The organism is Calditrichia bacterium, assembly GCA_020634975.1.
GTDB lineage: Bacteria > Calditrichota > Calditrichia > RBG-13-44-9 > J075 > JACKAQ01.
Window position 1 is genome coordinate 230,686 of the sequence record JACKAQ010000002.1, and the last position, 57,671, is coordinate 288,356.

Consider the following 57,671-nt stretch of genomic DNA (forward strand, 5'->3'; position numbering starts at 1 on the left):
TGTTGAAACAACGTCTGAAATCGCTTTGCGAACCGTTGGAAAACGCCGGTGCACGAATCAAATTTGCGCGTGATTTTGAAGACGACAGCATCGAGGTAACTGCAAAATTCGGGCATCCGCGCCATTTGCAAGCGTTCCGCACAGCGCTGGAATCTTTCGATTTTCCGGCTGTTCAGCGATTGCTCAATGGCGATTTTTCCGAAATCGAACCGCAACCGGAAACGGAAAATGTCGAACCTTCGTTAATAAATGGCGATAAAAATGCGAATTGATAAAATTTTCATCGAACAACAGGTCTTGCAGCATCCGCAAACGCAGCGGGTAATTGCGGCGTTTGCGAAATCGCCAATTCACGAAATCGCGAAAGTTGAAGATGTTTTTGAACGTGCCCGGAAGCCATATCTGCAAAAACGCGACGCGCTGAATTTATTTATCGGAAAAAAAGAAGGGCAGTTGGTAAAGCCTGCACCGGAGGCATACGGTGTTTCCGGCGAGCCGCATTATTATTTTGTGCACGCTTACAACTGCATTTACGAATGTGAATATTGCTATTTGCAGGGCTATTTTCATTCACCGGATTTGGTGATGTTTGTAAATCACGATGAAATTATCTCAGAAATCCGCGCAGTTGCCGGAGCTCATTCCGCCAACGAAATGGTCTGGTTTCATGCCGGTGAATTCAGCGATTCGCTGGCGCTCAGCCACATTACCCGCGAATGGGAACAGTATTGGGATGCTTTCGCAGAAATGCCCAATGCAAAGTTGGAATTGCGCACGAAATCTGTAAATATTAAGTCGATTATGGATTTACAACCCATTGAAAATATTGTGCTTACCTACTCAATGTCTCCTGCTGAAGCATCGCGAAAATACGACCGGAAAACGCCATCGCTTTCCGCACGAATGAAGGCATTGAGCACGCTCGCGGAGCGAAAATTCCGGCTCGGGTTACATCTCGATCCAATCGTTTATACCGAAAATTTTGCCAACGACTATCGCGACATGATGACAGAAATTGCCAAAAATATCCCCGAAAACCTCATCGAATATATTTCGCTGGGCGTAGTGCGATTTTCGAAAGACAGCTATCTGGAATTTTCCCGCAACTACCCGGAATCAGATTTGCTGGCTGCAGAATTCGTAAAGGGAATGGATGGAAAAGTGCGCTACAATCGCCCGATGCGGCTGCATATTTTACACACTGTTCGGCAAATTTGCATCGACGCAGGCATTCAGCCCCACAAAGTTTATCTTTGCATGGAAGACGTTTCCGTGCCAAATGTAAATTCGATCGAACCCACTGGAATAAATTTGTAAGGCCGCGATGGTCATTGCTGTACAGCAATCAGATTCGTAAAAAAGCTTCCCCTCAACAATTTATTTCAACGCTAGATTTTTTATCCGCTAATAGTCTGGCTTTCGTGTTGAATTTATCCGGCGAAAACCGTATTTTGTCGCTCATTCATCTTCAAACGGAAGGCAGAAATGGCACTTAATTATATCTGGATCGCCTTTTTTCTCATCTCATTTGTTGTCGGACTTATCAAATTGATTTTTTTAGGCGATGTCGACGTGTTTCCAAATATGATCGCTTCGACATTTGATATGGCAAAAACCGGATTTGAGCTGGCAATTTATTTGACCGGAGTGATGGCGCTGTGGCTCGGTATCATGAAAATCGGGGAAGAGGGCGGTGTGATTCGCATTCTTTCCCGGCTGATTGGCCCGTTTTTCGCGCGATTATTTCCCGAAATTCCCCGTGATCACCCGGCAATTGGCTCGATGATCATGAATTTCGCGGCAAATATGCTCGGATTAGACAACGCCGCAACACCGCTCGGGTTAAAAACCATGAAAGAAATGCACGAGCTGAATCCCGAAAAAGATACCGCATCGAACGCGCAAATCATGTTTTTGGTGCTGAACACTTCCGGGCTATCGCTGATTCCACTGACAATTCTCATCGACCGCTCGGTTGTCGGCGCGACAAATCCCACCGATGTGTTTATCCCGATTATGCTAGCAACATTTTTTAGCACGCTTGTCGGGCTTGTTTCCGTTGCGTTGTATCAGCGCATCAACCTCATCGATCCGGTGATTTTATCCTATCTCGGCGGTGCAACCGCCGTAATTTTCGGGATAATTTATTATTTCTCAACAATCAGTCAGGAAGAAATTGCCCAAATTTCCAACGTTGCCGCAAGTTTGCTCATGTATACCATTATTTGCGGATTTATCGGGCTGGCGTTTTGGCGAAAAGTAAATGTGTACGAAGCGTTCATCGATGGCGCGAAAGAGGGTTTCAATATTGCAGTGCAAATTATTCCATATTTGGTGGCAATTTTGGTTGCAATCGGCGTTTTTCGCGCTTCGGGTGCATTGGAATATATAATCGGCGGCATCGGCAAAGTTGTTGGTTTATTTGATGTTAACAGCGATTTTGTGGAAGCACTGCCAACCGCACTTATGAAACCATTGAGCGGCAGCGCCGCCCGGGCAATGAACCTGGAAATCATGAAAACTTTTGGCCCGGACTCGTTTGTGGCGCGGCTTTCGAGCATTTTCCGTGGTGCAACCGAAACCACATTTTATATTTTAGCGGTCTATTTTGGCTCGGTGAACATCAGAAAAACCCGTTATGCAGTGCCTGCCGGATTGCTGGCAGATTTTGCCGGCGTTGTTGCGGGTCTGTTCATCGGTTATTTGTTTTTCTTTGGTAAATAAACATGCAACATCCGTTGATCAAACATTTACGTTCGGAAATGATGGCGCGGCGCGATATGGTGCGTGCGGAGCCGATGGCGGCGTATATGAAAAATATCCAGCCGTTTTTGGGAATTGCCAGCCCTGTTCGTGAGGATATCATCAAATCTGCCCGGAAGGTGTATGCCATCGAAAGTCGCGATATTTATCGTGACATTATTTTTGAGCTGTGGAACGGCGAATTTCGCGAAGAAAAATACATGGCACTCGAAGTTGCCCAACGATACAAATCGTATCTAAATGCAGATTCTTTTGATATTTACGAAAAGCTGGTTTACGATGCCGATTGGTGGGACACTCTCGATTGGTTGGCAGGAAAAATCGTTGGTCCAATTGTGCAAAAGCACCGGGAATTTGAGGAAAATCTCATCCAATGGCGAATAGCAGAAAATTTGTGGACCCGCCGAGCGGCGTTGCTGACCCATCTCAAACATAAAAAACACACCAATATTAAGTTGCTTTCGGAAACGATTGAGTTACTCGCGCCGGAAACGGATTTTTTTATTCGCAAAGCGATCGGCTGGGTGCTCCGCGAATATTCCAAAACCGACTCGCAGTGGGTTATCAATTTTGTAAAATCACACGAAAAAACGCTTTCGAATTTGAGCAAACGGGAAGCCCTGAAGGTCGTTGAGCGCCAAAAGGATGAGAAATAATGCGTTCCGAAAAAGTTGCCACAGTGGCGATTCGGCGATTTGATGGCACCAATTTCCACACCGAAGACGATTTGCTGGTGGTGGAAGAACCGCTGGAAATTCGGCTCGGGTTTGGCGAGCCGGAAAACCGGCAGCAAAAAAGCATCGCCGTAACCATGCGCACGCCCGGAAATGATCTGGAATTGGCAGCCGGATTTTTGTTCGGCGAAGGCATCATCAATCAGAAAAGCGATATTTTGAGCATCGACCATTGCCGCGATGCCGGTCAACAAGAGAATCCACAAAATATTGTTCGTGTTGAACTTACGCCGAATATATCTCCGGATTTACACCAGTTGGAGCGCCATTTTTATACCACTTCCAGCTGCGGGATTTGCGGCAAAGCAAGTATCGAAGCGGTTCGGGCAACCGGCTGTGAGTTGTTGCCGGAAGCCGTACCACAAGTTGATTTGGACATGCTGTTGGCTTTGCCGGAAAAACTGAAGTTATCGCAACCTGCATTCCGGCACACCGGCGGGTTACACGCTGCCGGATTTTTCAGTGCAACCGGTGAGTTGCTCTGGCTCCGCGAGGATGTCGGGCGGCACAATGCGTTGGATAAACTGATTGGCGTGGCGTTGTTTTCTAATAAATTGCCGTTGCCGGAAGGCGTAATTTTAGTCAGCGGGCGCGGCGGTTTCGAACTGATCCAAAAAATGGTGCGAGCCGGCGGACAAATTTTTGCGGCAGTTGGCGCGCCATCCAATCTTGCGGTGGAACTCGCCCGGCAATTCCGGCTGACGGTGGTTGGTTTTTTGCGGGAGAATCGATGTAATATCTACACTTTCGAATCGAGAATTCGTTACCCAAATTCATAAATGAGAGCTTCCCAAAACCATGCCTTATATTGAAAATAGCCTGTACAAACCACCGGCATTGATGCGCAGTGCACATTTGTTAACTATCTATCCATCCTTATTCCGTAAAATACGCGATGTGAAATATGAGCGCGAAAGAATCAACACGCCGGAAGCCGATTATCTGGATATCGATTGGTCGCGAATCGGATCGTCGAAAGTTGCGATTATTTCACACGGATTGGAAGGGCACACTCAACGCAGTTATGTATTGGGAATGGTTCGGGCGCTGAACAAACATGGTTGGGATGTGGCGGCGTGGAATTTCCGCGGTTGCAGCGGTGAGCCGAACCGGTTGCCGCAATTTTATCACAGCGGCTCCAGCGACGATCTGGAAACGGTGATCAACCATATTCGCGGACTCGGCAAATATGAAAAAATTGATCTCGTCGGGTTTAGCATGGGCGGAAATATCACCCTGAAATATCTCGGTGAAAAATCCGGCGAAGTGCCGCAGGAAATTGGGCGAGCGGTTGCTTTTTCCGTGCCTTGCGATCTCAAAAATTCCTCATATAAACTGGACAAATTGGGAAATGCGCTTTACATGAGACGGTTTCTGCGATCGCTGCGCGTAAAAATTCGCCAAAAAGCGGCGTTGTTTCCGGACAAGCTCAACGATGACGGCTATCGAAAAATCAAAAATTTTAAACATTTCGACGATCGCTATACTGCAAAATTGCATGGTTTCCGCGATGCAGAAGATTATTGGCAACAGTGCAGCAGCCTGTATTATCTCAAAGAAATCCGGATTCCCGCACTGCTGGTCAGCGCTCGGGACGATCCGTTTTTATCTCTGGAATGCTTTCCCTATAAAATTGCCAATCGCCACGAATATTTTTTTCTCGAAACGCCAAAACACGGCGGTCATGTGGGATTTGTGCAATTCAACAGCTCTGGCATTTATTGGTCGGAGCAGCGCGCAATTCAATTTCTCAATCATTATTAATGCGGATGGGCAACGTGATTAATATTTTTGATATTTCACAAAAATTGTCGCCGGTATCGATCAGCAAATTGGAAGATGTTGGCGATATTTTGCAATATTTGCTGCCTTGGGGTGCGTTGCTGGCAGTTGCGTTGCAGGGCGATAAAACCGCAGCGTGGGATTGGCTGATCGCCGGCGGATTAACAACCGCCAGCACATTTTTGCTAAAATGGTTGTTCAATTTTACACCACTCGGACGACGACCCAACGGCGCACCGTTCAGTTTTCCCAGTGGTCACACTTCCAGCGCGTTTTTTGGTGCGGCGTTTTTTCATTTTTCAATCGGTTGGATGTGGGCGCTCTTGCCCTATATTTTGGCGGCGTTTACCGGTTACACCCGAATCCACGCCAAAAAACATTGGCAGCGCGACGTGATTGCGGGGGCTGCATTGGCAATGGGTATCACATTTTGGGTTGTTGCAATGCGTTGATAACAAACAGCTTACGTTAGGCAGATGCGAATTTTTGGGCTAAAACAACACGTTAAATTGGACGCTGCCGAAATGGAACGGGCACGACAATTTGCCGAATCGGTAATCGATACGGTGGATTATCGCGACAGCAACCAGCCCTTTCGCGAGAAAGTGTTGCTCGATCATTTCATCAGCAAAATTGGTGAAGAAGCGGTTGGTAAAGTGTTTCGCCAATACGGTTGCGAGGTTACCGGACCGGATTACCAAATTTACGATGGCAAACAAAAATCGTGGGATTGCGATTTGCGGATCGACGGAATTGGGCTGGCGGTGAAAACACAATCGGTTTCCGCCGCGAAAAAATACGGTCTGTCGTGGACATTTCAGGATGCGCCGAAACGCCGCGATATTATTCTCGATCAACCGGATGCCTGGGTGTGCTTTGTGCTTTGCGATGACTTTAATTCACACAATTGCGTTGTTTATCCGGTTTTGCAAATACACCAACTGAGCTTTCGACCACCCAAACTGGCGCATCTGCACGGTAAAAAACAGGTCGTTTACGCCGATGATATTGAACGGCTGTTGTGATGGTTTTTGGCGGCTGAGCTTTTCGAAACCGCCGAAATTTAATTTCAAAAAAAATCCCGTCGATTGGCTCGGGAAAAAAACAGCGAATTGCGAATAAATGATCAGAAGTCCATTGCGTTATCCCGGCGGAAAATCCCGCGCGGTCAAATTTTTGAATCAATTTTTGCCGGAATTTGACGAATTTCGCGAACCGTTTTTTGGCGGCGGCTCATTTATGTTTGCAACGATGCAGCAATTTCCGGCTGCAAAATATTGGGCAAACGATCTCAATTTTGATGTGTTCTGTTTTTGGAATGCGTTGAAAACGGACTTCGCGGCGTTGGTTAAATCGATCGCTAACATCAAAAAAAACAGGCATAACGGTCGGGAATTATTTTTCGAATTGATGGAAAAACGCAAAGGAGAGATGAGCGATTTTGAGCGGGCTGTCGATTTTTTTGTGCTGAACCGGATCACATTTTCCGGAGTGGTGGACAGCGGCGGTTATTCTGAACAGGCGTTCCAATCGCGATTCACTGACAGCTCGATCGAGCGCCTCAAAAAAATTGCGCCGCTGGTAGAGCGCATTCATTTTACGCATGGCGATTATCTCGATTTGCTCGAATCACCGGGCGAAAACGTGTTTATTTTTCTCGATCCGCCGTATTTTTCTGCAACGCAATCCAAATTATATGGCAAACGCGGCACGCTGCACCAGCATTTTGATCACGAGCGTTTTGCCAAAGCGATGCGCGAATGTCCGCACAATTGGCTGATCACATACGACAACAGCCCGTTTATCTGCGATCTGTTCAGCGATTTTCACCAACTGAAATGGGAACTGCAGTACGGCATGAACAACTACAAACAGAACGGCGCAGCGATGGGAAAAGAGTTGCTGATTTCTAATGTTGCGCTGCGGTTGAAATAATTTTTTTGGCGCGTTTGATTGAAGAATCCAGATTTTCGCAGAGATTTTCCCGCCCGATCTGATCCACCAAACCAATTTTTTCCAACGCGAACAACGGCTGCGTATGCACGCCGGAAAGAATAAGATGTGTGCCTTCCCGCTGCGTTTTTGCGATCACTTCATCGAGCGCTTTTATCCCGGTTGCGTCGATGGAAAGGACATGGCGCATTCGCAAAATGAGCACCTGCGGTTTTTGGTGCACCACTCCCAACGCACTTTTGAACCGCTCTGCCGCACCGAAGAAGAACGGTCCGTTGACCTCGAAAATTTCCACGCCGTCGGGAATTCCGGCCTGATCTTCCATGGGTTCCTCTGCCGCATCTTCGTCATTCATTTGCCGGGTGACGTATCCGACTTTGGTGACTTCGGACATTCGGCGCATAAAAAGTAACGCGGCGAGCACCACGCCAACCTGAATCGCAACGGTTAAATCGAGCAATACGGTCAGTAAAAATGTAGCGAGGAGCACCAGCACATCGCTGCGGGGGCTGCGAAAGAGTTTCACAAACAAATGCCATTCGCTCATGTTGTACGAAACGACAATCAAAATTCCGGCGAGTGTGGGCATCGGGATGAGCGCCGCCCATTTGCCAAAAAACAGCATAATCAGCAACAGCGTGATCGCATGAATGATTCCCGAAATTGGTGTGATGCCGCCATTTTTGATGTTCGTTGCAGTGCGGGCGATGGCACCGGTTGCCGGAATGCCACCGAAAATCGGCGAAAAAATATTAGCGACGCCCTGCGCAATCAATTCCATATCCGAGCGGTGGCGGCGTCCGGTCATCCCGTCTGCGACAACCGCGGACAGCAGCGATTCGATGCCCGCAAGTAGCGCAATCGACAGCGCCGGCGAAAACATCTGCCCGATCAGCTCAAAACTGATGTTCGGCAATTGCGGTTTCGGCAGCGAAGTGGGCACTTCGCCAAAGCGCGATCCGATGGTTTCTACCGGCAAATTGAACAGGCTTACCAACGCGGTAGTCACCAAAATGGCTACCAGCGAACCCGGAACCAGTCGCGTAACGCGCGGGAAAAGTTGCACAGTGGCGATCGTCAGCACACCCAATCCCAATGCCGCCGGATTAAATGAATCGAAGTGATGGGCGTATGCCACCCATTTTTCAATGAATTCCGATGGAACGGTGGCGATGTCCAATCCCAAAAAATCGCGGATTTGTCCGGCAAAAATAATCAACGCGATACCGGTTGTGAAACCGACAGTAACGGGGTAGGGGATAAATTTGATGACCGCACCCAGCCGCGCGAAACCCATCGCAATCAACAAAATTCCGGAGATAAGCGTTGCTGTCGCCAGCCCGTCGTATCCGTATTGCTGAACGATGCCGTAAACGATAACGATAAATGCGCCGGTCGGTCCGCCGATCTGTACCCGGCTGCCGCTCAGTGCGGAAATCAAAAAACCGGCGATGATGGCTGTGTATAATCCCTGCTCGGGTTTTACGCCGGAAGCGATGGCAAATGCGATCGCCAACGGCAATGCCACAATTCCGACGATGACGCCGGCTGTGAGATCTTTGCTGAAATGGCTAAATGTGTAGCCTTCGCGGAGCACGGTGATCAGTTTGGGTTCGAGCTTTTTTTCAGACATTCAACATCCTTAAAAAACAATGACATACGAAAAAGTTTTGTCTTCGGGTAGCAAGCCATCACAATTGTGAAAATGAATCATCAGTCTTTCAGCAATGATATGGTTGCAACTACACCAAGACAATTTGCTCATCAAAAATGTGACGAAGTTACACAACACTTTGGCAGGGGGGATAGCAAAATTTTGAATATTTTCAAAAAGCTGGGAAAAAAATCAGACGTTTTGGAGATACTTTTGGTAACCGTTTTTGCTCAGAAAAAACAACCCGCTCAACGAAATAAGGATCACCGGATAGCGGTAAATTGCCACAACATCGTAAATAAAAACCGCACCGTTAGCACCCATTACAACAATCAAAAAAGCCATGATAATAAACACCCGTGCCCGTTCGGCGGCGATTGCTGTTGATGCAATAATCAGCGACAGCGCAGAGTGGAAAAGCAAAAATCCCACATAACCGTTGCGCGTCGCCTGCGAAAATTGCCATTCGTAGCGAAACGCCCAAACCATCAGCACGTGGATGGTGATTATCACGGCGGTAATCATCATCAGCATGCGGTGATTTTTTCCGAAAGAAGCATATATTGCATTTGTTGCCAATCCGATAAACCCGATAAATGCCAACAGAAACGTGATAAATTCTATCGTCATGAAAACCTCTTTTTAGGTTGTGAAATAGATCGAGCCGTAACGCGATTTCAAAAATACCAAATAATTTGGTTTCATCCAAAAAAACTGCCGTCGCGGTGAAGAGATGCGGGAAAACCTGCAAATCTTAATCTTCATTGACATTTACGCGGTTGCACCGTTAAATTTGATCGTTTCATTGAGGTCCAATTTCAAAACCGGAGCACGCCAAATGTCTGCAAAAACCGATACATTCCCGTTCAATCAGAAAATCGCCTGGCAACCGAATCCCCAATGGATCGCGGAAAGTAACCTGCAATCGTTCATGAATGCCCATAATATTGCGAGTTATGACGATCTGTTTCGCAAATCGATTGAAGATATCCAGTGGTTTTGGGATGCGACACTTGCTGATCTGAATATCGAATTTTACAAACCGTATAAAAAAATTGTTGATTTTGAGAACGGTGCAGCTTTTCCCAAATGGTGCGTTGACGGTAAGATGAATATTATCCACAACTGCCTCGATAAATGGCAGGAAACCCCGACCCGGAACCGCGTGGCGCTGCGCTGGGAAGGCGAGGAAGGCGAAATCCGGCAATATACTTATGCCGATTTACATCGCGAAGTGAATCGCTGTGCCAACGGATTGCGCTGCCTCGGTCTCGGCAAAGGCGATGCCGTCGGGCTGTACATGCCCATGATTCCCGAGTTGGCAATCGCGTTTTTGGCGATCATCAAAATTGGCGGCATTATTTTGCCGCTGTTCAGCGGATACGGACCAACTGCCGTTGCAACCCGTCTCGCCGATGCCGATGCCAAAGCGTTGGTAACCGCAGATGGCATGCTGCGTCGCGGGAAAGTAGTCGATATGAAATCGATGGCAGATGAAGCGTTGACGAATGTGTCGTCTGTAAAGCACGTTATTGTGGTGGATCGTATCAATAATGGCGATGTCCATTGGGTGAAAGATCGTGATCACTGGTGGCACGAATTTGTGCCGTTCCAATCCGCCAGAGCCAAAACAGAGCACACAGATGCGGAAGATCCGCTGATGATTATTTACACCAGCGGCACCACCGGTCGTCCGAAAGGCGCAGTGCACACCCATTGCGGATTTCCCATAAAAGCTGCGCAAGATATGTATCACTCGATGGACGTAAAACCGCAGGACACGATGTATTGGATGAGCGATATGGGCTGGATGATGGGTCCGTGGGAAGTTTTCGGCACTTTGTTGATTGGTGCAACAATGGTGTTTTACGACGGAGCGCCCGATCACCCGGATGTGGAACGGCTGTGGCAAATCGTTGAAAATCATCATGTTACGCATCTCGGTGTTTCGCCAACGCTGATACGCGCGCTCAAGCCGTACGGCAACGGACCGGTCAAAAAATTTGATTTGAGCAGCCTGCGGGCAGTGGGTTCAACGGGCAGCCCGTGGGACCCGGAATCGTGGTTGTGGTTGTTCAACAATGTGTTGGGAGGCAAAAAACCGATCCTCAATTATTCCGGTGGCACGGAAATCAGTGGCGGCATTGTTTGCGGCAATTTTTTTAGGCCGCTAAAGCCCTGTGCCTTTTCCGGTCCGGTTGTGGGGATGGATGCGGATGTGCTCAACGATAAAGGCGAGCCTGTTCGCGGTACCGTTGGCGAGTTGGTGATCCGTCAGCCGTGGATCGGAATGACCCGCGGATTTTGGCGCGATGACGAACGATATCTCGATTCATACTGGCGCACATTTGAGAACATCTGGCGCCACGGCGATTTTGCCGCTATCGACGATGATGGGCTGTGGTTTATCCTCGGGCGCAGTGATGACACCATAAAAATTGCGGGAAAACGTCTCGGACCGGCAGAAGTGGAATCGATTGTGAACGCCCATGCCGCGGTCACCGAATCTGCGGCGATTGCCGTTCCTCACCCTGTAAAAGATAACGAAGTGGTTGTTTTTTGTGTGCTTAGCGAAGGAATAAAACCGGACGAACGGCTCCGGGATGAATTGATGAATCTGATTGTTGCAGAATTGGGGAAGCCGCTAAAGCCAAAAGCCATAAAATTTACAACTGCGCTGCCGAAAACCCGAAACGCAAAAGTAATGCGCCGGGTAATACGCGCAGCGTTTTTGGGCGAAGACCCGGGCGATGTGAGCAGCCTCGAGCATCCAGAAACGGTGGATGCCATTCGCAACGCAAAATAACCCGAACATCAAACTGAAATGAAAAAGGGGCAAAAGTTATTCGCCCCTTTTGAAAATTAACCTATCCCGCCAAATCATCCGAAAAAACAGCTTGCACGGGCTCCCGCAAATTATAACGCGAAGCCATTACTGCACCATACGCGCCCGCACTTCGAATGGCGATCAAATCGCCGCGGCGGGTTTCCGGAAGCGAAATATCTTTGCCGAAACTGTCGGATGATTCGCAAATCGGGCCAACAACGTCGTAAGCTTTTTCAGCCCGATCGCTGGAAATATTTTCAATTTTGTGAAACGCCTGATACAGCGCCGGACGAATCAGCTCGGTCATCCCCGCATCGATAATCGCGAATTGCTTTTTGCGTCCTTCTTTAATATACAGCACTCTGCTGATCAGCGAGCCGCATTGCCCGACCAGTGCCCGCCCCAATTCAAAATGCACCGTTTGGTGCGGTCGAACCACCAGTTTTTGCTGAAAAATGCCAAAATAGCGTTCAAAATCGACAATCGGATGCTCGTCCGGGTGATAATAATCGATGCCCAAACCGCCGCCCAAATTCACATGTTCAATGCGAATATTGGCTTCATCCAGCCCGTCCTGAATTTCGTTTACCCGGTCGCACAGCAATTCGTAGGTTGATAAATCCGTCACCTGCGATCCGATATGAAAATGAATCCCGACCAATTGCACGTTTTTGCATTCGGGCAACTGCGCCAGAATTGCCGGAATATCGCTGCGATAAATCCCAAATTTATTTTCTTCTTTACCGGTGGTGATGTAATGATGGGTGTGCGGATCAACATCCGGATTGATGCGCAAAGCGATCCGCGCAATTTTTCCGGCACTTTTTGCCAGCCCGTCAATAACCGAAATTTCCTGTGGCGATTCGCAGTTGAAACAAAAAATATCCGCTGCCAATGCTGATTTTATTTCCGTATCAGATTTCCCAACACCAGCAAAAACAATACTTTCCGAAGAAAAGCCAACCGCAAGCGCACGAGCAACTTCACCGCCACTTACGCAATCCGCACCAAATCCATTTGAGAGCAATTCCTTTAAAATGCGCTCTTCAAAATTAGCTTTCATCGCAAAATGGATGTGAAAATTGCCCGGTTTTGCAGCGTCATTTGCCGCAAAAATGGTTCGGCGTAATAAATCCATATCGTAATAATAAAAGGGTGTATCCATCTGCTGAAATTTTGAAATCGTGTTTGCAGAAAACATGCTCAATCCTGTTGTTGAATGTGGTCAATCGCCGGAATTACGGCATCAGCTGTTTAAGGGGGTAAAGTTACAACACTCAATAATAATTGTCATCCTCAAATTTCCCAAAAAGTAATACCAAAATTAGTGGATTATAATTTTTGCCATCTGGGAAATTAACGAAGCAGCAACAATTTCCGGGTTTGTTGAAAATGGCCGGATTCCATCCGCAGCAGGTAAACACCGCTGGCACCCGGTTCGCCGTTTTCATTTTGCCCATTCCAAATGATGCGATGTTCTCCGGCAGGTTGTTGTGCGTCCAGCAATGTTTTAATTTCCTGACCCAACATGTTGTAAATATGCAGTTTAACATCGCTTGCGTGGGTCAATTGGAACCGGATAATCGTGGATGGATTGAACGGATTTGGATAATTCGGCAACAGTGCAATTTTTGTCGGCAGTGTTTCGCCGACGTTGCCAATACTCGTTTGGCTGGAGTCATCGGAAAAAATCGCGGTGAAATTTGCCCGGCTGCTGTCAAAAAAAATGGTCAGATATGGGGGCTGATAATTCCAGTCCGTGATATTTTCGCCAGACACAGAAAGCGGCAGAAATATGCTGTTTACCCGCAACTCATTCGCCGATTTTCCCGGATTTAGGATGGTCGCAAACAACGTATCGCCGTGAAATTCGGCGAAAACGCCGGTTGTATCGCTGCTCGAAAACAGTGTGTCCGCACTGCCGTTTACGCGTTCGGAAATCACCTGTTTTCCATCCATATACAGCACGGAAAAATCCGTTGGGTCAACTGGATTTTCGCGGACAAACAGCAACCGCCCGTCGGTTGCCAAATGCGCCAAATTTCCGGTGAGCTGATCGATTGTCAGCAGCGAATCCGTTGTTCCGGCGATCATTTGATACCGTTGCCCATTTCGCAAAACCTGCAATCCGGTGGCGTTTTGCGATGATGGCATCAATGTAATTTGTGGCTCGGATTCGCTGTGGCGAAACGGAATGAGCGCCGAAACGGCATTCGTTTTCGCAGCAATTTGGTGAACCCGCAATGTTGAATGATGCGCCCATTCCTGATATTTTGGTGCATGTTTGCTGCGAGCGGTTTCGAATGCTGCTGCGCTATCGACTGTGGCAACTGTGGCTTTGAGGCGCATTTCTCCGGCGTTCCAGATTGCGCTATGTTGAGCAAAATTAGGGAGATATGTGCCGATACTGTCATCGCCGTTGCCGTGCAGTTGAAACGTGAATTTGCGCGGTTCTGCGCTCCGCATTTCATCTACGATGATAAAAAATTCGCGATCTGCAAACAGCACGCTGCGCCGGATATCGCTATTTTGGTAGCGGGTTCGCACCTCCGCAAAATCGCTGTTGCGCTGCCGGATGGTATTTTCGATAAAAGCATCCACACCGTATAAAAATTGTTCGTTGCCGTTCCACTGGAGTGCGCTGTCCGGTCCGGCATCGTCTACTAAAATCACGTTGTGCTGCGCGCTGTATTTGGTTTGATAATTGTTCGGATAATCAAAATATCCGGGATGCAGCGCCAGCATTTCGCCACCGGCGAAAATCATAAAATCGCCCTCATCGGCGTGATTGTGTCCGTTCGGGATAAAAAAATTGGCGGTTCGCGCCTGCCCGTTCTTTCCGGTGAGATGCATCAGCGTGGCGGTGCTGTCCCAGCTGCTACGGAATACGACCGAGCCGGCCAACGGCAAAAACTGGGTGGGTTGCCAATTTTCCGGCACTTCGCTAAAATCGACCGCATTGGCGATGTAATCTGCCCGCAAATCGTAAATGCCGGAAAGTTTGTTGCTCAAATCCGATTTGATTGCGGCGCTCAACGGCCAAGCAAAATGCTGCGGTGCACCGGGCATGTTGCCCAACATTGCCAGCTCGGGAAAATCTGCGTTGAGATAAGCGTCTTCGATGGGAATCAGCCCGCCATCTGGCAATTTCAATTTGGTAATGGTGTTCATTAGTAGAACGTAATTTTCGTTGTGCCAGGGATTCCGGATGGTTCGCCCCAAAAAATCCTCGCTGAAATCGCCCAAAAAGCGCTCCAGCGATGCGAACATCGGGATGGCGTACAGCATCGCGTAAGTCAAATAATAACTGCCCTCTGCGAAGCCCGATTCGCTCTCCGCGCTGCTCTGAAAATCCCAAAATGAGCGATCGATATTGTTCATCCCCAACGCCGCCCAATTTGCCGGCTGTCCGGTGGAATCCGCTGTTTCGACATGATTGAAAACGATGGCGCCCATCGTGAGCGCTGCGCTGTAAATGATTCGCAAATTGGCAAAATAGGCAAATTGGTTAAATTGCGGGTTGCTGGCTTGCGCATACAATCTCGAAATGTATTCGTGAATGCGGTTTGCGCCATTGCTCCAAAGTGTATCCAATGGAATATTGCAACCTGCCAGCATGTCGTAAGCCTGGCAATACGAGATTATTTCGCGGGCGCGATAATGCCACTGGTCATATTGGGTGTAGCTGCTAACAGAAATATCTGCGGTTTCGAACCCTTGAAACACCAAATTTTTGAGGGTTTCGCGTTCAGCTTCGGTCAATTTTACCAGCGATCCGTTTTCCGGTTTTCGATTGATGGCGTACACAAACGCTGCGTTTTTGGTGATTTTTGCAATTGTTTCGCGGTTTGTCGGGGGTTGCGACAGGGTTTGATAAAGTCCCGTAAATAATTGAAAATGCAGAGGGTTAGATTCGATGCGCGAAACAATAATGGATGTATCGGCTGCCGAAAAAATGGTTCGGGGATAATGCGTTACTTCCGCATGCCACGTGCCGGCGGGCGTTTGGGCAAAAGCCGTAAATACCGATATTGCCCAAACGAACAACATTTTTAATCCAGATATTCGAAAATACATCATATTTTTTCCGTGGTTTATAAAATAAAATGGCTCCGTGGCGGCATTATCCGTTGTCCGGAAACACATCTGCTTTCCGGAAAACATTAACAAGTATCGGTTAGGAATCTGCTGACTATAGGGGTTTGGGGAAGGGGAGGAGTAATGCCGATAAAACGGAGATGTTAACTATCGATTAAACAATCATTTATCGCCTTGATAAATAGTGGCAATGCCAAATGTTAGCGGTGCCATTTTTACATCCTGGAATCCGGCATCGCGCATCAAACTACAAAATTCTTCGCCATACGGGAACGATTCAACGGTATCGTTGAGGTAACGATATGCAAACGAATCACCAGAAATCAGCCCGCCGATTCGCGGTAAAATATTGCGAAAATAGAACAAATACAGTCCGCGCAACAGTGCATTGTTGGGGAGCGAAAATTCCAGAATGAGCGCACGCCCGTTTTTTTTCAGCACGCGGTGCATTTCGCTGAGTGCTTTTGGAACATCGATTACATTGCGAATGCCAAAAGAAATTGTGGTTGCATCGAACTGGTTATCGGAAAACGGGATAGCCACGGCGTTTCCGGTTTTGAGCGAAAACCGGTCGCTAATGCCAGCTTTTTCCAATTTCGGGCGACCGTATTCGAGCATTTTTTCCGCCATATCTATGCCGATTCCCGATTTCACTGCTGCGTTCGCCTGTTGCATAAAAATAATCAAATCGCCGGTGCCGGTGGCGACATCCAACACATGCAATTCCGGCTGTTCCGGCAAATGCCGGGCAACTTTTTTACGCCAAACCACATCCTGTCCGAGGGATAACATGCGATTCAATAAATCGTATCGATGGGCGATACGGTCAAACATTTTCCAAACTTCTTTACGGGAATGGTTTTTGGCTGTTGTTGCGGGCTCTGTCATATTAAAATAGATTTAGTTCAATAATTACAATTGTTTACGAAAACAAATCCGGTTTTAAATCCGGCTAACGGGAACAAATATAGGGCGATATTTTTTGATCGCCAACCCATTTCAAAGTTTTTATCGCGGATCAGGGGTTCCAGTCACCGCCAGGTCCGCCAAATGCACCTTGGTCATTTCGCGTCAGATCAACATCGTTGAACGCCGGATCGGGATTGCCGGCATTCTGGCAGGGCGAACCGGCGCTGATGTGCAAATTTCCTTCATCGATGAAAGCGGGGTTTAATGCAAGATCGGTAAAATTGTATTGGATGAGAGCCACACCGGAATCCGGTCGGGCAAAATAAATCGTTTTCAACCCCTGTGGCGCATCATTTTGATAAAAAATATTGTTCTGAATTTCAACTGAAATTGGGTTGAACAAAACGAGTCCGCCGCCGACGTTGTCCGAATTATTTTTGTAAAACGTATTATTGATAATGGTTGCCTGCGATGCCATCACAAACATGCCGCCGCCATAAACAAGGCTTTGATTTTGGTAAAAAATGCAATTTTTGACAGTGATGATTGCGCCGTTCAGCGCAGCAATGCCGCCGCCGGTGAACCCGTTATTTCCGGTGAAAACCGAATTCCGGATATCCGCAGTCGAATTGCGCACTTCCAGAATACCGTTTCCGGTCGAATCGAGCTGTGCATCACTACCGCCACCGGAAATATTGCAAAACATCAGCGATGAGGAACCGGTAGCATCTACAATATGAATGCCGCGCCAATGGACGTCCGCAGCCGTAAACCGGATGGGTTCTCGATCCGTGCCGATGGCGTCTAATTGCCCGTTCACCGTCATGCGGAATCCATTTTCAAATTGGATCAGGGTTCCCGGTTCAATGCTGAGGGTTTGATTGGCAGGCACTTGCACATCGCCTGTGACGATAATCGGGGAATCATCCTGTGCCCAAATTCCACTCACGATACCGGAAACTTCAGTGGGCGTTTTCGGTGGGATCAACGGGTCTGAGGAACGATCTGCACAGGAAAAAAATATGCCGGAAAACACGATAAATAAAATCAGGTAAGTAGCTGTTTTCATTTTATTTGCCTTTTTAATATTTGAGCGAGTTTCTGATAAAAAATAACCGGTTCAACGGTAAAAAAACAAGCGCTTTTTTATTTGCCGCCAATATCCGCCAAAGTAGAAAATGGTTGTAAAAAGCCTGTCTGCATTGCAAATTATTGATCGTTTAAATGAAATTGGGTATTTTAAAAATCAGACACAATAAAAGTAATGATGAAAATTAGAGATAATAAATTGATCAAAACTATCATATTGTTTACAATTCTGGTGTTGCTTGCTGTTGGTGCGGAAACCAATACTTACCGCAATTATTCGTACCGCGTTGTGAATGTTTATCCGCACGATATCAGCGCATTTACTCAGGGGTTGGTGTTTGCGGACGGATTTTTATACGAAGGCACCGGAATGAATGGCGAATCCGGTTTGCGAAAAGTGAACATCGAAAACGGGCAAGTGCTGGAATCGCATTTGTTAGATGAAAAATATTTTGGCGAAGGCGTTACCATTTTTGAAGACCGGATTATTCAGCTCACCTGGAAATCGAAAACCGGTTTTGCCTACGACCGGGAATCCTTCGGTTTGATCGAAGAATTTTATTACCCGACCGAAGGTTGGGGACTCACCACAGACGGCGAACGGCTGATTATGAGCGACGGCACGGCCAAAATTTATTTTCTCGATCCTTTTTCGTTTGTGGAAACCAGTTTTATCGAGGTTTCGGAAAATGGCAAACCGTTTTTGGGTCAGCTGAATGAACTTGAATTTATCGATGGCGAAATTTTTGCAAATGTGTGGCCGACAAACCAGATTTTGCGAATCAGCCCAGTGACCGGTAAAATATTGGGAAAAATAGACTTAACCGGTCTGTTGAATCCGGGCGACCAGCACCCGAATATCGATGTCTTAAACGGCATCGCATACGATCACCAAAACAAACGCCTGTTTGTGACCGGAAAACGCTGGCCAAAATTATTCGAAATCGAATTGATTCCTTTGAACTAATTTTTTTCAACTGCCAACCTAAATTGCAATTCAAACTATCCGGGGTAGAAAAATGAAATGGTTGTCAACCGTAATTCTGGTGATTTCTGTTAGCTGTGCAGCACTTTTTGGGCAAAAAAAAGTGCTTGATCACGATGCGTACGACATCTGGAATCAGATCAAAGAAAAGGATATTTCTCCCAATGGAAAATGGGTGATGTACGTAACCGGACCGGAAGACGGTGATAATGTACTGCATATTCGCAATGTTGAGGATGACACGTATTACAGCGCTTTACGGGCTTCTGGCGCAGAATTTAGCTATAATTCCCGCTTTGCGATCGCCAAAATCAGCCCTGCTAAAGAAACGGTGAAAGCCGCCAAAAAAGCAAAGAAAAAGAAGGATGAAATGCCCAAAGATTCTTTGCTGATTGTGGATTTATCGGACGGCAGCAAAACGGTGATCAACGATGTGAAATCGTGGCGACTGCCCGAAAAAAATGGACAGTGGCTGGCATATTTATTAGAGGAAATGCCGGAGCCGAAAGACACAACTGCTGCAGATTCGGTAAAACCCGAGCCGAAAAAAGAGAAAAAAAAGGAACCCAAAACTGACGGCAAAAAGGATAAAAAGAAAAAATCAGACGGAAATGTTTTGGCGTTGCGCAAACTGGAAGATGGCAGCGAGTGGCGATACGAACACGTGACCGATTACACCATTGCGAAAACCGGTGTAACGCTGGCATTCGCAACATCCAGTAAAGACAGCAGCGCGGATGGCATGTTTGTCGTTCTGACCGCCAGCGGCGAACGGATTCCGGTGCAAACCGGCGCAGGTGATTACAAACAAATTGTGCTGGATGAATCCGGTGAGCAGCTCGGGTTTTTGTCGAATCGTAATGATTATGCCGCCGATCAGCCAGCGTATGCGTTGTATTACTGGTCGTTTGATGGCGATAAGCCGCGTAATTTGGCGACATCTGGAAACGCGGCGTTTCCTGAAAACTGGTGGATCAGCGAGTATGGAAAATTATCATTTTCCAAAAATGGCAAACGGTTGTTTTTCGGAACTGCGCCAAAACCGGCACCAGAGCCTGAGGAAAAAACGCCCGAAGATGAAGATGTGAACGTCGATATCTGGCATTGGCAAGATCCGGAGTTGATGACGGTTCAATTGGCAAATGTGGAAAAAGATCGCAAAAAAAGCTATCTGGCGATGGCGGATATCGATAAAAAACGGGTTGTCCAGTTGGCAACCGAATCGCTGCCCGATATCGAAATTGCCGCGGAAGGCGATGCCGATGTAGCCATCGGTCGCACAAATGTGCCCTATCAACTGGAAATTTCCTGGGATTATCCGGAATATTACGATGTTTATTGGCTCGATCTCAAAAAAAATACGCGTCAACTGGTTGTGGAAAAATTGCAATCCGAAGCGCAAATTTCACCGGCAGGAAATTATTTGTTTTGGTGGAATCGCGCCGATTCCAGTTGGCAGGTTTATGATGTTAAACGCAAACAAATCAACAATTTAACGAAACAAATTCCACAGGCATTTTTTTACGAAAAACACGATTGGCCGTATCTGCCGGATAGCTACGGATTCGCCGGCTGGACCGAAGATGATCGCCAATTTTTAATTTACGATCAATTTGATATCTGGGCGTGTGATCCTGCCGGTAAAAATTCGCCGGTAAACGTAACTGATGGCATCGGACGTCAGCGCGATTTGCAATTGCGCTATGTAAAACTGGATCGCGAAGCGCAATTTATTCCATCGGACATGCCACTGCTGCTTTCAGCATTTAATCAGACCGATAAATCTGAAGGGTTTTTCAGGGATACTCTTAAGGGCACATCTTCGCCGATCGAATTGGTGATGATGCCCAAAAATTTTTCCCGCCCCGTGAAAGCCAAACTCGACGAGCAATTGCTATTTACCCGCGAAAGTTTTCAGGAATTCCCCGATGTTTGGGTCAGCAACGCCAATTTTTCTGATATGAAACAGGTTAGCGATGTCAACCCGCAACAATCGGAATACAACTGGGGCACAATTGAGCTGATCAACTGGCGTTCGCTCGATGGCGAGCAGTTGAACGGACTGCTCATCAAACCGGAGGATTTCGACGGCAGCAAAAAATACCCGATGCTGGTGTATTTTTACGAAAAAAGTTCAGACAATCTCAACCGGCATGTTGCCCCGGCGCCGCATCGATCGATCATCAATTTTACATTTTATGCCAGCCGTGGGTATGTCATTTTTGTGCCGGATATTCCATATGAAACCGGATATCCCGGCGAAAGCGCAGTCGAAGCGGTGCTGCCCGGTGTCACCCATCTCATCGAACAGGGCTTTGTGGATGCAGAAAATATCGGCGTTCAGGGGCACAGTTGGGGTGGATATCAGATCGCTTATCTGGTGACGCGAACCAATATTTTTAAAGCGGCAGAAGCGGGCGCGCCGGTGTCCAATATGTTTAGTGCGTACGGCGGGATTCGCTGGCAAACAGGGCTCAGCCGGATGTTCCAGTATGAGCACACCCAAAGCCGCATTGGCGGCACAATTTGGGATTATCCGCTGCGCTACATCGAAAATTCCCCGATTTTTTGGGTCGATAAAATTCAAACGCCATTGCTGATCATGCACAACGATCATGACGGGCATGTGCCGTGGTATCAGGGCATCGAGTTGTTTGTGGCGTTGCGGCGGCTTGGCAAACCGGCGTGGCTGATTAACTATAACGATGAACCGCATTGGCCGGTGAAATATCACAAAAAACGTGATTGGCAAATTCGTCTGCAACAATATTTCGATCACTTTTTGAAAGGTGCACCGGCACCGGAATGGTTGGAAAATGGCGTTCCGGCGTTGGAAAAAGGGCGTAATTTGGGGTTGGAGCCAGTAAAAAAGTAGCGCTGAAATTTGAAAAAGGATACGTAATCGATTGTCTAATAATCTGTTTTTAAATGATTTGTGTGAATTGAAAAACCGGCGGATTATTTTGGCGAGCCAATCGCCCCGCCGGGTTGAAATGTTGCGGAATCTCGGTTTGCGGTTTGAAATCGTTCCGGCGGATGTGGACGAAAATCCCGAATCCTTTCGCGATGCAGCGGATTTTGCCATGCAAAATGCCCGGGAAAAAGCGGTTTGGGTAGCAGAACGCGAACCGGCGGATTTGGTGATTGCTGCCGATACAATAGTTGTTCAAAACGGGGAGATTTTGGGAAAGCCGGTAAATGCCGCCGATGCGGAAATGATGCTCCGCAAACTCAGCGGAAAAACCCATCAGGTGATTTCAGCTATTTGCCTCAAAACACCGGATCGGGAAATCACCGATTTTGAGTCTACCGATGTGACATTTATTTCGCTGTCGGATCAGGAAATTGGTGCATATCTGGCAACCGGGGAATCGATGGATAAGGCGGGTGGATACGGCATTCAAGGTTTTGCTGCGCCGTTTATTTCCGGAATAAACGGCTGTTATCCGAATGTGGTTGGATTTCCTATCGCGTTGTTTTACAAACACTTACGAACGTTGAATTTCAAATAAGCCGATTAACATTATTGCCCGGTTTTTGCAACGGGCAGTTGTTCCTTATTCCAGGAATTCATGCCGCCGGCAACATTGTATAATTTGCTAAATCCTTTTGCCCGCAAATAATCACCGGCAATACCGCTGCGATTACCACTCCTGCAAATCAGGATCACTTCTTTATCTTTCCATTCGGTAATTTCGGTTGACCATTGCTCTATCTCCTGAACCGGCATGAGATGCGAGTTTATGACGTGTCCGGTTTCGCTGTCGTATTCTGCTTTGGTCCGCACATCAATCACCACAACATCCGGATTGAGTTCAATTTTTTGCTGCGCTTCGGTTACGTTTATTACGTTCACAGCCGGGGAGTTGAGCGTCTGTTCTGCTTTTGCTGCCGCAGCCGATTGTTCCGATGCGGATTGGTTTTCGCATGAAAAAGCTGTAATTAACACTGCAATCAACAATCCATTTACCAAATATTTCATTCTTTTACTCCTGTATTTTTTTCTTCAATCACTACGTTGGGGTGAATTCCAATAAAATTCAGTGATGCCTTTATCGGTAACAATCCAGATAAAATCGCCATCCAGCAATAATTGGTGGCAGTGGTTATCCAACAATCCGTCTTCGGTGGTAAACAGTCGCCAGTAGTTGCGCTGTTTGTCATATTTTAACAGCCCGGTATCCGTTGCAACCCATGCGGCGGATTCGTTTACTTTGATATCATTATACGGTGGAGATATTTCGAACGCAAGTTGCGGAAAACTCTGCCATTTATCGCTTTTCTGTTCATAAAGCGTAACACCGCCGGTTGATGCGAACCAGATTTCGTCCTCAAATGTGCCGACTGCGGTGATTTCCAAATCCTGAATAGAAGCCCGGGATGGCACAAATTCCCACTCAGACGTATCCGGCAGCCGCCGGAAAATACCGCGACTCGTACCCGCCCAAAGCGTATCGGATTGCAGCGCAAACCGGTAAACCGGCAGGTTGATAAATCGCTTATCTTTCGTTTTTTCAAGATTTCCGGTGAGCAGGCTAATACGGGAAATTCCCTGCTGGGTTGCCGCATACAAATAATCATTAACGATTGCGAGATCGTTCACTTCGTTGCTTGCCATGCCTTCCCGGGTGCTGTAATTTTTCCAATTGAGATCGCCATAATCGAACAGCGAAACGCCGAAATCGCTGGCGAACCAAATAGAATCGCCGTCGGCGAGCATCGAAAAAACGTTATCCGACGGCAATCGGGCGATGCGTTTAGCCTGAAAATATTCCCATTCTGCCGAATTATACGGCCACAATGCAATTCCGGAAATTCCCCGCCGATCACCGACTCCGCCGATCCACAAATCGTCACCCTGAAATTCGATGGCTCGGGGAGAAATATCTGGCAGCCCGATGCGGTAAAAATCGGCGCGTTGGGAAAACATATCACCCTGTCCGATTCCAAATCCATCAACCAGAAACCATATCCGGTCGAACCGGTCGCGGATGTAGCCGACCATTAAATATTCATCAAAAGTGTTGTCGTCGCTCAATCGCCAATCGGACAGAATGCTGAACGAGCCGTTGGCAAAAAAAGTGGGTAAATTCAACAATGCTTCCCGATTGAAAAAAACACCGCGATTGATCTGATCGCTATTTGCCGGTTGAGTGCCGGATGTGTCACGTTCCGGCAAATCGTATGGCCATCCGGGCGTTTCGGATTTGTTGATCCATTCTTTCGAAGCCGGCTGAAATATGGAAATGTCGTTTGGCGTAATTGCCCACAGAAATCCGGTTTCGGGATCGTAATACACATCCAAAACGGTGTTGCTCGGTAATCCGCTGCTGGTCGTAAATGGAAAATCCCAATAATTTTCGAGAATGTGATAGCGGAGAATTCCGCCATCTTTGGTGGCAATGTATAAATAATGTGTGCCGATTGTCGCGCTGGAAAATGAGTGCGAAGTGCTGTGGCTAATCCAGTCGTCAAGTTCATATCTTGCCCGGCGATCTTGCTCACTGGCAAATTTTTCCTGTCGGACGTATTGACCGAAAGCCGGTAAAAACAACAAGATAGCAATTAGAAATATCAGGTGAACACAACGTTGAAACATCAATTGGGTCATTCAGTCAGGTCCTGTTCATGGAATGAAATTGCATTCTGGATTATTGCATTGTCATCGCAAAAAATTGGCAAAAATCAAAATGATAAATTGAGTAGCACCGTCAACCATCGACACCGTTGATATCAGTAGAAACGGTTTTGTTGATGTGCTGCAACAACCGGTCACGAACAGTTTGGTCTGATCTGAAACGCAGGTGTATGCCGTCTTCCTCGTATTTTTCCTGATCGACAACTGCCATTTCGTGGATGGTATGCACCAGCCGGGAATGATGTAACGGTATCCGGATGCTCGTTTCAACAAACGTATTTTCGATGAATTTTACGAGTGCGTCAATCAGCGTTTCCGTGCGAATATGCCGGGTTGCGCTGATAAAAACACTGTCCGGATATTGTTTTCGCAACACTTCCAGTTGGGCTTTTTCTTCAATTTTATCAATTTTATTGAATACGGTTAGCGTCGGTTTGTCATGCGCTTTTATGCTTTCCAAAACCTGGTTTACTGCGTCAATCTGCTCATGAAACGAGGGATGCCCAACATCAACCACATGCAAAAGGAGATCCGCTTCCACGGCTTCGTCCAGCGTGCTTTTAAACGACTCCACCAAATGGTGAGGCAATTTGCGGATAAAGCCGACGGTATCGCTGAGTAATATGGTATGTTCTTTGTTAAGTTGCACCTGCCGAACGGTTGGATCGAGCGTTGCAAACAGCTGGTCTTCGACCAGTACATCAGCACCCGAAAGCAAATTCATGATGGTTGATTTACCAACGTTTGTGTAACCGATCAGCGATGCGCGAAACATATTTTGGCGCCCCTGTCGACGTGTTTGGCGTTGGCGATCGATTTTTTCCAGATCACGACGGAGATGATCAATCCGGGTACGAATCAATCGACGGTCGGTTTCCAACTGGGTTTCGCCGGGTCCTTTGGTGCCGACACCGCCAACTTGCCGGGAAAGGTGTGTCCATTGTCGGGTAAGTCGAGGTAGCAAGTATTGCAATTGCGCAAGTTCCACTTGCGTTTTTGCAGTTCGTGTCCGGGCATGTTTGGCAAAAATATCGAGAATTAAAGTGCTTCGATCGATAATTTTCGCCTGCAGATTTTTTTCGAGGTTTCGCACTTGTGCGGGAGAAAGGTCGGCATCAAAAATTACGGTTTCAACTTTGTGCATCTTTACCAAATCGTGAAGCTCATCCACCTTGCCGCTACCGAGAAAATGTGCGGGGTGATATTGCTGGCGTTCCTGCAACACTTGATCTACAACCACAACACCGGAAGTCGTCGCCAACTGTCGTAATTCCATCAGGTTTTCTTCAACTTCCCACCGTCTGTCACGGGGTAAAACAATACCAGCCAGAATCGCTTTTTCCGGCTCTTGATACAAAATATGTTCACTCAATAACGATCAATCCCTTTCATTTGTCCAAATCAAATATTAGCTCAGAAAGTAGGTTTGCGCAACTATTTTTATTGAAGAATCACCTTCGGCAATCACTGATTCAGCCTGTATTATATTGGTTAAACAGATTGTAAATTTGAATTTACAACAATTATTTGTTTTTTTTCTTGTAAAAACAAAAATACTACATTACATTCGTTTGCTTTTTAGAAGGATCACCTGCCGTAAAAGGTATTAATTCACAGATTCTTCTGAAAACTTGTAATTTTTTTGTAATAGTTCATATTCAAAGGAGTCGTATTATGTCTGATCGCGTAACTGGCGTGGTTAAATGGTTCAACGATAGCAAAGGCTATGGTTTTATTTCAACAGAAGATGGTGAAGATGTATTTGTTCACTATGCATCCATTCGTGAAAACGGCGGTTTCCGCTCTTTGTCGGAAGGCCAACGTGTTGAATTTACGAAAACAAAAGATCAAAAAGGTGTCAAAGCACAAGATGTTGTAACCTTGTAACACTTTTGAGTCAATATTGAATCATTTCGGAAAGCCCGCAGAATTTTTCTGCGGGCTTTTTTTTTGCAGAAATTTCTGGCGAAACACTTTACGAAATTCTTTGAATCCGATTTTAAGTGCATTATGTTATCACTCCGTTAACGCGACAGAATAATAATTTCAGGTGCATCACATCGAAAGGATGTAACGATGAAAGCGATTAAAAATCTGGCTTTAGTGGCTCACGACAATCGGAAAAAGGACTTGATCGAGTGGGTTGAGTGGAATTATGAAATGTTGCTGAACCACAATTTGATTTGTACCGGAACAACCGGCAAAATGATTGAAGCTGCAATTCAGGATAAGCTGACCAGCGAAGGTCGAAGGGATCAGGTGAAAGCAATTACCAAGCTCAAATCCGGACCGCTTGGCGGCGATCAGCAATTGGGTGCGTTGATCACCGAAGGCAAAGTGGATATCCTGATTTTCTTTTGGGACCCGATGGAACCGCAGCCGCACGATGTAGATGTAAAAGCATTATTGCGCATCTCTGTGGTTTATAATATTCCGATTGCCTGTAACCGTTCTTCTGCGGATTTTTTGATTTCGTCGCACTTAATTAATGAAAAATACGAGCCGAAATTAAAAGATTATTCCGGATATATTTCCCGTAAGGTTTTGTGAAAATATCTTACGCATTAAATGAGCAGTTGTGTTGTTGACAAATAAATATTTCCAAAATTTGGGTGGATGATAATTATGAAAATGATTGCGAACTTTATTGTTTACGTGTTGTTATCGGTGCAATTATTTGCTCAGGAGACTGATAAAACAATAGTTATTTCTGATGATCTGAAAATCATCCGGTTGTCAGAAAATGCCCTCATTCACGATTCGATGATGCAGGTGGAAGGTTGGGGAAATGTTAGCTGCAACGGATTAATTTATATCAACAACGGCGAGTGTTATCTGTTTGACACGCCGGCGAATGATTCGTTGTCTAACGTCCTCATCAATTGGTTGGAAAATGTGGAAAAGGTGCGTATCAAAGGCGTTGTAGTGAATCATTATCACGACGATTGTTTGGGTGGACTTGCCGCGTTCCACAAACGCGGTATTCCTTCGTATGCGAACATCCGCACGCTCAAACTGGCAGCAAATGAAAATAATGTGATTCCCCAAATCGGATTTGATCAAAAATTGGTCATTCAATTGGGTGATAAAGAAATTGTTTGTGAATATTTCGGAGAAGCGCACACTACCGATAACATTGTTGCATGGTTTCCGAATGACCGGTTGATTTTTGGCGGCTGCATGATTAAATCATTAAACGCTGGCAAAGGAAATTTGAATAATGCCAATACGTTGGAATGGCCATCGACGATCAGAAAAGTGAAAAAAACATTTACGGATGTGCAAACCGTAGTGCCGGGGCACGGCAAATACGGCGCTGTTGATTTGTTGGATTACACCATTCAAATGTTCGAAAAGTAAGGTAGCTAATTAATGCCTTTTCAATACCTTAAACGCCATATCGCGTCCATGTTTTTGTAAAATACCCATGTTTATCCAGACAAACGCAAACTGCTCGAGCAATTCAATTTTGTCATCACCACCAAAATCGTAACATTCTGCAAAACCCAATTCCTTTGCCAATTGCCTCGCGACGCTTTTTGCCATTGAATCATCTCCTGCGACAAACATGTCAATTCCAACTTGACCATAAACTGGATTGTTGATATTCTCATAACCTGTTGAATTAAAACATTTTACGATAGATTTGCACCCACTTTTATCTTTGATGCCTTCAAACGCAGTGGTATAAGGCAACGGCTTTTTGAATACGGAATTTGTTGCATCGATAACAATTTTACCCAAAAGTGCCGGATTTGCCTCTGCTATTGATATAGCAACATCCGGCGGTGTTGAAAAAACGACAATTTTTGCAGATTCAATCGCTTCGGAAATGCTTACCACCGATATTTTTTTTGAAAACTCGGTGAGGGATTTTATTTTCTCTGAATTTGCGTTGCGAACGCCCAAAATGATGTCGTGATCAACCTTTGCCCAGCCTCTCGCTAATGCCCCGCCAACATTTCCTGAGCCAATGATTGCTATTCTCATATTTTACTCCATTGCTGTTGAATTAAATTCCTAGTGCTTCGATGACCAATTTTGCCGCAGCTTTCCCGGAGAACTGTTGTTGACCGGTAATTAATCGCCCATCACGAATCGCAAACGATTTGAAGCGACCACCTGTGATAAAGTTGGTATTCGGCAGCTTTTTCGCAGAAGACTCAATCCAGAAGGGTTGTATTTTTTGACCAACAATTTGGTCGGCATATTCCTCTTCAGAATCTGCAAACCCGGTCCAGGTTTTGCTATCAACCAATAAATTTCCATTGCTTAAACGGATTTTTAGCAAAACACATGTTGCATGACAAACGATAGCAACCAGTTTCCCACTTTCGTAAAAATTGGCAATATATGTGTGAAGTTTTGTGTTGTCGATAAATGAGATCATCGGCGATTGCCCACCCACCAAAAATATTGCATCATATGTTGCAATATCCACATCATCGATGCTTTTGGTATTTTCCAACAAATTCGCTAATGCCGGAGTGTGCAAAAAACCCATACTAATTAAATCGTTTGCTGAATAACCGCTTTCGTGCCGTGGATCGCTGAAGCTGTCAATTTCCAGTTTGCCGCCGTCCGGACTGGCAATTTCTACCTGATATCCGTTTTCAACAAATTCATAATACGGATGGGTTAACTCAGCTGCCCAAAACCCAACCGGCCAACCCGTTTGTAAAGAGATTGCTGGATTTGCGGCAATCATCAAAATTTTTTTCGGCTGTTCCGGATCCAAAACATCTATATTTGTGCTCATTTTCATCTCCTAAAAAATCAATTGATTTTTAATAAGTTTTCAAACAATTTAGGTGTATGCAAAAAAATGTCAAGTATGCACTTTAAAGTATGATACTATCTAAAAAGTTAGTGAGAATGTTGGATGCCACAATTTGAATTCAAGGATAAGAGCTACAACAACCCGGTAGAATTGGCGCTGGATGTAATCGGCGGTAAATGGAAGATGCCAATAATTTGGCGGTTGAAAGACAAGCCATGGCGATATGGTGAATTAAAACGCAATTTGGGAAAGATTACCCATAAAATGCTAACTGAACAACTTCGCGAGTTGGAGCGGGACGAACTTGTTTTTCGGAAAGTATTTGAGGTAGTGCCACCCAAAGTAGAGTATTCTCTAACGGAAAAAGGATTTACAACAATTCCGGTTATCGAACATTTGAGAGAGTGGGGAAGGGCATACCGGGATGACAAGCTGTGAGCACAACTTGCCATCCGGCAAAATCAGCAAAAACAACTGTTTATTAATTTATTTTTTCGAACAATTTTAGATACTCGCCATAACCCTGGCTTGCTAATTCTTCTTTCGGGATGAATCGCAATGCCGCAGAATTGATGCAATATCGCAATCCGGTGGGTTCAGGACCATCTTCGAAAACGTGCCCCAAATGGGAATTGCCGTATTTGCTGCGAACTTCGGTTCGGGGATAAAGCAGTTTAAAATCTGTTTTCTCGATGATAAATTCAGGATCAATCGGGCGCACAAAGCTGGGCCAACCGGTGCCGGATTTGTATTTATCGGTTGAGCTGAACAACGGCTCACCGGAAACCACATCTACGTAAATACCTTCTTTTTTATTGTCCCAATATTCATTATTGAACGATGGTTCTGTGCCATCCTCCTGCGTCACATAATATTGAAGTTTGGTGAGTTTTTCCCGCAAAACGTCATCGGATGGTTTGCTATATTTGCTATTCGAACTCATTTTTTTATCACCCCAATGTTTTTTTATAAATGCATCGCGACCGGAACCTTTGCGATAACGCTGGTAATGCCCGGGATTTTTTTTGTAATAATCTTGGTGATAATCCTCTGCCGGATAAAAATTGGTGAACTCGATGATTGGCGTAACTATTGGCTTGTCGAACCGATTTGATGCAGCCAGTTCCGTTTTCGATTTTTCTGCCAATTCCTTTTGTTTTGCATCATGATAAAATACGGCTGATGTGTATTGGTGCCCGCGATCATAAAATGAACCGCCGGCATCGGTTGGATCAAATTGCATCCAATAAATGCTGAGCAATTTCTCGTATGATATCTGTTCCGGATCGAAAGTTATCTGCACCGATTCGCGATATTTTGTCTGTCCGGAGGAAACTTCATCGTAACTCGGGTTTGGTTTTTCACCACCCGCATATCCAGAAATTACGGATTTTACACCGACAATTTTTTCAAACGGAGCTTCCATGCACCAAAAACAACCGCCTGCAAATGTTGCTTTTTCGTAATTTTCGTTATCAGATAATTGATTATCCGCGACATTGCGTGAGTTCGCTTCACTCATGGATTCGTTTCCGTTACAGGCAAAAAACAGCCCGGGCAAAATCAATCCACAAGCCAATATGGTTGCAAAAAATAGTGATTTCATGTGTTGACGTCTCCTTTATTCATTTCTTAATTTCTACGCTGAAATATAATATGTGTTCTGGATTATGTTTTAACGAAGTGTTCAACAGAATATCACTTTTTTGTGATTTTTGGTTGTATTCGTTCGAAAATAGAGAGTTTATTAACGGGTAACCGGTTTTTGATTTGCATTTTGGCTGTTATCCATTATTTTTCACGGTTGACGATTGGAGATAATAATGATACAAAAAATAGTTGGGTTTCACACAGACCAGGTTGGCGATTGGGTAGCGGATTTGAGCTGCGGTCATACCCGGCACTTGCGGCATAATCCGCCATGGCAAAATCGCAACTGGATATTATCTGAAGGGGAGCGGGTAAAAGTTATCGGAATGGAGATCGATTGCACGGAATGCGATATCGTTGCGGCAGCCGGCGGTAAAAAATCTGCGAAGCAGATTACCGGTGAGCAAAAGGAACGCCGCATTGCTGAGGCGATTAAAGCGGAGTGCTTACGCACTGCAATTGAATCGTACACCTTTGCCAAAATGAGCGGCATGTGTCAGGAAGGCGCATGGGAATTTGCTGTTGACGCACTAAAAAGCATGGATGTGACCGCTGTTTTGGAAGAGTTGCCCTGATAAAAAAAGGCTGTTCACCGAAATGAACAGCCTTTAAATATAGTTAGTTAAATTGCTGTAAATTAAGCAATTGTCACTTCTTTGCTGATGTAAATATCCTGAATAGCGTTCAACAATTCAACACCTTCTTTCATCGGTTTCTGGAAAGCTTTCCGTCCGGAAATCAAACCCATCCCACCGGCGCGTTTGTTGATCACAGCGGTTTTTACAGCTTGTGCCAGATCGTTCTTACCGGATGCACCACCGGAGTTAATCAAGCCGGCCCGACCCATGTAGCAGTTGGCAACCTGATAGCGGCACAAGTCGATCGGGTGCTCGCTGGTCAGTTCGCTGTAAACTTTCGGGTGCGTTTTCCCGAAGCCTTTGAGCGCATTGTAACCGCCGTTATTTTCCGGCTGTTTTTGTTTCACGATGTCTGCCTGAATGGTTGCTGCCAAATGATTCGCTTGTCCGGTCAGGTCTGCAGAAACGTGGTAATCTTTGTCCTGTTTGAACTCGGGATTCCGGGTGTACGCCCATAAAATCGTGACCAAACCTAACTCATGCGCGTGATTAAACGCTTCGGAAACTTCGATAATCTGGCGATGGCTTTCTTCCGAACCAAAATAGATGGTTGCACCTACAGCAACGCAGCCCATTTCGAATGCCTGGTTGATATTCGCGAACATAATTTGATCAAAAGTATTCGGGTAGCTCATCAATTCGTTGTGATTCAGCTTCATAATGAACGGAATTTTGTGGGCATACTTGCGGGCAACCGAGCCCAACACACCCAGCGTTGAAGCGACAGCATTACAACCGCCTTCGATGGCCAGTTTCACAATGTTTTCGGGATCAAAATAGATCGGGTTCGGTGCAAAGGATGCACCCGCAGAGTGTTCAATTCCTTGATCGACCGGTAAAATGGAAAGAAAACCTGTTCCGCCCATCCGGCCATGGCTGAACAAAGTTTGCATGTTACGCAATACGGAAACAGGGCGATCGCTGCTTTCCCAAACCTGCGACACAAAATCCGGCCCCGGCAAGTGCAGATGTGATTTATCAATTGTTTTTGATTGGTGATTTAAGAAATAATCTGCTTCGCTGCCCAATAGTTCGGCAATTTTATCAATCCTCATTTCCAACCTCCGGAAGTATGAGTATCGTTAAACATACGGTTAATTTTGACCAAAATTTAGGCCATTTTGGGTGGGTTACAAAGCGAAAAATACGATTAAATGAACAGATTTTTTCCGATTATTCCGGTTGGTGCAACATATTAATTTGCTGCAGAACATCCCGCTGAACCGATTGAACAAACCGGGCATCGAGCGATACAAGTTGCACTTCGATCTGAAAAAGATCCCGGTTTTCCGCAATGATTTTGAACTTCGGTTCACTTTGCGGTGGCCACCACGGCGATTGCAAAATGGCATTTCGCAGCCATTGCTGCGCTGTTTCCGTCGAAGAAAATTGCGGCACATCGACCACAAATTTGTGAACGGAGCCGCCGGCGTCTGGGTTGTTGGTTCGCAAAATATTCCCGGCAACCGCGGCATACGGGATTTCTGCGATGGCACCGTTTTCCTGCTGAAGGTGCAGCGATAAATCGCCGAGCCGCAGCACTGTTCCGCTGATGTCGCCAATCTGCAACGGCTGGTTAAGATGCAGCACATTGCGGATCTTCAGGATAACGCCAGCCATCCAGTCACGCAATACAAACCAGAAAAACCAGCCGGAAATGGCAACAATTACCAACAAAACAGCGCCTGTGTAAAACACCCGGTCATCAAAAATGACAGCGAGTGATGTTAGTGAAAACGCAACCCAAACGATGGTTTCGGCGAGCGGCCAAAACCGTTTAAGCAGTGTTTGTGCCGGTCTGCCGACCGACAGGCGGCGAATCATTCTGCGTAAAATGCGCAATACAACAAATAATGCGGTGCCGATAATGAGCATTTGGAAAATCGAAAATTGCGATATTTCGAAACTTACAGCCGGATTCATAGTAGCTCCATCTCTTGCAATTTCTCAACAACAAACGGCTCCACATGCGGATTGATTTCCCAAGTGCCGTGATTTTCGATAAGCAAACCGGTGCGTTGCAACGTGCGCAACATCGCAGAAACTTCATCGTGGCTGCTGCGGAATAGCCGTTGCAATCGCTCATTCGAGAGATGTTTGTGGAGCACAAACTGCGTCAGCCAGATCGCCCATTCAGCTTTCAGATTGTTCATTCGGTCGATGCCGGGATGATCGGGCATCCGGATGGTCAGGCGATCTTTGCCTGCTTTTTCGATGTGGCTGATCCACGCCAGCAACGCCGAACCAATATTCCCGGTGGAAAAATCAAAATACGCGTTAAACAGCCGCGCCATTTTCAGCCGGGAAATGTCGCTTTCAATTTCGCCGTCGTAAATAAATTCCAAACCGGTGGATTGATGGCGCAGCAAAATAGCGTTTTGCAAATCTTCCGCATCAAACGGCTCGCAAAAAATGACGCCGATAAACGATTCGTCAATTGTTTTCAACCGGTTGATAAATTTGTAGCTGTGCGTATTTGCGTTTACGATAAAAAGGCACTCATTTGAAAACCGGTTAATCAACCGCAACAGTTCATCGATTACTGCAAACCCGTTCGCGCCGCGTTCCCACCACAATTCCAGATCGTTAATAATAATCGCACTATCCGGCGGCAACGCTTCTAAAACACGCTCCGGCGTGGTTTCGTTGATGTGAGTGGATTCCTGAAGCGTCCGCAAAAATACAGCCGGATCGCAACTGCCAGCATCCGGTGCAAATATTTGAAACACTGATTTCCGGTCGAAATGATTGGCGACAATCGCCCGGCAAAGTGCAGTTTTGCCGCTGTTTCGCTCGCCCAAAATCAGCATTGCACCGCTGAATCCGGACTGATATCGTTTCAAAATTTGGCTGGCTTGTGCCAGCGCTTTTTGTCGCCCGACCCAAAATTCATTGCCGATCGCCTGTTTGGCGAGAAACAATTGGCGATAAAATAGCGGTAAATTTTCCAGAATTTCCGGTTGCGGCGAAACCGATTCAACCAAAGAAAGGAGCCGCTCGACCGGTGCGGCGCTGTATTGCTCTCCGGTTTCCCACAACTTTCGTGCGAGCAAAACGCCTTCGCTCCTGCGATAAAGCAATCGAACTAACATATTGTTTATAATATTTTTAACACGCTGTTTCCCTTCGTCAACGCCGGAAAGGACTTTGCGACTTTCCTCTGCACGAATATACTGCCCGATTTTTCCGGCGTCGCGGACGGCGATATACGGATTCAATTTTTCGAACGTTGCGTTGCGCTGCTGATCGATAAAATCCATCAGCGATTGCGAAAACTGCATCAGCGATTCTTTTTCCTGACTGATTCGCCGCAATCCGGATTGAATAATATTTTGCAGCGGTGTAACTGTCTCACCAATTTCCTGCTCAAATTCCGGCACAGCTTCCATTTCAGACAGACTGAAACTCACCAGCCGGACTACCTCGCTGCTCACATTTTGCGATTCCCGCAGGGTTGAGGGTAGTTTTTCGAGCTGCTTTTCGATCGGCGCAAACAGCCTTGTTTCGACGAGATAACCCGCCAATCGCCGCAACGAAACAGACACTACTTCCAGCCCATCAAATTGTTGTGTTTCGATTTGCTGAAACGATGTTTCGGAAATAATATCCACATTTTCCGGCAAATCCTGCACGGCTTCCTGCACATCTTTTCGCAACTCGTTGAGCATTTCAGCAGTGCCGAAACTGCCAAATTCGCTTGCCGCCAGCTTCGCCATATTTTTGGTGTCGCCGTTTTCACCGGCAGTTGACAGGCTTTCCAATCCATCGGCAACGGACTGTAACTGATCCAATGCCGTATTTTCCATCTTCAGACTGAGTTGCTCGCGGAATTTTTGGGTAACCACGCCCAGCCGGTTTTGGAGTGCCGCAAGTTGCAATTCCATTACTGCAAAATTGCAAACCAGCGCCATATTTTGCGACCACGTTTCGGGAATCGCGTTTAAATTTCCGCGGATTTCCTGCGCATTTTTAGGGATTTCCAGCGAATGATTGAGTGAGCGTGGGCTTTCCAAACGGAAGGCGGTTTCGATGGTCGATTGCCGCATTTCAGCCGTTGAGCGCAATAATTGCAACATGATTTGCGCGTTGCTGTTCGCCATTTCCCGGTTAATATCCACCAGTTGGTTACCCAATTTTTGATGTTCCGAATCGATAAAATCTGTGGATATATCATTGTTTTTGGCATGTTGCTGAATATCACCGAGCGAATCGCGCATGTGATTGAACCATTTGGTAACTGCCGAAATCAGCTCGTAATGTTCAACCCCAAATGCAGAAAACTGCTGCTGCAACATATTATTGAATTGCGTCGCGATTTGAAATTGCCACAATTTTCGTAAATCCAGCTGCACCGAGATCGGAGATTTGCCAAAGCGGTATTTCAATCGTTTGCGAAATTTGAACCAGCGTAGCGATAAATGATCCTGCGGTTGCGGTTGAAGTTGATCAATTTCATAAAATACAGCAAAGTTGTCGGGTAATGTTTGCGCCAGCTCGTCCATTCGTTTCAGCAATTGGTCGAGTCCGGTGTTGAGCACATCCTTTTGTGTAGGAACGTTCTGCTCCCGGTAATTTTGCACCGCTTGCCGGGTGTGAAAATAGACATCCGTTTGCACCCGGGAGAGCAATTTTTGGTAACGGGCAGTGCCGAGTTGGGGCAGTTGCTTTTTGAGGATATCGAAACTGCGTTCGGTGAGGTTTTGTAATTGTTCGACCAGTTGCGTGCTGCCGGACTGCAATTCCAGCAACGTTTGGCTGTAAAAATCGTGCAGTGTTGATTGGGAATCTTCCGTCATCGAAACCACGGTTTTGCGCACCGTCTCGTGCGAAGCTTCGCTGTGCCGGAACTTTTCCGGCAGGTTCAGTGCCGGTAATTGTTCGAGCAACGCCGGCCATTCTCCGGCCACTTCCTGCGGTGCAGCGGTGCTTTTTTCAGTTTCGATGCCAACGTAAAGTGTTTCAAAATAAGAAGATGCGCCAATTAACAACACGGAGCCAAGCTCCGAAATGATGCTGTCTGTTTGTTCGATAAATGATGCCGCATTTTGATCGGTAATCGGCGGAAGCCCGATCATCGACAAATCTGCTTCGCCGGATTCGCGTTTCACAATCTCGACAAACGGGCGTTTTTCTACCGCGTTATTGATGATTTTTACTTCCGCTTCGATCCGTTCGTCATCGAGAATACGATTGAGGTTTTTTTGCACCCGCGCCACCAACGCGCTGTTATCAACAACCGTCAATATACGGGTTTGGGCGTTTTCCCAGTCTTCGGATGTACGCAAAAATTTGAGCATATTCAACGCCAGCGTGGCGTTGTTGCTGCCGCCACGCCACCACAAATCGATGGTTTTTTTGCTGCCGAAACCGCGTTCGGCGTCGTAATCGAGCATTAATATATTGTTGTCCAATTCGCTGAATTGGCGAATGAGATGGGCAAATCGCAGCGGATCGCGGCTGTTTCGCGCCCAACCGAGCATCACCGTGTTGGGATCGATGCCGGAAAAACCGTAAATTTGCGTCACCGCTTCCATGCCTTCGTAAATATTCCGGCATTGCAGAGTCCGGGAAAAAATGCCCGGAATATGTGCGTCCGGTTCGGGCTCCGTATCTTTTGTTTTGGCGATCGCCGATGTTGCCCCGGCGTTTTCAATCAATTCGAAATTGGAAAGAATGCCGCGCTTGCGAACCAGCCACTCGCCAAATTGCACCAAATGCGGTCGCGTTTCGTTGCCGCCGCTAAATAAAATGATGTTTGGTCGCCAGTTCCGTTGATGCTGCACAGTTTGCGACAGTCGCTGCAGACCGCTGCGCACCACGGACGACCACACGCCTTCCCAGGTATCGCCGGATTCCAGCGTTAATTCTTTTCTTTTGAGATACAAAAAGAGTCCGCCGAGCACAACTGTTGCGCCAACCATCGCCGGGAAGTCCAATAAAATCATAACGATAAAGCATGCCAGGGAACCGATGATGCTCACCCACGCTGGAATGCGAAATTCCGGTCGAAAATCAGTGCTCGCCCAATTTTCCAGCGCACAGCTCATGTTCAAAAAACCGTAAGTGGTGATAAAAAACATCGACACCACCCGTGCGATGATGTCCAATTCGCCAACGAGAATACCTGCTTCCGCGATCACAAACGTCATCAACAAAGCGTTGCGCGGCTCGTTGGATTTGCCGTGCCCTTTTGCAAAAAATTTCGGGGCGATGCGATCCGCCGCCGCAGCCTGCAAAATTCGCGGTGAGGACAAAATGCTGCCCAACGCCGAAGAAATAGTAGCGCACCAAATACCCGCAATCACCGCCGGCGGCCAAAACGCGATTTCCAGCAATACTTTGGGATTGTTGATCAAATCATCCGATGAAACAGTGAATGCAAAATAGATCGTCAACCCGATGTAAACCACCAGCCCGACCGCGATTGCGGCAATCGAACCGGAAGGAATCGACTTTTTGGGGTCCTCCAAATCACCGGACATGGAAACACCCGCCTCAAAACCGGTTACCGCCGGAAAAAAAATGCCGAACATGAGCATCCACGGTGCAGCATCGGGAATGGAATTGATCAGCGGTTGTGCTGGAGACAGATCGTGACTGCCCAAAAATATCGAAAACAGTGATAAAATTATCGCCCCGAGAATGAAAAACTGGCTTTTCAGCGCCAGTTCCGTGCTAATAAACGTGACGATTGTGACCAGCAGCAGCGCAATCGATCCGGCAATCCGGATGTTATTTTTGGTAATTTCAAATTCCCAATAGCCCAGAAAACTTTCCGAAAAACCGATGAGATACAGGCTCACGCTAAATGCCAGACCAACAGCCAGCGCCAATCCGAGTGTGCCGCCAATCGGCAAACCGAGGCTGCGGGAAATCATGTAATACGTGCCGCCAGCTTTCACTTTTTTGTCCGTAGCGATGGAGGAAACGCTCAATCCGGTGGTGATCGAAATGATGTGCGCCACCAGCACAATGCCGATGGTGCTCCACATACCCGCGTTGCCAACGATCCACGGGAGGCGCATATACATAATCACGCCGAGAATCGTGAGAATCGACGGTGTGAACACGCCGCTAAATGTGCCGAATTTTTTTGCCTGAGCCATGATTTATTGATTAGTTTCTATTGAATAATTGCCGGTTTTTTATTGTTGGTTTTGTTTCCACCCAATTACATGATTTTCTTAAATTTATCCTTTATCCTTTATCCTTTATCCTTTTCACTCTTTACATCCCGAATTGTGTCAGGTCCCAAAATACCGCCGGATACAGTAAGTTTTAGCGCTGCGTCGATGCTCCAGCCGGGATCGCGAACCTGGTCTTCCCGCAAAAACAGAATGAAACCGGATGTCGGGTTTGGCGGCGTGGGCACATACACTTTCAGCAAGGTCTGGTTTCTGGTTTTGTCGAACAGTGTTCCGGTGACAAATCCGATCGTCCAGACATCTTCCCGCAAAAATTCCACCAGCACCGCGCGTTTGAACACCTGTTTTTCCGGCAGCGAAAATGTGGTGGAAAGCTGCTTCCCGATGTTGTAAATCGTGCCGATAATCGGGATTTTTTCAGTGATTGTTTCGATAATTCGGATGATCCGGTTGCCAATCACGTTGCTGGTTATCAGCCCGGCGATGTACAATACGCCAGCCAAAATCAGGAAGCCGAGCCCCGGCACGCTGAATCCCAGCCAGTCTTCTACTAAATTCATTACCCGTTGATCGATCGCAACATACAAAAATTGGATGATCACAAATGTGAGCACTACGGGAATCAGCGCAATCAGTCCGCGAAAAATATATTTTTTGGTGTGAGTGAAGATATTCTTCATAAATAATTGTTACCAAATTGGTTGAATCTATTGAATTTGAAGCGTTTGCGGGAAATATCAAAGGTGAAATTTATAATTCGCAGAAATCGTAGATTTTGATCGTCGCAGTTAGTATAGGCAATTCATGTATTGCCTATACTAACTGCGTGTCTTTAGTGGCAAAAAATCATTTGCACTTTTCGAACAGTTTAACGGCGTCGGAGAAGTGGGGATACTTGCGCATCACTGCCAGCGCCATGGTGATAGCTTCGGTTACGTAACCGACATAACGCCGGCTGGCAAAACGGCGGTAGTTGTAGGCAAACGCGCCGGCATCGTGCAGTTTGCGCTGGATGATCGAGTAATCGACCATCTTTTGGTAAACGTCCCAGCTCCAATCGATGGAAACATCGCCGAGCGTTTCGTAAAACTGTTTGACCAGTTTTTCTCGTAAGTCTTGCGATATTGGAATATAGGAATCCCACAAACAGGAAACGAGGTCGTAAACCGGTGTGCCGTATCGGGCATCCTGAAAATCGATGACACTGTATTCGAACGGCTTTTCGGTTTTGGTGATAAACACGTTGCTGCTCTGAAAATCGCGGTGAACAAAAATATTTTCGTTGATATCCAAAACGGTGCAAATTTCCCGGGCGAAATCGCGCAGCACTTCGGGCGCATATTCCATCTGAAAATAGAATCGCAGCAACTGTTCGGCAACGTGGAAATCGAACTCGAACTGATATTTCGCATCGTCAAAACGGCGATGAAATGCGGGACAGTGGGTTTCGTGACGACATTTTTTTTGCATCCGGCTGATAAATTTCACCATTCCGGTGACCACAGATTTAATGTCCTGCGGATTGGTGTGCAGATACTGCTCGACGGTTGGGGCTGTTTCAAAGTGAACAAACACCCATTGGCGGGCGAGGTTTACCTCGTAAATGCGCGGTGTTGGAATGCCCATCCGTTTGAAATAATAATTGATGTTTACGTGATCGTGCAGCAGCCGGGAATCGGGATCGGGCACCTGCATCAGCAACACAGTGGGGGAGGGGAAATAGGATTTTTCGCGAAAAACGATTTTGTAGTACAATCGCGCCGAAGCGCCGCCGGGAATCGGCGAGATGGAAAATTCCGGTGTGCGAAAAAACTCCGCGAGCTGATTTCGTAAGATGTCTAATTCCTGATGCATGCTGCACTTAACTCCGGCGAGAGATATTGATTATTGAAAAATGAAAAATGGAAATTTGAATAAAATATTTATCCTTTATCCTTTACCCGTTATCCTTTTTCAATGTAGCTAATTGTTGGATTTCGGGAGGTAACATGCGAAAATTTGTCCAGTCGTCCATCGGTCTAGCGCCGAGATTTTTATAAAATTCGATGGACGGTTCATTCCAGTCCAGCACCGACCACTCCATTCGACCACAGTCTTTTTCGATCGCGATTTTTGCCAATTCGCTCAACAGCGCAATGCCAATCCCGTTGCCGCGATGATCGGGCATCACAAACAAATCTTCCAAAAACAGGGTCGGTTTTGCCAAAAATGTGGAAAATGTGAAAAAATACAGCGCGAAACCCACATCTTCGCCCGATTCGTCCGCAGCGAGCAATGCATGAAAATAGCGATTTTCGCCAAAGCCAAATTTCGCGAAATCATCGGCTGTGGCGACCATCTCGTGCTCCAATTTTTCGTAAATTGCCAAACCTTCCACCAATTTCATGATCGATGGGATATCAATTTCGGTGGCTTCGCGAATCTTATATTTCATTGGAAAACAGTTGGTTTATCGTTCATCTCAAAAAAGCAGGGAACAGGTGGAACCGTTCCTGAAATGGTAAAATTTTGCGGAGAAATATACAAAAGGAAGTGGGATGTTACAAGCCGTTCGTGCGTAAACTCAGCGGTTGCCGGCAAATGCCTCCACCAGCCAAAGGCTGAGTTCCGGAACGTAAGTGATGATCATCAGCGCGAACAGCAAAATGGCGATGAACGGCAGCGATGCCGCATACAGCTTCACCACCGGTTTTTCGAATCGGAAGCTGGAAATGAATAAATTGATGCCCACCGGCGGCGTGCTGTATCCGATTTCCAGATTGGTGAGAAAAATAATCCCGAGGTGAACCGGATCGACGCCGTAACTGGTGGCGATGGGAATTATCAGCGGAACAACCACCAGAATCGCGGAAAAAATATCCATCAATGCCCCGACAATCAGCAGAAAAATGTTCAACGCGATCAAAAACGCCCATTTGCTGTCGATAAATTGGCGCACAAATTCCAGAATTTTCATGGGAATTTCGGCATCGATCATATAATTCGCCATGCCGAGCGCTGCGCCTAAAATCACCAAAATGCCGCCAACCAGGACCATGCTGTCGCGCATCACTTTCGGCAACCCGGTTTTGATGGAAATGTCTTTGTAAATGAACACTTCCACGATTAGCACATAAAACGCCGTGACCGCCGCCGCTTCCGTCGGCGTGATGTAGCCGCCATAAATGCTGCCCAAAATGAGGATTGGCAGCGGCAATTCCCACGCTGCTTCGCGGATCGTTTTGATCAGGGTGCCAAAGTGAAACGGTTGTATTGCCAGATGCAATCCGCGAACCTTGTAAACGTTGTAAATGGAAAGAATGACGATGAGCAAAATCCCGGGAATCAATCCCGCTAAAAAGAGTTTGTCGATGCTCACTTCGCTGATCATCCCGTATACAATAATAGGTAGGCTCGGCGGAAACAGCAATCCGAGGCTGCCGGAGGTTGTCAGCAATCCCAGCGAAAATTTTTCGTCATATTTTTCTTCGAGAAGAATTGGATAAAGCAAGCCACCCAATGCAATAATTGTGACGCCCGATGCGCCGGTGAGTGCCGTAAAAACGGCGCAGGTAATCAGTGCGACAATGGAAATGCCGCCGGGAAACCAGCCGAACATCGCCCGCGCAAAATTGACTAAACGGGTGGGTGCTTTGCTTTCCGCCAGCAAATAGCCCGCAAATGTGAACAGCGGAATCGCCAGCAGCACCGGTTGGCTGGCAAGGCGATACAATTCGATGATGACCACAGTGGTGTCGATATCGGCAAAATAAAATGCGATCAGCGCGATGGAACTGATAATCGCAAACAGCGGCGTGCCGTAGAGCGCCAGCAAAATGAGTGCGAGTCCAATGAGAATGGTGGTCATTTATTCAGTTGCTTTCAGTTTTCGATCAGGCTTTCGGTTGTGCGGATGGTGCGGGTGCGTTGCCGGTCAGACGTTCCAGAATTTTCAGGAAAAAGCGAAATGCGATTAACGCAAATCCAACAGGAATAATAATTTGCAACGTCCACGAATGCACTTCGCCAAACCAGTCGGTTTGGAACAAAACAGATTCTGCTTCTTTTTCGTATTGAACGAATTTCCATCCGGCATTTGCCAGAATAATGCAAACAATCATCGTTGCAATGTCGGTTACGATGCGAATATAGGGTAAAATTTTCGGCGATGCGATGCGGCTGAGCGCGTCGATGCTGATGTGCTTTTCATCGCGGGTTGCCAGCGATGCACCGACAAATCCGACCCACAACACCAGATGGCGCAGAAAAATATCGCCCCACAAAATGCCGGACTCGAACGCATTGCGCATAAATACCTGCCAGAATGCCAGCAGCACCATCACGGTAACCAGCCCAATAATGATGCTGTTTTCCACCGCCGCCAGCGATTTATCAATTGTCGAAAGGATTTTTTTCATGTTCGCATTTGGCTTTTAGCCTTTGGCTTTTAGCTGTTCTCCACTTTATCCTTTATCAATTATCCTTTATCCTTATTTCGCCGCTTTTCCGGCGCGAAAATCATTCAACGCATTTTGAACCCGATCGAGCAATTCTTGCGAATACAATTTGCCAACCAGCGATTCCCCGGCAGCTTTGGAAGCGGTATAAAATTCTTTCAAATTTGCTTCCGGCACTTTCACAATTTCGACACCGTTTTGAACCATCAAATCGATGGCTTTCTGGTTATCCTGTCTGCCCAGTTGGACCAGTCGGGTCATGTGTTCGCGACCTTTTTCCAGCAAAATTTTTTGATGTTCCGGCGACAGTTTGTCAAACATTTTTTTTGTGATCAGCACTGCGCCGGTCACGTTTGCCAGCGGCACATCCATCATCGTTTTGATGCGCGTATGCCATTGCAGCGAAACACAGGGCAGCGGTGGGACATAAACAGCTTCGATTAAATTGGTTTGCAGCGAAGTGAGCACATCGGTCAGCGAGAGCGGAATGGCGCTCACTTTGAGCGCGGAAAACGTGGCTTCGGCAACCGGATCGCCTTCCCACATCCACATTTTTGTGCCGCGCAAATCCGCCAGCGAAGTGATCGCTTTTTGCGAATACACATACGCAAAACCGACATCCGCCCAGCCGAGAATCACGAAGCCGGCGTCTTCAAATTTCTTCTGGAAATCTTCGTACAGCAACGATTTGATATAATCCACTTCTTCGTAGCTGCGATACATCATCGGCAATTCCATAATGCGCAGTTCTGGCACGATTTCGCCAAGCCCGACACCGGTGAATCCGGCGCTCTGCAACTGCCCGAATTTCATTTTGCGGAGCACATCTTTTTCATCGCCCTGAATCTGGCTCGGGTAAATTTTGAACGAAACTTCGCCGCCGGTCAATTTTTCAACTTCTGCAGCGTATTCGCGGAGGACTGTCAGATAAGTTGACCCTTCCGGCGCAACCGTTGCGAATTTGATTTTTTGGGCAAAAACCAATTGGGTGAAAATCGATAAAAATATAACAAACAATAATTTACGCATTTATTTCTTCTCCTGAAATTTACAAAATATCATCTTTGCGGGATTGCAAATCTGCTGCTTTTCGTTTGGCGACTGCCGTCAGCAATTCATATCCCGGCAACACATCTTCCGGTGCTTCAAGCACTTCGCTGAGCATCCGGTCAAACAGTTCTTCATCTAATGTGGTTGTTGCATAAAATTGGGCGTAATACACTTTGGTGATCAAAAATTTGCCGTCTGAAATCGCCAATGCTTTCTCAAAATGTTCTTTTGCTTTTTCCGGGCTGCCGCCGAGCATCGGTGGAATGGAGCCGAGTGTGCTGCCCCAAAAGAGGTGCGCAGAACCAAAAAAGAAAGTTTCGTCGAGTTCCAGCACCCGGGTCATCATCGCTTTTACTTTACTCAGATCGAACACTGCCTGCGGGTCGTTGCGATTTAAATTTACCCACCCTGCCCAGGCAAACGCCGTCCAAAAAAGGGTAGGGAGGTCTTTTTTTTCCAACATCGGCAGCCGTGCGACAAAATCCGATTCTTTAACCGGAATGCCATTTTTGAACGCTTTGGTTTGTTGCAGCCGCAATAATCCATAATCGCGGGCGCGCAAATAAATGCGGCTGGCGCGATCCGGCGCACTATCTTCCAAAAATGCCAGCGCCAAACCGGAATAGCCCTGGGTGAGCATTTCCAAAATGGTTTTGTTTTTGGGATCGGCGCGGTGAAATCCTTCAATCAGTTTGAGATTGGCGGTGATCGCCGTTTCGGCAATTTGCAAATCGGGCTCCGCATACAACGCTTCGATGCCGTATTCGAACAAACCGCTGGTGGTATTCAGCGCAATTTTCTGGATGCTGCAGCTGTTCAACAACAGAAAAAACAGGCTGGCAATGGTGAGTTGGCGTAGATTAATTTTCATGGCGTATCGCGGTTGTCATTTCGTATCGGGTTCTATTTCTGTTTTTATCGCTGTCAATATCCGAACATCGGCAGTGCTAATCAAGCAAAATTCAACTTTAGGCCTGTGCATAGTGCCAAAAAGGTGCCAACAAAAAATGCGTTATATTTAGGGGATTCGCAGTGATTTTTTGCCTTTTTTTGAATTCATTCGACAATTTTGGCGAGGATAATTCGACAAAAATTGATATATTTTGCGCCGTTGATTGGATTCTCCCGAACCAGAAAAGTTACCGGTGTGATAAATGACAAAACGCGTGCTGACCCACAATTCCGAATTCAGAAGTTACGACAGACACCACAAATGGGTATTGCTGGTGACATTTTCGTTAACCATTTTGCTGCCGCTGATTGCGATAAATTGGCTGAGTCTGGCGCAACAAGTGTGGCTGAACCGGCTGATGGCGATGTATCTCTCCGGCACAATTATCGTTTGGACGTTTGTCCGGCTAGGGCTGAAACGGTTCGATTACAAAAACGATTTGCCGCTGGATATCTGCAATATCATCGCGTTGTTTTTGCCCGTTGCGATGTGGCAGCCAACCCAGTCGGTGAATGAAATTCTATATTTTTGGGTGCTGGTGGGCACGTTGCAGGCGATCATCACGCCAAATGTGGAAGATGGATTTCCAACGTATACCTTTTTCAAATATTTTACGGTTCACAGTGGACTGGTGGTTTACATCATTTATTCGACAACGGTATTCGGGTTGTATCCGGATTGGATAAGTATCTGGAAATCCATTGCTTATCTGCACATTTACGCAGTGTTGATTCTCATCGTAAATCTGCTGATCGGCTCTAATTATTTCTACATTTTGCGAAAGCCGAACAAACCTTCGCTGCTCGATTATCTCGGTCCGTGGCCGTGGTATTTGCTGGCCTGCGAAGCGTTGATTGCGGTGCTTTGTCTGGTCGTTTATCTGCCGGTTTGGTTATTGCGGTAAAATCAAAATTTTAGTTTAGATTTCTAATCAACAATTTCCCGTTTCATTATGCCGGAAAATTCAAGTCTGGATTCCAGTTCACGAAAATCGGCATTGACCAGTTCCCAACCCTGTGCGCCAAGTTCGGTCAGGTAAACTTCAAGATCTTCTCTTTTCCGTCCTTTAAAAAGCCCAGCTGATTTAACATCCTGTGTGTCAATTATTTTGTATTCGAATTTTCTCATGATTTTCTCCAATTTAATTGTGTTCATATTTACTTTGATTTTTCAACAATTTTGTAATTGCGGTATTCACCAATTCGCCAGCCGGTCAGTTCTTCAATGGTGTGCAGCACGCGATTTTTCGCCGTGAAATTCGGGCGTTTGAATTTGAATTCCCAATCGCATTCCGCCGCGCGTTTTTGCATGGTTTGCGGGTGATCTTTTTGGTCAAATTCAACAACTTTGTCCACCTGCTCGTAATTGAATTCGGCTTTGTCTTTATATTTTTCCGCAATTTTATCGTCGGGATGCCACCATTGATCGAGCATTTTTTGCTTCTCAAGTTCCAGCTTCGGATTACGGACGCGGCTATAGGCGTAAATTTTCGGTTTGATGTGTTTCACCTGCAATTTGAATCCCGGATGCCCGTTTTCATATGCCTCAATTGAGGGATATTTGCGGAATCCCTGCGCATCTTTGTATGAGCGAATATTTTTCAAATTGCGAATCACCCGGATTTCCCGGCGATAGGTTCGCCGGGTGACGCAAACGTGTTTGTATCCCCAAAAATGGTTGTAATCGAACAGCAATCCCTCAATTTTGGGATCGTTTTGGCACAGCTCCATTTCCCGGACAATCGCATCGTAATCTTTTTCGTGAATCACTTCGTCGGCTTGCAGATAAACGCCCCAATCACCGCTGATTTCATCGAGCGCGACGTTGGTTTGCTGTGCCAGAATCCGTCCGCCAATGCGTAATTTTTCATCCCAAACTGTATCGATGATGCGGATTTTATCCGAACCGATTGCCGCAACCTGTTCCCGCGTATCGTCATCGGATTTCCCGATCACAACAATATATTCATCGCAAATCGGCAGCGCCGAGCGAATGGATTCCGTGAACGGATAACCCATCTTCTCACCGTTGCGCACCATTGTAAAACCGCTGATTTTCATAATATTTCTGCCATTTTTTGCAAAGAACTTATCGGGAAAACCGGAAAAGCGCAATCGCAAATAAATTTTGCATTCGGTGGAGGGGAAATTTCATGAATGATTTTTTTGGTGGGGGGAAATTCATGGTGTAGGGAAAATTCATCGTAGTAGGGAAAATTCATGAATTTTCCCTACGGATTGATCAATTCTGCCGTCAAATGTCATTTTTTGTCGGACTGGATGTTAGTCAATTGAAAGGCGTTCCATAATGCGTTTGGCGCGGGGATTGTCGCTATCGGCAAGAATATCGCCTGCTTTTTTGCGGATGCGCAAACTGTCATCGTTGCGCATTACATCTTCGAGAATATCAATTGCCGCGTCTGAATCATCAGCAAATTTACCGAGATACAGCACCAATTTGTATCGCAGCGCCGGATGCGATTCTTTTTTCAACGCATCGCCGAGTTGGGCAACTGCTTTGTCGTTCGATTTTCTGGCCAGCTCGCGATATTTATCCAGCCGTTCGCGTTCGTCGCGATCCAGATTTTGGGTAAAGGTGTAACCGTCAATCTTAATTTCGGGAATTTTAACATTAATTTCGGGGATATCGGGGATGTCGTGCAGGTCCATTCTAAAATGCGGCACATGAACATTGATATCGGGAATATCAATCTCAGGGATTTTGACACTGATTTCCGGAATGTCGATTTGCACTTCAGCCAACTCCCTTTGCGCCTCCGCGACTTCCCGTTGCGCTTCTGCCATCTCTTTTTGGGCTTCGCGCATTTCGTCTTCGAATTCGCTGAAATCGAAATCAAATGTGGTTCGCGGGACAGAAATTATCCGGCCATTTTTGAGAATGATGGTTCTGTTTTTGCCTTTTTTGGGTCCGGCGGCGTAAATACTGCCAACCAGTCCGGCAATCAGCAACACACAAATGATACTTACAGTCCCTTTTTTCATCATACATTCCTCATTTTTTTATGGCAATATCTCTATCGAAGTTATTTGATTGCATAAGTTAGAAAAACAACGCAGATATTAATTTTTCTCAATTATTCTACTTTACGGGACATCCGCAAAAAAGATGCAGGGAAATGTGCTAAAACCTGATGTTTTTCCAATAAATGAAATACAACAGTAGAGGCAATTCATGCAATGTAGAGGCAATTCATGAATTGCCTCTACATTGCGAACCGTGAGCTATTCAAACGAAAGCGCGAGGGTTGCGTGCAAAGCCATTCCGAGAGACATTGCGTCTTCGTCGATGTCAAAACGGGGATCGTGGCACATGTAAACGATATTTTTTTCCGGATTGCGGATGCCCAAAAAGATAAAGCAGCCGGGAATTTCCTGAGAATAATAGGCAAAATCTTCGCCGCCGAGCACCGGCGTAATTGGAAATTGCAGCTTTTCTTCACCGACCACATGTTTGGCAGCAGCTAGCGCTTTTTCGACAGAAACCGCATGATTAAACGTGACCGGATAGCCTTCGGTGTAATCGAATTGAAATGACGCACCGTGCGCGGAACACAGCCCTGCCAGCATGTTTTTTAATTTATTGCGGATCATTCGCTGAATATCTTTTTCGAAAGTGCGCACTGTTCCGGTGATTTCGGCAGTTTGCGGAATGACGTTGTGCGTTTCGCCCGAGTGAAATTTGGTAACGGAAATTACCGCAGATCGCAACGGATCTATATTCCGGGCAACAATCGATTGCAGATTGCTGATAAATTGCGCGCCGATCAAAATCGGGTCCACCGTTTCATTGGGCAACGCAGCATGTCCGCCAACGCCGTTGATAATAATTTCGAACACATCCGGCTGACCGAGTGCCGGACCGCTGCAAATGCCGATGTTTCCGGTTGGCAGTTGCGGCCACACATGCAGCCCGAAAATTTCGTCCACGCCATCGAGTGCGCCATCTCGGATCATCGCCGGAGCGCCGCCGGGCAGGTTTTCTTCATTTGGCTGAAAAATAAATCGCACATTGGCTTTCAGCCGGTCGCGCATTTCGGAAATAACCCGCGCCGCGCCGATCAGCATTGCCGTATGCGAATCATGCCCGCACATATGCGCTTTTCCATCGACGATAGATTTGTATTCGGGATTGCCCAATTCCTGCATCGGCAGTGCGTCCATATCTGCCCGCAGGGCGATGCGCCGTTTGGCGCCGGGAATGTTCAAATCGCTAACCACGCCGGTTCGCCCGATATTTTCACGAACCTCGAACCCGAGGTGTTTTAACGCATCCGATGCAATCGCGGCGGTTCGCTCGACATCAAACCCGGTTTCCGGATGACGGTGGATATCGCGGCGGATTGCCACAACATCATCAAAATGGCTCTGGCAACGACGCAAAATTTCCTGATTTATGTCCATTTTATAGCCTCCTGGATTCGTTTTGTTTGAAAAAAAGCACTGTTCTATTGCGTGAAATATACGGTTTTTCGCCCGCAATTCCACTATCGCGATTGACAAAATAACGCTCCGGTTTAGCGGTTTGAATAAAGTTTAGGCTGGGTTGTAGTATAATTTTTGCGCCATTAATGCAATTAATTGACAAACAAAAGAGTATTCGTTCTACACCAATCCAGTGATGTCCGGTTAATTTTTGCATATGGTTTTGATTCATGTATAGACTCAGATGTCGGGCTTCTTCCACCAAGGAAGTTAGCATTTCTGATTTCATTTTGAATTTGAATACGTAGCTGGCGAACACGTTTGATAGAGACTTTTTTTCATTATATTGGTTATGACAATAAATTGCAAGGAGTAGATAGGTAATCAACCCGGCAAGGATCTGAATCATCAGACCGTGATAGCTTCTGGAGATGAGATGATAAACTTTGAGATGTTGTTTCCACCATTTAAAGAAATCTTCTATGCGCCATCTCAGGCGGTAAATTTCAGCAACTTGCTCTGCCGACAGATCATAGCGATTGGTGGCGATCCAATATATTTTGCCTTTGACCCGGTAGCCAATGAGTCGAATCGGTCGTTCTGTTTGGTTTAGATATTCAGATCCCAGCAATACCATTGCATCAAAGAAAACAATGCTGTCAGATTGGGGTTGGTTATTGTTAATAATGACTTTACGCGTATTGGCTTTAATGCGACAGACAAACTGTTTGCCCTCGGTTTGCCAGCGATCAAAATTCTGATGATGCTGGTAATAGCGATCCATAACCGCTGTTTGTCCTGGTTGAAGAATTGAGTCCACAAAGGGGCGTTCATCGGCTTTGCCATTGGTCAAAAAGATCTTGCTGGGGATAGCGCGATTGACATCAAACCCCAAATGCACCTTGGCTTTTTTGGCACCATCCCGATAGTCAGCCCAGGTCATAGATAAAACCGCATCAATTAAAGAGCCGTCAATGGCCACCAGATCGCCCAGTTCTTTAAAATCTTTGGGAATCATGTGACTGGCTTGTTGCTGCAGCGCCTGATAAACCGATAGGAACTGTTCCAATCCCCGGTTATTAAGAATTTCGAAGAAAGTGCTATTCTTCATTCCATCAGGCGGCGCAATCTCACTTCGGGCAAACGCGTCTTCTTGCAAAATTTGAAGCAGATGCCGCCCGGAAGTATGTTCTTCCAGATGAAAAAAGATGAGAGATTTCAACATATGCTCAAAAGTAACTTCCAATGGTTTATTCCCGCGAGATTTAAAGGGTGATACCGTCATTAAAATTGCTTGCAACGGCTTTAACAATTCAGCAAACGATGGCGTATCAAATCGCCGTGAATTCGGATAAAAATGTTTGGGCATGTCGTGAAATACCAGTGGTTAAATATATACGAATAATTTAGGGTAGATAAATCACGACAAATTTTAACTCATATGCAAATTCCTAACCGGACATTACTGACACCAATCAAAAATAATCAAACACATATTTAGTTAAATAAATTTTCATTTGACGACAAAACCTAACCACTCATTTGAGTGAACCCGGTCTAAATAACGAAATAAACATTATTACGTAAACGGTGAGAAATTTGTGCCGTTTTCATGTGATTTCATATGTTCTGTTAATTGTGACGCTTTGTTTGGCGATCATGAAAATTGCGGTTTTTGATAATTATCATTTGAACAATACAGCTTTTTCCATTCAAAATAAATCGGCAGAAACCACAAAAATCGGGAAATCAGTTTATCGCACCTCTGAAAATGTAATCAAAAAACGGGAGCACAAACGATGCGAATTCCTCATACTTCTACCGCAGTAGCTGAACGCGATCCCCGGTTGCAAAAGCGCGGAAACCCGGTTATGAATGAAACCCCCAACCCGGTCCGTCACCGATCCGAGTTGTTTGCGGCAATCGTCGGCGATAGCGCTGCGATTGCCGCTGTTAAAGATTTAACAGCCCGGATAATGAGTCGAAAATGGCGCTACGTAATGATTTCCGGCGAACCGGGCACCGGGAAAGAGATGCTGGCGCGGGCATTGCACACCCACAGTTTCCGGGAATTCCGGCCGTTTGTGGAATGTCGCTGCAGTGAATTCGCATCGGAAGATGTTGAAAAATTACTTTTGGCATCGAAGCAACATCAAAGGAAAACAGCTACAGAGGATTGCTGGAAAGCGCCGAAAACGGCACATTGTTTATCGAAGAAATTGGCAAATTCAGCGTTCCCATTCAGGGAAATTGCTCAAGGTTCTTGAGCAGCAGCGCTTCCGACGAATTGACGGAACAGACGATATTCCGTTGAATGCACGAATTATTGCCACCACTTCCCAAAATTTATCTGACGAATTAAAAAGCGGTCATTTTTTGAGCGAATTGTATTACCGGCTGAACGTCGCCAACATTTTTTTGCCGCCGCTAAAAGAGCGCGAAAATGATATGCTGGTTCTGGCTGAACATTTTTTGCAACGATTTGCCGCCGAATGCGACAGCCCGGTTCGGGAATTTTCCGCAGAAGCCCAAAAAATGCTGGAACGCTATCCCTGGCCGGGAAATATCCGCGAGCTGCGCTATGTGACCGAACGACTGACGTTGCTATCTGACCGGCGGATAATCACCGCAGAAATGCTGCAGGATGTGCTTTTCGGGCGATCATTTCCCAATCGCAACGGATCTGTCGGCGTCGAAAGCATCGAAATTCCTCCAAAGGGCATGAGTTTGCAGGAAGGCGAAAAACATTTGATCGATGCCGTGCTCCGGTTGAACAATTGGAATAAACGCCGATCTTCGCAAATTTTGGGGATTTCGCGTCCGCGATTGGATCGCAAAATTGAGAAATACGGACTTTCGCCGGAGCAAAAATAATCCCGGAATATTCCCTTTTTTTTGCGATATGCTTCGCGTAAATTCTCGCGATGAGTATTCGTGACCGATTAAACAGACTGGCAGGCGATGCCGCAACGCCGGAACCGCAACCGGTTGTGGCAGACTGGGTGAGCGATCTCCAGCAAGAGCTGCAAATGTCGGTATTGCAGGAGTCACGTTCGTTTATTTTAATGAAGGAAACCGTTTGCCCGCTGTTCGATGAGCCGTATTATGAAACGCTGTATTCGCAGGGTTTTCGCGTTCCGCAGCTGCGAAAAATCAGCGCAGATTTTCCCGCAGACTTACCTGACGACCAAATTAACCTCCGCAACGCATTATTTATCGATACCGAAACAACCGGTCTCGCCGGCGGAACCGGCACTTATCCGTTTTTGATCGGGATCGGGCACGTTGAACTGGATCACCTTGTTGTCCGGCAATATTTGCTGCCGGATTTCGTGCACGAATGGCTGATGCTCAAACACCTCGATCAGGCGTTGCTCGCCAGCGGATTTACGGTTTCATTCAATGGAAAATCGTTTGACCTGCCGTTGTTGCGCAGCCGCTACATTCTCAACCGGATGGAAACGGTGATGGACGATTGCTTTCATGTGGATTTGCTGCACGCTGCCCGGCGAATCTGGCGGCGACGGCTGCCGGCTTGTGATCTGCAGTCGCTGGAGCAGCACATTCTCGGCAAAACCCGCATCGGCGATGTTCCCGGCGAAATGGTGCCGCATATTTATTTTGAATTTATCCGCAAACGCGATGCATACATGATTCGCGATGTGCTGGAGCATAATTATCACGATATCGCCAATATGATGATGTTGGCGATGCACATGGCCGCCATCTGCGAAGCGCCGGAAATGCATTTGCAGCATCCGCAGGATCAATTTTCTTTCGCGATGTATCTCATGAAAAATCAATCGTTTGCAGAGGCAATCCGATTGTTGGAAAATCTGTTGTCCGGCTCTGCAAAACTCGCCAAAGATGCGTATGCCACTGCGGGATTTATGCTGTCGCTGGCATTCAAAAAATCGGGCGATTCGGTCCGCGCCAAGCTGCAATTGGAGGATTTGCTGGAAAAACAGGTGCTCAACCCGGAGGTGATCGAAACGCTGGCAAAATTTTATGAGCACGAAGACAAAGATTTTGCCGGCGCATCGGAAATAACCGAGCGCGGTATTCAATATCTGGAATTGATCCGGCAACTCGATCCCAAATCGGCGATGCTCAAATTTCTGCCCAAATTAAAGCACCGACACAAACGGTTGCAAGGGAAATTGGGATTGAAATAATCGCAATTTTGGGCTATATTACTCGCTTAAAATATTGAAATTAACATCGAAAAGTGGTTTGAAAAATGGGTAAAAGAAGAATTGGCATTTTAACCGGCGGCGGCGATTGCCCCGGTTTAAACGCCGTGATTCGCGGGGTTACCAAATCCGCAATCGGGCAATATGGCATGGAAGTGTTGGGTTTTTACGACGGCTTCGACGGATTAATTGACGGTCGTTTTACCATTTTACGGCAGGAAGACGTGTCGGGAATTCTCACGCAAGGCGGCACCATATTGGGGTCGAGCAACACGGCAAACCCATTTGCCTGCCATGTTGGCGATGGCGAAAAACGCCACGTTGTGGACAAATCGGACGAATGTATGGCGTTGTATGAAGATTTGGGTTTGGAAGCGCTGATCTGCGTGGGTGGCGACGGCACAATGAGCATCGGCGGAAGGTTGGCTGAAAAAGGTGCCAATATCGTCGGTGTTCCCAAAACCATCGACAACGATTTGATGGAAACAGACCTGACCTTCGGTTTCGATTCCGCGCGAATGACTGCAACCGAAGCGATCGACAAATTGCACACAACTGCGCAATCGCATCACCGTGTGTTGTTGGTTGAGGTGATGGGCCGCAACGCCGGTTGGCTGGCGCTGGAATCGGGTATCGCCGGTGGCGGCGATGTCATTCTCATTCCGGAAATTCCCTATAATATAAATGAAGTGGTCAGTGTTGTTCGCAAACGCAGCCGATTTGGCAAACGGTTCAGCATTGTTGTGGTTTCGGAAGGGTGCAAACCGGAAGGCGGCGCGCAGGTGTATCAGCGGATTATCGAAGAAAGCCCGGATCCGATCCGGCTTGGCGGCGTCAGCCACATCATCGGCAAACAATTGGAAGATGAAACCGGTATCGAATGCCGGGTTGCGGTGCTCGGGCATTTGCAGCGCGGCGGCACGCCAACACCGCTGGATCGATTGCTGGCAACCCGATTTTCCGTGAAAGCGGTTGAGTTGTTCAATGAAGGCAAATTTAACCACATGGTTGCGCTGCAAGGTAATCGGTTGGTTGCGGTGCCCGTCGAAAAGGTGATGAATCGCCAACGCACCGTTCCGCAGGATCACGAGTTAATTCAATCTGCGGTGGCGGTCGGCACCAGTTTTGGACAGAAATTATGAAATTAACACGATTCAACATATTGTAAAAAAAGGATTTGGAAAAACGCAGGGAACAGAAAAAGTTATGCAGCTGACCCAAACTTTTTTGGCGCGATTACAAAAAGCATATTCGGTGGTGGTGATGACCGGTTCCGGCATCAGCGCTGCCAGCGGCGTTCCGACTTTCCGGGGAAAAGACGGATTGTGGAAAAATTATCAGCCGCACGAACTGGCAAGTTTGGATGCGTTCACCCGCCAGCCGGAGGTCGTTTGGGAATGGTATCGCTGGCGACGCAATATTATTCGCAACGCACAGCCAAATCCCGGGCATTTCACGTTAACGGAATTCCCCAAATATTTTCCGGAATTCCACCTGATTACCCAAAATGTGGATGGCTTGCACCGGCGGGCTGGTTCCCAAAAAATCATTGAATTACACGGGAACATCATGCGCAATAAATGCATAGACTGTACGTATCTCGGCGAAGCCGATGGCGAAGATGAATCGCAGCCGGTGCCGGAATGCCCGAAATGCAGCGGCAAATTGCGTCCCGATGTGGTTTGGTTTGGTGAAACGCTGCCAATGGATGAGGTAACAGAAGCCCAACGCGTATCGCAGGAAACAGAGATATTTTTTTCGATCGGCACTTCGTCGCTGGTGGAACCGGCGGCGTCATTGGCATATCTGGCAAAAGGGAACGGCGCATATCTCGTGGAAATTAATCCCGATGAAACGCCGCTGAGCAGCGTCGCAAACGAACGCTTTCCTTTTGCGGTTGAAAAATTTTTACCGGCATTGGAAATGGTGATCAAAAAATTGCGAAAACCGGTTGCGTAAGTTTTATAAATTTAAATGAGTTAAGGAAATATTTATGCCGAATTACAAATCGATCCTTGTTTTGGGGATGATTCTTTTCGGGAGCGGTTGCGCCTATTACAACACGCTGTTTAACGCGAAAGATAATTATAACGAAGGTCTCAAAATCTTGCGCGAGTCTCCCGAACAAACCACAATACCGGCAAACGCAAGAAAGTCATTCGAAACTACTATCGATAAATGCTGGAAATTGATTGATATTTACAGCGACAAGAGCAAATATGCCGATGATGCACTGCTGCTCATCGCCAAAAGCGAATTTCATATCGAAAAGTATATTCAATCGAAACAACACCTTGATCAATTTATGCGCAAATACAGCGAAAGCGATTTGTTCCCGGAAGCCAATTTGTGGTACGGAAAAATTTTGCTGTATGAAAAAGATATCGACGGTGCGAATGAATATTTCCGCCGCGTGATTAACAACGGAAAAGATGCGCAAATTCGGTCCCAAGCCAGCTTCGAATTGGGGAAATATGCTTTTCAGCAGAAGGATTACCCAAAAGCTATTGAATATCTCCAAACTGCGCTAAAAGAAGATTTAAGCGACGAGTATAAAGCAGAAGTCATGTATTCGCTGGCGGAAGCGCACTATCAGCAGGGCGATTTAAAAAACGCTGTTTCCCAATATGAAAAAGTCGAGAAGCAAAACCCCACACTGGATATCGAATACCGTTCCAAAATGCAGCATTCCCGGGCGTTGGTCAAAATGGACAAATCCACCAAGGCATTGGAAATTTTGCGAAAAATGATCACTGCACCGCGTTTCAAGCCATTTTTAACCAGTATCAAAACGGAAATTGGCGGTATTTACGAAAAACAGGATGATTTGATAACCGCGGTTGAAACCTACAACGAAGTTATTTCCGAAAAACGCAGCGATGTTGGCACTGCCTGGGCAGCTTATCATCTGGCGCAATTGTATGAAACCGAGTTGAATAATCTGGATTCTGCGGTGTTTTATTACAAAAAAACCAATCAGGTTTACAGCAAATTCGACAGTGCGGAAGTTGCGTTACGCAAAGAAAAATATCTCGGTGAATTCAAGGAAATTGTCGACAACATCGACCGTGACGAGCTGTTGGTTACCCGCCTTACCACCGAACCGGATTTTCTGGATTCGCTGTACGAGGCGCAATATGAAGATTCATTCCGCATTGCAAACGGTTTGGGAATCGAAGATACTACCGCGTTCGATTCGCTGTTGGCTATTCAACAAATGGATTCTGTTGCGACGGATTCAAGTCTTTTTGGAAGCATCGATTCGCAAACCAAGCTTTTTAATCAATCGGTAGATACGTTAAATCCCAATATTCCACAGGACACAGATCCATTGGCAGCCGGCACCACAAAAATTAATAGCGGTTTACCGCCCAATCCCATACCCGCAGCCGCAGGAAAAAACAACAAAAATGTGAAGCCAAAGAAAAAGCTCGAGAAGCGTAAATTGCCGCAAATCGAATTTGACTTGATGAATTCCCGTTATCAATTGGCTGAGTTTTATTTGTTGAAAGAGGAAAATTACGATTCCGCAGCGTATTATTTTGATGACTTTATCCATACGTACGAAGATTCAATTTTAACGCCTAAAGCATATTATTCATTGATTTACATTAATCGTTCGCCGCAGGTGAACAACATGCAAAAAGTTTATGAATACGAAAAAGAGTTGCTCGCCAATTATATCGATTCCCCGTTCGCCATTGAAATTATGAAAAATCGTGGTATGTATGAGGAGGAAGAAAAAGCAATTTCCGCGGAGGAAATGGCTTATCAGAAATTTTTAGCTGCGGAATCACTGTATTTTGCGGGACAGTATCGCCCGGCAATTGAAGCTTATGAAAAAATTGCAGATTTGGATACTTCGTGGAACATCAGTGCGAAAGCCCAATTTGCCGTTGCCTGGGTTTATGAACGGGATTTGGGAATGCGCGATTCGGCATTTACCGCATACG

General features: G+C 46.4%; 52 protein-coding genes (2 of these 52 only partly in view). 25 read left to right on the forward strand and 27 right to left on the reverse strand.

The features are described from left to right. The 9 genes from H6629_15265 to H6629_15305 all read left to right on the forward strand — a co-directional run. Positions 1–272: the 3' end of a hypothetical protein gene (locus tag H6629_15265; protein MCB9069154.1), read on the forward strand. It extends 994 nt beyond the left edge of the window; 272 of the gene's 1,266 nt are visible here — the last part of the coding sequence; its start codon lies beyond the left edge, outside the window; its stop codon occupies positions 270–272. Then, on the forward strand, positions 262–1,317 hold the full coding sequence (locus H6629_15270) for a hypothetical protein (protein MCB9069155.1): 1,056 nt from the start codon (positions 262–264) through the stop codon (positions 1,315–1,317). The genes H6629_15265 and H6629_15270 overlap by 11 nt, the downstream gene beginning before the upstream one ends. Positions 1,318–1,485: 168 nt before the next feature. Continuing rightward, positions 1,486–2,724: a hypothetical protein gene (locus tag H6629_15275; protein ID MCB9069156.1), complete on the forward strand. Its 1,239-nt coding sequence runs from the start codon at positions 1,486–1,488 to the stop codon at positions 2,722–2,724. A gap of 2 nt (positions 2,725–2,726) precedes the next feature. Continuing rightward, on the forward strand, positions 2,727–3,419 hold the full coding sequence (locus H6629_15280; protein ID MCB9069157.1) for a DNA alkylation repair protein: 693 nt from the start codon (positions 2,727–2,729) through the stop codon (positions 3,417–3,419). Then, the gene (fdhD, locus tag H6629_15285) at positions 3,419–4,276 is read left to right on the forward strand and encodes a formate dehydrogenase accessory sulfurtransferase FdhD (GenBank protein ID MCB9069158.1); all 858 of its coding nucleotides are present in this window, start codon (positions 3,419–3,421) and stop codon (positions 4,274–4,276) included. The genes H6629_15280 and fdhD overlap by 1 nt, the downstream gene beginning before the upstream one ends. A 19-nt stretch (positions 4,277–4,295) precedes the next feature. Next, positions 4,296–5,261, forward strand: a complete 966-nt coding sequence (locus H6629_15290; protein ID MCB9069159.1) for an alpha/beta fold hydrolase — start codon at positions 4,296–4,298, stop codon at positions 5,259–5,261. A 14-nt stretch (positions 5,262–5,275) separates the two neighbouring features. Further along, positions 5,276–5,731, forward strand: a complete 456-nt coding sequence (locus tag H6629_15295; protein ID MCB9069160.1) for a phosphatase PAP2 family protein — start codon at positions 5,276–5,278, stop codon at positions 5,729–5,731. A gap of 72 nt (positions 5,732–5,803) precedes the next feature. After that, positions 5,804–6,304 carry a hypothetical protein gene (locus H6629_15300; GenBank protein MCB9069161.1) on the forward strand — a complete coding sequence of 167 codons (501 nt, stop codon included), beginning with the start codon at positions 5,804–5,806 and terminating at the stop codon, positions 6,302–6,304. A 97-nt stretch (positions 6,305–6,401) separates the two neighbouring features. Next, positions 6,402–7,214 (forward strand): DNA adenine methylase, encoded by an 813-nt coding sequence (locus tag H6629_15305; GenBank protein MCB9069162.1) that lies wholly within the window; start codon positions 6,402–6,404, stop codon positions 7,212–7,214. Here the strand turns inward: H6629_15305 and sulP are convergent. After that, positions 7,189–8,865 carry a sulfate permease gene (gene sulP, locus H6629_15310; GenBank protein ID MCB9069163.1) on the reverse strand — a complete coding sequence of 559 codons (1,677 nt, stop codon included), beginning with the start codon at positions 8,863–8,865 and terminating at the stop codon, positions 7,189–7,191. The genes H6629_15305 and sulP overlap by 26 nt on opposite strands. A 213-nt stretch (positions 8,866–9,078) precedes the next feature. Further along, the gene (locus tag H6629_15315) at positions 9,079–9,516 is read right to left on the reverse strand and encodes a hypothetical protein (protein ID MCB9069164.1); all 438 of its coding nucleotides are present in this window, start codon (positions 9,514–9,516) and stop codon (positions 9,079–9,081) included. A 208-nt stretch (positions 9,517–9,724) separates the two neighbouring features. Here H6629_15315 and H6629_15320 point away from each other — a divergent pair, with 208 nt between their 5' ends. Beyond that, complete coding sequence (locus H6629_15320; GenBank protein MCB9069165.1) at positions 9,725–11,692, forward strand: AMP-binding protein; 1,968 nt, start codon at positions 9,725–9,727, stop codon at positions 11,690–11,692. A gap of 61 nt (positions 11,693–11,753) precedes the next feature. Here H6629_15320 and lysA read toward each other — a convergent pair whose 3' ends face one another. The 4 genes from lysA to H6629_15340 form a co-directional block, all read right to left on the reverse strand. Next, on the reverse strand, positions 11,754–12,914 hold the full coding sequence (lysA, locus tag H6629_15325; protein ID MCB9069166.1) for a diaminopimelate decarboxylase: 1,161 nt from the start codon (positions 12,912–12,914) through the stop codon (positions 11,754–11,756). A gap of 155 nt (positions 12,915–13,069) precedes the next feature. After that, positions 13,070–15,793 carry a heparinase II/III family protein gene (locus H6629_15330; protein MCB9069167.1) on the reverse strand — a complete coding sequence of 908 codons (2,724 nt, stop codon included), beginning with the start codon at positions 15,791–15,793 and terminating at the stop codon, positions 13,070–13,072. 180 nt (positions 15,794–15,973) lie between these two features. Beyond that, entirely contained in the window at positions 15,974–16,699 is a 726-nt protein-coding gene (gene ubiE / locus H6629_15335; GenBank protein ID MCB9069168.1) for a bifunctional demethylmenaquinone methyltransferase/2-methoxy-6-polyprenyl-1,4-benzoquinol methylase UbiE, read from the reverse strand. 130 nt (positions 16,700–16,829) lie between these two features. After that, a complete protein-coding gene (locus H6629_15340; GenBank protein MCB9069169.1) occupies positions 16,830–17,789 on the reverse strand; it encodes a right-handed parallel beta-helix repeat-containing protein in 960 nt (319 codons plus the stop codon). A gap of 198 nt (positions 17,790–17,987) precedes the next feature. On the opposite strand from H6629_15340, the gene H6629_15345 reads away from it, so the two are divergent. From H6629_15345 to maf, 3 genes are all read left to right on the forward strand, one after another. Then, positions 17,988–18,776, forward strand: coding sequence for a glutaminyl-peptide cyclotransferase (locus H6629_15345; GenBank protein ID MCB9069170.1), 789 nt, complete (start codon positions 17,988–17,990; stop codon positions 18,774–18,776). 52 nt (positions 18,777–18,828) lie between these two features. Further along, positions 18,829–21,669 carry a S9 family peptidase gene (locus H6629_15350; GenBank protein MCB9069171.1) on the forward strand — a complete coding sequence of 947 codons (2,841 nt, stop codon included), beginning with the start codon at positions 18,829–18,831 and terminating at the stop codon, positions 21,667–21,669. A 67-nt stretch (positions 21,670–21,736) separates the two neighbouring features. After that, on the forward strand, positions 21,737–22,306 hold the full coding sequence (gene maf / locus H6629_15355) for a septum formation protein Maf (protein MCB9069172.1): 570 nt from the start codon (positions 21,737–21,739) through the stop codon (positions 22,304–22,306). An 11-nt stretch (positions 22,307–22,317) separates the two neighbouring features. Here maf and H6629_15360 read toward each other — a convergent pair whose 3' ends face one another. The 3 genes from H6629_15360 to hflX all read right to left on the reverse strand — a co-directional run bounded on the left by H6629_15360 (position 22,318) and on the right by hflX (position 25,804). Further along, on the reverse strand, positions 22,318–22,776 hold the full coding sequence (locus H6629_15360; protein MCB9069173.1) for a rhodanese-like domain-containing protein: 459 nt from the start codon (positions 22,774–22,776) through the stop codon (positions 22,318–22,320). 24 nt (positions 22,777–22,800) lie between these two features. Next, positions 22,801–24,405 carry a hypothetical protein gene (locus tag H6629_15365; GenBank protein ID MCB9069174.1) on the reverse strand — a complete coding sequence of 535 codons (1,605 nt, stop codon included), beginning with the start codon at positions 24,403–24,405 and terminating at the stop codon, positions 22,801–22,803. Positions 24,406–24,505: 100 nt separating this feature from the next. Then, positions 24,506–25,804, reverse strand: a complete 1,299-nt coding sequence (hflX, locus tag H6629_15370; GenBank protein MCB9069175.1) for a GTPase HflX — start codon at positions 25,802–25,804, stop codon at positions 24,506–24,508. A gap of 302 nt (positions 25,805–26,106) precedes the next feature. Between hflX and H6629_15375 the strand changes: the two genes are divergently transcribed. The 3 genes from H6629_15375 (at position 26,107) to bla (ending at position 27,792) form a co-directional block, all read left to right on the forward strand. Next, positions 26,107–26,319 (forward strand): cold-shock protein, encoded by a 213-nt coding sequence (locus tag H6629_15375; protein MCB9069176.1) that lies wholly within the window; start codon positions 26,107–26,109, stop codon positions 26,317–26,319. A gap of 189 nt (positions 26,320–26,508) precedes the next feature. After that, positions 26,509–26,982, forward strand: coding sequence for a methylglyoxal synthase (locus H6629_15380; GenBank protein MCB9069177.1), 474 nt, complete (start codon positions 26,509–26,511; stop codon positions 26,980–26,982). A gap of 75 nt (positions 26,983–27,057) precedes the next feature. Then, positions 27,058–27,792, forward strand: a complete 735-nt coding sequence (gene bla, locus H6629_15385; protein MCB9069178.1) for a subclass B1 metallo-beta-lactamase — start codon at positions 27,058–27,060, stop codon at positions 27,790–27,792. Positions 27,793–27,801: 9 nt separating this feature from the next. Here the strand turns inward: bla and H6629_15390 are convergent, their stop codons facing one another. Further along, positions 27,802–28,422: an NAD(P)-binding domain-containing protein gene (locus H6629_15390; protein MCB9069179.1), complete on the reverse strand. Its 621-nt coding sequence runs from the start codon at positions 28,420–28,422 to the stop codon at positions 27,802–27,804. A 22-nt stretch (positions 28,423–28,444) separates the two neighbouring features. Continuing rightward, complete coding sequence (locus H6629_15395) at positions 28,445–29,191, reverse strand: type 1 glutamine amidotransferase domain-containing protein (protein MCB9069180.1); 747 nt, start codon at positions 29,189–29,191, stop codon at positions 28,445–28,447. A gap of 123 nt (positions 29,192–29,314) precedes the next feature. On the opposite strand from H6629_15395, the gene H6629_15400 reads away from it, so the two are divergent. Further along, a complete protein-coding gene (locus H6629_15400; protein MCB9069181.1) occupies positions 29,315–29,650 on the forward strand; it encodes a helix-turn-helix transcriptional regulator in 336 nt (111 codons plus the stop codon). 43 nt (positions 29,651–29,693) lie between these two features. Here the strand turns inward: H6629_15400 and msrB are convergent, their stop codons facing one another. Beyond that, positions 29,694–30,818, reverse strand: coding sequence for a peptide-methionine (R)-S-oxide reductase MsrB (msrB, locus tag H6629_15405; protein ID MCB9069182.1), 1,125 nt, complete (start codon positions 30,816–30,818; stop codon positions 29,694–29,696). A 217-nt stretch (positions 30,819–31,035) separates the two neighbouring features. Here msrB and H6629_15410 point away from each other — a divergent pair, with 217 nt between their 5' ends. Then, positions 31,036–31,437, forward strand: coding sequence for a DUF3565 domain-containing protein (locus H6629_15410; protein ID MCB9069183.1), 402 nt, complete (start codon positions 31,036–31,038; stop codon positions 31,435–31,437). A 62-nt stretch (positions 31,438–31,499) separates the two neighbouring features. Here the strand turns inward: H6629_15410 and H6629_15415 are convergent, their stop codons facing one another. From H6629_15415 to H6629_15460, 10 genes are all read right to left on the reverse strand, one after another. Further along, positions 31,500–32,555, reverse strand: coding sequence for a class I fructose-bisphosphate aldolase (locus H6629_15415; GenBank protein MCB9069184.1), 1,056 nt, complete (start codon positions 32,553–32,555; stop codon positions 31,500–31,502). Between the two features lie 118 nt (positions 32,556–32,673). After that, a complete protein-coding gene (locus tag H6629_15420; GenBank protein MCB9069185.1) occupies positions 32,674–33,423 on the reverse strand; it encodes a mechanosensitive ion channel in 750 nt (249 codons plus the stop codon). Further along, positions 33,420–38,606, reverse strand: a complete 5,187-nt coding sequence (locus H6629_15425; protein ID MCB9069186.1) for an amino acid permease — start codon at positions 38,604–38,606, stop codon at positions 33,420–33,422. The genes H6629_15420 and H6629_15425 overlap by 4 nt, the downstream gene beginning before the upstream one ends. 98 nt (positions 38,607–38,704) lie before the next feature. Next, positions 38,705–39,325, reverse strand: a complete 621-nt coding sequence (locus tag H6629_15430) for a DUF502 domain-containing protein (GenBank protein ID MCB9069187.1) — start codon at positions 39,323–39,325, stop codon at positions 38,705–38,707. A 166-nt stretch (positions 39,326–39,491) separates the two neighbouring features. Further along, entirely contained in the window at positions 39,492–40,499 is a 1,008-nt protein-coding gene (locus H6629_15435) for a phosphotransferase (GenBank protein MCB9069188.1), read from the reverse strand. Positions 40,500–40,581: 82 nt separating this feature from the next. Then, a complete protein-coding gene (locus H6629_15440; protein MCB9069189.1) occupies positions 40,582–41,079 on the reverse strand; it encodes a GNAT family N-acetyltransferase in 498 nt (165 codons plus the stop codon). Between the two features lie 129 nt (positions 41,080–41,208). After that, positions 41,209–42,492, reverse strand: coding sequence for a TRAP transporter large permease subunit (locus H6629_15445; protein ID MCB9069190.1), 1,284 nt, complete (start codon positions 42,490–42,492; stop codon positions 41,209–41,211). A gap of 25 nt (positions 42,493–42,517) precedes the next feature. After that, positions 42,518–43,042 carry a TRAP transporter small permease gene (locus H6629_15450; GenBank protein ID MCB9069191.1) on the reverse strand — a complete coding sequence of 175 codons (525 nt, stop codon included), beginning with the start codon at positions 43,040–43,042 and terminating at the stop codon, positions 42,518–42,520. A 72-nt stretch (positions 43,043–43,114) separates the two neighbouring features. After that, positions 43,115–44,110, reverse strand: coding sequence for a TRAP transporter substrate-binding protein DctP (dctP, locus tag H6629_15455; protein ID MCB9069192.1), 996 nt, complete (start codon positions 44,108–44,110; stop codon positions 43,115–43,117). 19 nt (positions 44,111–44,129) lie between these two features. Continuing rightward, positions 44,130–45,002, reverse strand: coding sequence for a hypothetical protein (locus H6629_15460; protein MCB9069193.1), 873 nt, complete (start codon positions 45,000–45,002; stop codon positions 44,130–44,132). Positions 45,003–45,285: 283 nt separating this feature from the next. Between H6629_15460 and H6629_15465 the strand changes: the two genes are divergently transcribed. Next, a complete protein-coding gene (locus H6629_15465) occupies positions 45,286–45,987 on the forward strand; it encodes a TIGR02206 family membrane protein (GenBank protein MCB9069194.1) in 702 nt (233 codons plus the stop codon). Between the two features lie 23 nt (positions 45,988–46,010). On the opposite strand, the gene H6629_15470 is transcribed toward H6629_15465, so the two are convergent. The 5 genes from H6629_15470 to H6629_15490 form a co-directional block, all read right to left on the reverse strand. Beyond that, positions 46,011–46,211 carry a DUF4177 domain-containing protein gene (locus H6629_15470; GenBank protein MCB9069195.1) on the reverse strand — a complete coding sequence of 67 codons (201 nt, stop codon included), beginning with the start codon at positions 46,209–46,211 and terminating at the stop codon, positions 46,011–46,013. 29 nt (positions 46,212–46,240) lie between these two features. Beyond that, on the reverse strand, positions 46,241–47,143 hold the full coding sequence (locus tag H6629_15475; protein ID MCB9069196.1) for a glycosyltransferase family 2 protein: 903 nt from the start codon (positions 47,141–47,143) through the stop codon (positions 46,241–46,243). A gap of 222 nt (positions 47,144–47,365) precedes the next feature. Further along, complete coding sequence (locus tag H6629_15480; protein MCB9069197.1) at positions 47,366–48,085, reverse strand: HEAT repeat domain-containing protein; 720 nt, start codon at positions 48,083–48,085, stop codon at positions 47,366–47,368. Between the two features lie 240 nt (positions 48,086–48,325). Continuing rightward, entirely contained in the window at positions 48,326–49,504 is a 1,179-nt protein-coding gene (locus tag H6629_15485; protein ID MCB9069198.1) for an amidohydrolase, read from the reverse strand. A 1-nt stretch (position 49,505) separates the two neighbouring features. Then, positions 49,506–50,894, reverse strand: coding sequence for an IS4 family transposase (locus tag H6629_15490; protein MCB9069199.1), 1,389 nt, complete (start codon positions 50,892–50,894; stop codon positions 49,506–49,508). 430 nt (positions 50,895–51,324) lie between these two features. Here H6629_15490 and H6629_15495 point away from each other — a divergent pair, with 430 nt between their 5' ends. The 6 genes from H6629_15495 to H6629_15520 all read left to right on the forward strand — a co-directional run. Beyond that, entirely contained in the window at positions 51,325–51,792 is a 468-nt protein-coding gene (locus tag H6629_15495; protein MCB9069200.1) for a sigma 54-interacting transcriptional regulator, read from the forward strand. Next, positions 51,776–52,399 (forward strand): sigma-54-dependent Fis family transcriptional regulator, encoded by a 624-nt coding sequence (locus H6629_15500; GenBank protein MCB9069201.1) that lies wholly within the window; start codon positions 51,776–51,778, stop codon positions 52,397–52,399. The genes H6629_15495 and H6629_15500 overlap by 17 nt, the downstream gene beginning before the upstream one ends. 50 nt (positions 52,400–52,449) lie before the next feature. Further along, entirely contained in the window at positions 52,450–53,700 is a 1,251-nt protein-coding gene (locus H6629_15505; protein MCB9069202.1) for a ribonuclease H-like domain-containing protein, read from the forward strand. Positions 53,701–53,765: 65 nt separating this feature from the next. Continuing rightward, positions 53,766–54,860 carry an ATP-dependent 6-phosphofructokinase gene (locus tag H6629_15510; GenBank protein ID MCB9069203.1) on the forward strand — a complete coding sequence of 365 codons (1,095 nt, stop codon included), beginning with the start codon at positions 53,766–53,768 and terminating at the stop codon, positions 54,858–54,860. A 64-nt stretch (positions 54,861–54,924) separates the two neighbouring features. Then, entirely contained in the window at positions 54,925–55,677 is a 753-nt protein-coding gene (locus H6629_15515) for an NAD-dependent deacylase (protein ID MCB9069204.1), read from the forward strand. 34 nt (positions 55,678–55,711) lie between these two features. Continuing rightward, positions 55,712–57,671, forward strand: partial view of a tetratricopeptide repeat protein gene (locus H6629_15520; GenBank protein ID MCB9069205.1) — the 5' portion only. Its footprint extends 254 nt past the window's final position; only the first 1,960 of its 2,214 coding nucleotides appear in the window; it begins with the start codon at positions 55,712–55,714; its stop codon lies beyond the right edge, outside the window.

What these genes read in the sequence shown, in the direction of transcription:
- H6629_15270 (MCB9069155.1), top strand. Translation starts at nt 262, where the DNA reads ATGCGAATTGATAAAATTTTCATCGAACAACAGGTCTTGCAGCATCCG.
- H6629_15275 (MCB9069156.1), top strand. Translation starts at nt 1,486, where the DNA reads ATGGCACTTAATTATATCTGGATCGCCTTTTTTCTCATCTCATTTGTT.
- H6629_15280 (MCB9069157.1), top strand. Translation starts at nt 2,727, where the DNA reads ATGCAACATCCGTTGATCAAACATTTACGTTCGGAAATGATGGCGCGG.
- fdhD (MCB9069158.1), top strand. Translation starts at nt 3,419, where the DNA reads ATGCGTTCCGAAAAAGTTGCCACAGTGGCGATTCGGCGATTTGATGGC.
- H6629_15290 (MCB9069159.1), top strand. Translation starts at nt 4,296, where the DNA reads ATGCCTTATATTGAAAATAGCCTGTACAAACCACCGGCATTGATGCGC.
- H6629_15300 (MCB9069161.1), top strand. Translation starts at nt 5,804, where the DNA reads ATGGAACGGGCACGACAATTTGCCGAATCGGTAATCGATACGGTGGAT.
- H6629_15305 (MCB9069162.1), top strand. Translation starts at nt 6,402, where the DNA reads ATGATCAGAAGTCCATTGCGTTATCCCGGCGGAAAATCCCGCGCGGTC.
- sulP (MCB9069163.1), bottom strand. Translation starts at nt 8,865, where the DNA reads ATGTCTGAAAAAAAGCTCGAACCCAAACTGATCACCGTGCTCCGCGAA.
- H6629_15315 (MCB9069164.1), bottom strand. Translation starts at nt 9,516, where the DNA reads ATGACGATAGAATTTATCACGTTTCTGTTGGCATTTATCGGGTTTATC.
- H6629_15320 (MCB9069165.1), top strand. Translation starts at nt 9,725, where the DNA reads ATGTCTGCAAAAACCGATACATTCCCGTTCAATCAGAAAATCGCCTGG.
- lysA (MCB9069166.1), bottom strand. Translation starts at nt 12,914, where the DNA reads ATGTTTTCTGCAAACACGATTTCAAAATTTCAGCAGATGGATACACCC.
- H6629_15330 (MCB9069167.1), bottom strand. Translation starts at nt 15,793, where the DNA reads ATGATGTATTTTCGAATATCTGGATTAAAAATGTTGTTCGTTTGGGCA.
- ubiE (MCB9069168.1), bottom strand. Translation starts at nt 16,699, where the DNA reads ATGACAGAGCCCGCAACAACAGCCAAAAACCATTCCCGTAAAGAAGTT.
- H6629_15340 (MCB9069169.1), bottom strand. Translation starts at nt 17,789, where the DNA reads ATGAAAACAGCTACTTACCTGATTTTATTTATCGTGTTTTCCGGCATA.
- H6629_15345 (MCB9069170.1), top strand. Translation starts at nt 17,988, where the DNA reads ATGAAAATTAGAGATAATAAATTGATCAAAACTATCATATTGTTTACA.
- H6629_15350 (MCB9069171.1), top strand. Translation starts at nt 18,829, where the DNA reads ATGAAATGGTTGTCAACCGTAATTCTGGTGATTTCTGTTAGCTGTGCA.
- H6629_15360 (MCB9069173.1), bottom strand. Translation starts at nt 22,776, where the DNA reads ATGAAATATTTGGTAAATGGATTGTTGATTGCAGTGTTAATTACAGCT.
- H6629_15365 (MCB9069174.1), bottom strand. Translation starts at nt 24,405, where the DNA reads ATGACCCAATTGATGTTTCAACGTTGTGTTCACCTGATATTTCTAATT.
- H6629_15375 (MCB9069176.1), top strand. Translation starts at nt 26,107, where the DNA reads ATGTCTGATCGCGTAACTGGCGTGGTTAAATGGTTCAACGATAGCAAA.
- H6629_15380 (MCB9069177.1), top strand. Translation starts at nt 26,509, where the DNA reads ATGAAAGCGATTAAAAATCTGGCTTTAGTGGCTCACGACAATCGGAAA.
- bla (MCB9069178.1), top strand. Translation starts at nt 27,058, where the DNA reads ATGAAAATGATTGCGAACTTTATTGTTTACGTGTTGTTATCGGTGCAA.
- H6629_15390 (MCB9069179.1), bottom strand. Translation starts at nt 28,422, where the DNA reads ATGAGAATAGCAATCATTGGCTCAGGAAATGTTGGCGGGGCATTAGCG.
- H6629_15395 (MCB9069180.1), bottom strand. Translation starts at nt 29,191, where the DNA reads ATGAGCACAAATATAGATGTTTTGGATCCGGAACAGCCGAAAAAAATT.
- H6629_15400 (MCB9069181.1), top strand. Translation starts at nt 29,315, where the DNA reads ATGCCACAATTTGAATTCAAGGATAAGAGCTACAACAACCCGGTAGAA.
- msrB (MCB9069182.1), bottom strand. Translation starts at nt 30,818, where the DNA reads ATGAAATCACTATTTTTTGCAACCATATTGGCTTGTGGATTGATTTTG.
- H6629_15410 (MCB9069183.1), top strand. Translation starts at nt 31,036, where the DNA reads ATGATACAAAAAATAGTTGGGTTTCACACAGACCAGGTTGGCGATTGG.
- H6629_15415 (MCB9069184.1), bottom strand. Translation starts at nt 32,555, where the DNA reads ATGAGGATTGATAAAATTGCCGAACTATTGGGCAGCGAAGCAGATTAT.
- H6629_15420 (MCB9069185.1), bottom strand. Translation starts at nt 33,423, where the DNA reads ATGAATCCGGCTGTAAGTTTCGAAATATCGCAATTTTCGATTTTCCAA.
- H6629_15425 (MCB9069186.1), bottom strand. Translation starts at nt 38,606, where the DNA reads ATGGCTCAGGCAAAAAAATTCGGCACATTTAGCGGCGTGTTCACACCG.
- H6629_15430 (MCB9069187.1), bottom strand. Translation starts at nt 39,325, where the DNA reads ATGAAGAATATCTTCACTCACACCAAAAAATATATTTTTCGCGGACTG.
- H6629_15435 (MCB9069188.1), bottom strand. Translation starts at nt 40,499, where the DNA reads ATGCATCAGGAATTAGACATCTTACGAAATCAGCTCGCGGAGTTTTTT.
- H6629_15440 (MCB9069189.1), bottom strand. Translation starts at nt 41,079, where the DNA reads ATGAAATATAAGATTCGCGAAGCCACCGAAATTGATATCCCATCGATC.
- H6629_15445 (MCB9069190.1), bottom strand. Translation starts at nt 42,492, where the DNA reads ATGACCACCATTCTCATTGGACTCGCACTCATTTTGCTGGCGCTCTAC.
- H6629_15450 (MCB9069191.1), bottom strand. Translation starts at nt 43,042, where the DNA reads ATGAAAAAAATCCTTTCGACAATTGATAAATCGCTGGCGGCGGTGGAA.
- dctP (MCB9069192.1), bottom strand. Translation starts at nt 44,110, where the DNA reads ATGCGTAAATTATTGTTTGTTATATTTTTATCGATTTTCACCCAATTG.
- H6629_15460 (MCB9069193.1), bottom strand. Translation starts at nt 45,002, where the DNA reads ATGAAAATTAATCTACGCCAACTCACCATTGCCAGCCTGTTTTTTCTG.
- H6629_15465 (MCB9069194.1), top strand. Translation starts at nt 45,286, where the DNA reads ATGACAAAACGCGTGCTGACCCACAATTCCGAATTCAGAAGTTACGAC.
- H6629_15470 (MCB9069195.1), bottom strand. Translation starts at nt 46,211, where the DNA reads ATGAGAAAATTCGAATACAAAATAATTGACACACAGGATGTTAAATCA.
- H6629_15475 (MCB9069196.1), bottom strand. Translation starts at nt 47,143, where the DNA reads ATGAAAATCAGCGGTTTTACAATGGTGCGCAACGGTGAGAAGATGGGT.
- H6629_15480 (MCB9069197.1), bottom strand. Translation starts at nt 48,085, where the DNA reads ATGAAAAAAGGGACTGTAAGTATCATTTGTGTGTTGCTGATTGCCGGA.
- H6629_15485 (MCB9069198.1), bottom strand. Translation starts at nt 49,504, where the DNA reads ATGGACATAAATCAGGAAATTTTGCGTCGTTGCCAGAGCCATTTTGAT.
- H6629_15490 (MCB9069199.1), bottom strand. Translation starts at nt 50,894, where the DNA reads ATGCCCAAACATTTTTATCCGAATTCACGGCGATTTGATACGCCATCG.
- H6629_15495 (MCB9069200.1), top strand. Translation starts at nt 51,325, where the DNA reads ATGCGAATTCCTCATACTTCTACCGCAGTAGCTGAACGCGATCCCCGG.
- H6629_15505 (MCB9069202.1), top strand. Translation starts at nt 52,450, where the DNA reads ATGAGTATTCGTGACCGATTAAACAGACTGGCAGGCGATGCCGCAACG.
- H6629_15510 (MCB9069203.1), top strand. Translation starts at nt 53,766, where the DNA reads ATGGGTAAAAGAAGAATTGGCATTTTAACCGGCGGCGGCGATTGCCCC.
- H6629_15515 (MCB9069204.1), top strand. Translation starts at nt 54,925, where the DNA reads ATGCAGCTGACCCAAACTTTTTTGGCGCGATTACAAAAAGCATATTCG.